Raw genomic sequence first — 56,891 nt, 5'->3', positions numbered from 1 at the left:
CGCGAGGACGGCGAGGAGTGGGAGGCCTTCCTCGGCCGCGACGATGCGCTGTTCGCCTTCCCGTCGGTCGCCCACCTCGCGGCGTTCATCCGCGCCGACGACGACAACGATCTGGTCGACCATCCGCAGTGGCGCACCGTGCGCGCCCTGTCCGCCGAGCACATCGAGCCGGACGACGATCACGTGTACGACCTCGTCGGGGTCCCCGAGCTCGCAGCGGAGGAGCCGACCGAGGAGACCGTGATCGAGCTCGCCCGAGCACTGGGGATGGCGCGCACCCTCGGTGAGGTCTGCGAACTCGACACCGTCACGCGCTACTTCTCGGCCAACCACCTCTTCGCCGTGCTCGGACGGGGAGCCGACGCGTTCGTCGGCCGCGAGGGCAAGCAGCTGTGGAATCGCATCGGCGCGGCCCTGGCCACCGGGTGGGACGACGTCCTGGACGAGATCGACGGCGTGCTCACCACCCCCGAGGTCGACGACAAGGCAGTGGCGGACGCGGACGCCGAGATCGTCGCGGCCGCCGAGAACATCGTCGATGCCGACGCACCCGACGAGACCGACAATCCCGACCTCGACGTCGAGCCCCGCACCGACGCCGCCGCGATTCCCGCCGTCGGCGGGGCATCGGCGAGCCGGGGTGCCGACGACGCAGAGGACACTCTCGACGAGGAGGATCTCGACGAGGACGACTTCTGGGCCTCGGTGGGCATCGACCCCATCCGCATCATCACCGGCGAGAACACGTACTACACGCTGCGCTGCTACCTCGACGACGAGCCGATCTTCCTCGGCCGCTCCGGCGCCATCCTGGTCTTCACCAGCGAACGCGCTCTCGCGCGCTACCTCGCCGACGACCACGAGCACGACCTCGCCTCCCTCGAGACGTACGACGACGTGCGGACCGCGGCGATCGACGGCTCCCTCGACGTGACGGTCACCGACGAGAACGTCTACGTTCTGCCGGGCATCGCCGACGACCTCGCTCGCGGACCCGAGGCCGTCGACGCCGACCAGCTCGATCTGGCCGTCGAACTCGTCTCCGACGCAGCGGATTTCGCGCGCGACTCGTCGGTCGAGGAGGCACTCGCACCGTCCACGCCGCTGGGGTGGTTGGTATCGGGGATCCTCGAGCCGACGCCCGGTCGGATGGCGCCGAGCCCGCCGTTCGACGCCGAGGCGGAGTCCTGGCGCGACCTCGAGCGGGAGTTCGAGACCCGGCTGCGCGTCACCTCCTGATCGACCTGCTTGAGCGCACACGAGTCGCACCGATAGACCGGATCCCGCTGATTGGGCGAATCTGTGTGCACCAGGGCATGCCCGTGGGGCCCGTCACCCCACGCGCTCGTAGAACTCGAGGTGTCGGGCCGCGGCGTCGGCCCAGGTGAGCGACCCCGCAAGCGCACGCCCCGCGGCCGCCAGGGAATTCGAGTCCATCGCCGTCTCCAGGGCGTCGGCCGTCGCCTCGGGGGACCCCCCGTAGCGCACGGCGTGCCCGAACACCTCCCGGAAGACCGGCAGGTCGCGGACCACCACGGGGACCGACGCCGCCAGCGCCTCCATCGCGGCCAGCCCGAATCCCTCCTTGGTCGAGAGGAACGCGAACGCCGCGGCGCCGGCCACCACGGACGGGAGCACGTCGTGGTCGACGGTGCCCAGGACCACCGGCGGTGTCCCGCCCAGCTCGGCGAGCCGCGCGTCGAACCGCGCGCGGTAGTCGCGGTAATCGAACAGGGTCTCGCCCCCGGCGAAGACCAACCGCACGTCCGGACGCCGCTCGCGCAGCACCGCGTACGCCTCGAGCAGGTCGAGGCTGCCCTTCCGCGGTTCTATCCCGCCCACGGCGAGGACGTACCGATCCAGTCGGGCCCGCCACTCGTCGCCGTGCGCCGTCGCGAATCGCGCCGCGTCGACACCGTTCGGAATGACGGTCGGGTCGAGGCCCCAGCCCGCGGCCACCTCGTCCGCGACGGACCGCGACACGCAGAGATGCGCGTAGGGCTGCACGATGGCCTTCTCGTGACAGGCGGCCAGGGCGGGCGTGGTGAAGGTCTCGAGGTGATGGATCGTGCGGATGCAGCGCCCGACGGCGTTGGCCGAGATGCAGTCCTGGGCGTGGACGATGTCCGCGGAGCCGGCCTCGAACGCGCTGCCGAGCAACGCGATCGAGCGCAGGATCCGGTCACCGACCGACTCGCCCTCCCGGTGCGGGAACGGCACCAGCCGGACGGTGACGGCGGGATCGATCGGACGGTAGAAGCCCTCGTCGCCCCCGCGTGCGAGCGACCACAGCGTGACGTCGGCTCCGGCGGCGGCCAGCGCCTCCGCCAGTTCGACGGTGTGCACGACGCCGCCCCGCGGCTTGGTGGAGTAGGTCAGGAGTGCGACACGCACGGGTCCCCCTGGTCGACACGGTGATGGGAGCGATAGGTTTCCGGACGCCGTTCGCACAGGTGATGCAGGGTGCGGCGGGCCCGCTCGACCTCCGCGTCGATGTCGAGGTCGCACCACGCCAGGCCGCCCTTGTCCCGCGTGCGGCACAGCACCTCGCCGCCGGGGCCGACCACCTTCGCCTGCCCCAGGAACCGCAGGGAACCCATCACACCGGTGTGGTTGGACGACAGCAGCACCACCTGATTCTCCGCCGCCCGCGCTCCGTCGTAGAGGTCGAACAGGCGAGACTGCCTGTCGTTGGCCAACTTCGACGCCCGGTCGGTGACGCTGGCGGGCCACGCGGACAGTGCTGCGATCACGCGGGCGCCGTCGAGGGCGAGGGTGCGGGCGGCCTCCGGGAACGTCTTGTCGTAGTCGATGAGCAGCCCCATGCGCCCGACGGGAGTGTCGAAGGCGGAGAACGACTCCCCCGCCGCGTAGGCCAGATGCTCCCCGGCAGGTCGGTGCACCTTGCGGTGCGAGCCAAGGATCCCGTCACCGGTGAGACAGACCGCCGCGTTGTAGCGCTCGCCGGCGGCACACTCCGTGTAGCCGAGGCAGACGGTCATGCCGCCGGCGGCCCCGACGATCCGCGTCAGTTCGGGGCCGGAGGGATCCAGCGCCGGCGGCAGGTCGTCCACGTCGGGGTCGCTCAGGTCGCCCAGGTAACCGCCGAGGCACGCGTCGGGAAACACGATCAGATCGACCCCGCGGCGGTGACCGTCCTCGATGATCCCCACGACCTTGTCGACACATCGGTCGACGTCCCGTCCGAAATGCCCGGCGAGCGCCCCGACGCGCATCGTGACCACGGTGCGCCCTCAGACCCCGGCCGGCTCGCGGGAGGAGATCGACGCCAGGTGTTCGGCGAGGTACTCGGCGTCGCGGGCGACGGCCGCGAAACGTCCCGACCCCCAGGTGTTCTGCCACGGCAGACCCAGGAAGCAAAGACCCTCGGCACCGGTGACGCCACGGACGTGGGCGGGATGGCCTTCGCCGTCGAACACCCCGACCTTCACCCACCGATAGTCACGACGGAACCCGACCGCCCACACCACCGACGTGATGCCCGCAGCGGCGAGGTTCAGCTCGGTCGGTTCGACGTCCGGTCGCCACACCGGGGTGTAGCGCGGCTCGGTGGGCGCGTCGATGCCGGCGGCGTCGATGTACGCGTCGATGTCGTTCTTGATGCCGTCGGCCACGGCGTCCGCGGCGTCCAACGACTGCTCGAGGGTTGGCGCGATTCGCAGGATGCCGGTTGCGTCGACGTCGGTGAGCCGCCCGTAGAGGCGCATCCCTTCGAGCGCGAAGGCACGCAGGTCGATGTCGCGCCCGCCGTCCCGTCCCGTCACGTAGTGGTTGGTGCTCTCGCGCTTGGCGAGTCCGCCCGCATGGTCGGCGATCGAGACGTCGTAGACGCCCATGTCCTGAAGCCACGCCACGCAGTCGCGTCCGCGGTAGAACCGTGCCACGCGCGGTGCGGACCCGGCGACCAGGTGCACCTGCCGCCCCTCGAGATGCAGATCCTCGGCGATCTGGGCGCCCGACTGGCCCGTCCCGACGACCAGCACGGAGCCGTCCGGCAGCGCGGCGCCGTTGCGGTACTCCGACGAGTGAATCTGCGCGACTTCCGGTGAGATGCGTTCCGCCAGGCGGGGAATCGACGGGAGGTGGTATCCGCCCACGGCCACCACCACCTGATCCGCGGTCATCGCCCCGGCCGACGTCTCGAGGTGGTAGCCGCCGCCGAGTCGCTGCCGTAGCGAGTCGACCGCCACGTGCTCGCGCACCGGCGCGTCGAACGAGTCGGCGTAGCGACGAACGAAGTCGTACACCAGATCCCGCGTCATGAACCCGTCGGGATCGTCACCGTCGTAGGCGTATCCGGGCAGGACGCACTGCCAGTTCGGGGTCACCAGCGTGAAGTTGTCCCAGCGGCCGTCGATCCACTCGTGGGCGACGGTGTCCCGCTCGAGGACCACGTGGTCGACGCCCCGCTGCGTCAGGTGCCAACTCATCGAGAGTCCGGCTTGGCCCGCGCCGATCACGACGGCGGTGTGATGCTCGGTCATCGCCCACCCCCGACGTCGTATCGAGCACCGACGGTGAGGTGCTCGGTGATCACGAGGGACGCCGACCAGTACCGCCGTCGACGTCCGTCGGGCCAGCGCACGGTGAAGGTCATCTCAGGCACGGCTCATCACCCGATCCACGCGGGACATGCTGTCGTGGTCGACCAACGTGCCGTACACCGACGGTCGCCGGTCGCGCAGGTTGTACATGCCTCCGCCGCGTGCCGCCGCGATGGCGTCCCGGACGTCGAGGGTGGCCGTCGCGAGACCGGGGCGCACCCCGGTTCCCGCCAGGACCTCACCGCCCGGTCCGACGATCTTGGCGCTGCACACGAAGTCGAGCGAGCCGAAGGATCCGGCCTGGTTCGACGCCACCCACACCACCTGGTTCTCGAGCGCGCGGGCCCGGTCGTAGATGTCGAAGCGGTGCGTCCACCGGTCGTCGGCCATGTTCTCCGCGCGCCCCGTCCGGGACGTCGGCCAGGCCGAGAGGGAGGTGATGATCTCGGCGCCGTCGAGCGCGAGCTCGCGCGCGGCCTCCGGGAAGGCCTTGTCGTAACAGATCTGCATCCCCATCCGACCGACCGGGGTGTCGAACGCGCGGTACTCGGAACCGGCTGCGTAGCAGAGGTTCTCCCCGAGCGGCTGGTGCACCTTGCGGTACGAGCCCAGCACGCCGTCCCCGTGGACCGTCACGGCCGCGTTGTAGCGGTCCGCTCCGTCGGCCTCGCAGAAGCCGAACGTCACCACCATGTCGCCGGCCATCGCCGCCACGCGAGCGATCTCGGGACCGTCGAGGTCCAGCGCCGGCGGCAGGTTGCGGAGTCGGCGCTGTCGGGTCTCCTCGGACTCGTCGCCGCCGCCGAGGCTCGGCAGGTAACCCCCGAGGCATGCCTCCGGGAGCACCAGCAACGACGTGTCTCGGCGGCGCGCCTCGTCGATCAGGCGCCCGATGGTGGCGAAGGATTCCTCCATGTCGCGGCCGAACCGTTCCGCCGCTACGGACATCGTGACCATGCTCGTCCCAATCCGGTGACTGCGGACTCGACCGCAGTGGTGGTCACTCCGTCGGGCCACCGCAAGGTGACGCCCGGAGTGGAGGTGAGCCGTCCGCAGACGGCAGTGGTGGCCGGACCCGCATCCGGGACGGTGTGTCCCGGGCTGTCGGCCGTGATCATCGCGAAACCCGGGAAGCAGGTGAGCCAGCGACCCGTCTCGACGCCGTCGGGCCGCGGGATCGCGGTCACGTCGAGTTCCACGCCGGTGCCCGACGCCTCGGCGAGCATGCCCGCGGTGCCGGCGAGGCCCGCCATGCTCACGTCCTTCGCCGCATGTGGGGCGGCCCGCGCCACGAACGAGCCCATCGCGCGCAACTCGTCCGACGAGCGGGTCGAGGTCGAATCCCATTGCGTTCCGGTGTATCCGGGGCGCCAGCCACCGCCGAGATCGACGGTGAGACGCAGGTGGTCGCCCACCCGACCCCCGCCCGCGGGCACCGGCGACGACGTTCGTCCGAGTGCCGTCACGGACAGGGCCGCCGGGACCCCGACCTGCGTGTGGCCACCCAGCACCGGAACGCCCCAGACCTGCGACGCCCGGGCCAGACCGCGCACGACGCGCGCGAGATGCGACGCCGTGGGCGCGCCGACCGCATCGAGCAGGCCGACCGGAGCGGCCCCCATCGCCGACAGGTCGTTGACGTTCACCAGGGCGGCGCACCATCCCGCCCACTCCGGATCGCGTTCGACCATCGACGGGACGATGGCATCGCACGCGGCGACGAGGTCGGAGCCGGGCACGGGGGCACCGTCGTCACCGCGGAACCCGCTGCCGCCCAGCCCCACCCGCGCGTCGGCGAACGGCGCGAGTGCGGTGGCGAGCACGGCTTTGGTCGAGTCGACCAGTCGCTGCACCGCACCGATCGGCCACCGCATCACCACGTGGGGCGTGCCGTGCACCGCGGTCCGATCCGTCGTGATCCAGCCGATCGACGCGAACATCGCCGCGTACCTCGCTTGCACCACCGCGTCGAACCGCAGCACCCCGGCCGTCTCCACGAACGCGCACGCGCTCGCACGAGTGCCGGACCCACGGCGCCGCGACGACTCCCCCGCGCGACGACGAGTCGGCTTCCCGCCCACCAGCCGGAGTCGGGTTCCGTGCGGGGTGCGACACGCACGCCGCCGAGAATCGTGCCGTCGGGAGCGGTCGCCACCAGGACCACCGTGCGGGGATCGTCGTCCACCTCGTCGAGGTCGGTGCCGTCGAACAGCCCTTGCTCGACCACGAAGGCCTGCCGGCGCAGCGACCGGTACGCGGCCAGATCGGCGACCGATTCTGCCTGCCGCACCAGGAACGGTGCGGTGGGCGTCGCGGGTGGCCCGGTGAGAATGGACAGGTCGACGGTCATGTCAGCCGCCCATCGTCTGCAGGACCGAGCAGGCGCCGCAGGCAGCGCACCCCGCTTGCTGGTCGGCGCCGAGCATGCCGGCTTCGGTCAGCGCTGCGGCGACGCGGACGCTGACGTCGGAGAGCAGCTCGGCGGACGGTGCGCCGGCCCCGTCCACGTCGACCGCCAGCGTTCCCGGATGCGGCCGGAACGGTACGACGAACGGGTAGACCCCCATCTCGATCAGCTCGCGGGCACCCGCGATCAGCTCGTCGGGATTCTCGCCCAGGCCCACCAGCAGGTAGGTCGACACCTGGTTGCGGCCGAACACCCTTACCGCCTCGGCCCACGCCGCGCGGTATTCGGCGAGGGACACCGACGCCTTGCCCGGCATCCAGCGGCGACGCACGTCGTCGTCGAGCGACTCGACGTGGATGCCGATCGAGCGCGCACCCGCGTCGTACAGCTCCTGGATGGTCGCCAGGTCACCAGGGGGTTCGCACTGCACCTGGATCGGCAGGTCCGGCACCGCGGCGCGCACCGCGCGTACGCACCGGGCCAGGTGCAGAGCGCCGCGGTCGCGCCCGGCCGACGTCCCTGTGGTGAGGACCATCTGCGTGATGCCGTCCAGACGTACGGCGGCCTCGGCGACCGCCGCCAGGTCCGCAGGCTTCTTCACCGCGACGGTGGCCCCGGAGCGGAGCGACTCCTCGATCGAGCAGAAACGGCAGCGCTGTGACTCCTCGTAGCGGATGCAGGTCTGCACTACGGTGCTCGCGAGAACGCCGATGCCGTGCAGCTTGGCGAGCTTCTCGTAGGGAACTCCGTCGTCGGTGGTGAGGTCGTAGAACGCCGGCCGAGCGATCGCGGCGACGTCGAGACCGATGTCGTCGCCGTCGAAGAGGACCCGATCCCCCTCCAGTACATAGGGACTCGCCGGATTGCGGGGCAACGCGGCACCCAGTCCCTCGATGCTCAGATGACCGTCGTCGCTCGGGCCCGCCCCGGCCGTCCGTCGCACCGGGGGCGTTCCCCGGATGCCCAGCAGCGCGAGGTCCACCCGGTGGTTCCTCGTTCGTACGGTGGCGTCGAACACGGGTCTCGCCCCCTCAGACCATGTACGTGGAGTTGATGATCGCGCCCTTGCGTGCGTAGTGGATCAGCGCGTCCTGCACGTCGAGCGGATGCGCGGGCACGACACCCTCGATGAGGTCCTCCTCGCGGCCGCCGTGCAGCGCGAGCCCGAAGCGGCAGCAGAAAACGGTGCCGCCCTCGGAGATGAACGTCGCCAGCGCGTCGTTGATGTTCTGCTCGCCGGGGAAGCCGGAGTCACCGGTGGTGGGGAACCCTCGCGTCGCGAGGCAGTTGATCGCACCGGGGCCGTAGAAGTACATCGCCGACTCGTAGCCCTTCCGCAGCGCGCGGGTGGCCTGGAGGACGGCGACGAAGCTGACGGACGATTCGTGCGCGATCCCGTGCACCAGGGTGAAGTAGGACTCGCCGTTCTCCGCCTTGTAGTCCGGGAAGATCTTGGTGCCGCCGTAGATGGTGCTGCCCTTGGGCAACGACGGGTGCGGGATCTCCGCCAGCGAGGCGGACATGTTGTCGAGAATGGTCTGATCGAACGCGGCCATGGCGTGCCTCCCGGAGTCGTGGAAGGCGCTGGACCGAAACCTGTGGTGCGCCTTCGACATCGAGTACACGCTCGGCGCGTGTCCGGTTGGTCATCGCTGGAACACCACCGTGTTTCGTTGTGCTCACTCGCGTAACCCGGACGACACGCGGGGCTCTCCTTGGATCGACCTGCCCCAGCGCACACAGGTCGGCCCGATCGGCGGGTTTCCGTCGATCGGGCCGAGTCGTGTACATCCAGGCAGGTGCCGCCCGGTGCCGCCGAATCAAGTCCGCAGAATTTTCTCCATCGGACGGCCCTTGGCCAGCTCGTCGACCAGCTTGTCCAGTCGGCGGATGTTCTGCATGAGCGGGTCCTCGACGTTCTCCACGCGCACCCCGCACACGGACCCGGTGATCAGCGGTGCGTTCGGGTTGAGGTGCGCCGCGTCGAAGAAGTCGAGGAACGTGGTGTCCTCAGCGAGGTGACGGGCCAGTTCGGCGTCGTCGAAGCCCGTGAGCCATCGCAGGATCTCGTCGACCTCGTCCTTGGTCCGCCCCTTGCGCTCCGCCTTGGCGACGTAGTGCGGGTAGACCGAGGAGACCGGGGTGGTGAAGATGCGATGCACGGGCAGAGTGTAGTTCCGGGCGCGTCTGTCGGCGTAGGTTCGTCTCCGATGATGCGATCGTGGTTCGTGATGCTGTGTGCCACCACGGCACTCGTCCAGGCCGTCTACGCCGCGGTGCGCGTGATGATCACCTACAAGGCCCTCGAACTCGGGGGCGACGGCGTGACGGTCGGTGTGCTCACCGCCCTCTATTCGTTGGTTCCCCTGGTGGCCGCGATGCGCATCGGCCGCGCGGTCGACGGTCGACGCGCCGCCACGATCCTCCGCGTGGGAACGGCACTGTCCCTCGTCGCCGTGGCGATCGTGATGGCCAGCGAGGCAATTCCTATTCTCGCGGTCGGCTGCGTCCTGCTGGGCTTCAGCCACATCCTCACGATGGTCTCCAGTCAGGGCTACGTCCCGGTCCGCTCACGGCCGGAGGACTACGACCGCAGATTCGGCGGTCTCACGGTCTGGATCTCGGTGGGTCAGTCGATCGGTATTCCGGTGGTGGGCATTCTCGCCTCGCGCAGCGATGTCGGGCACGTCGACACCACCGGCGCGCTGATCGCCATGCTGGGCGTCGCCGCCGCCGCGACTGCTCTGACGGCGGCACCCTCGCTGACCATCCGCCAGAACTCCGGGCAGGTGCGCACCGAGTACGAGACCCAGTCGGCGCGCGCGATGCTCACCACGCGCGGCATGCGGCCGGCGGTGTTCTCCAGCCTCATCATCCTGACGTCGATGGACCTCATGATCGCGTACCTTCCGGTGTTCGGTGAACACCACGGCTACAGCGTGCTGGTGGTGACGGTCATCCTGACCGCACGGTCGGTCGCCGCGATCGTCTCGCGCACCCTGCTCACCCGACTGCTCGCGGTGGCGCCGCGGAACTGGCTCCTGGTGTCGGGAAGTCTGTGCTCGGCGCTGCCGATGGTTCTGGTGCCCGTGCTCCCCCACCCGTGGGTGGTCGGCATCCTGGTGTCGATCGCCGGGTTCTTCTGGGGACTGGCGCAACCGTTGACCATGACGTGGGTGGCCGGGCTGGTGAACCCGTCCAACCGCGCCTCCGCCCTGTCGCTCCGGTTGACCGGCAATCGGCTGGGGCAGGTGGTGATTCCGCTGGCGGCGGGCGCCATCGCCGGATCCGCGGGCGCCGGTGCGGTGTTCGTGTTGACCGGGGGGTTGCTCGCAGGTGCCGCGGTGTCCACGTGGAGCGCCCTGTTCCGATCGAGACCGGCATGAGCTCCTCCCCTCGGAGCGACAATCGCCACCGTCGTCGACGGGAGGACACCCGTGCACGCCTGATCGCGGCAGCGTGCGACTACCTGGCGAGCGACGTCGGCACGGCCGCGAGCGTGCAGCAACTCGCCGCCCGGGCCGACGTGGGCGTCGGGACACTGTACGGGCACTTCGCCGACAAACACGCGCTGTTCGACGCCGCCGTCGCGTCCACCCTCGACGACTTCGGTGCCACCTTCGACCAGGTCAACGCGGATGTGGCCGATCCGGCCCTGTTGTTCGCCAACGGCGTCCGAGCCACCCTGCTCCTGCGCACGACGCACCGCGGAGGTTCGGAAATCCTCCGGCGGCTCGGCTTCGAGTTCCTCGCTCGCGACACCGCTCTCGCTCCTCGGGCCGCGGCCGGTCTGGAGGCCGCCCGCGCGAGTGGACGCCTCGACCTGCCCGGCGATCTCGACACCGCTCTCGCCTGCACCGCGGGCGCGATCCTCGGCTGTCTGCATCTTCTCGCGTCGGACCCGTCCGTCGATCCGGACGCCACGGCGTCGTCGTGCGCACTGGGCCTGTTGCGCATGTTCGGTCTCGACGACGACGAGGCTCGGGACCTGTCGTCCCGGCCCCTCGCGACGGTCCGGCCCGGAACGTCGACCGGGCCGGACACTCGATCCCAACACTGACGATTCCTCGAGGTCGAACGGTTCCTCGTGGGCCTGGCTGGGGTTCGCCGACTCACCCATCCCGACCGCTCTCGCCGACGCCGGGGTGCCCGAGATACGTCTGGTGTCGGCGCATGCGCTCGCCTCGCACCGCGTCCCGCCGGGTCAGTGGATCGACAGCGAGGGTGTGCTCGAACGCCGGATGCGTCGCGCGCGGGTGCGCGGGCTGCTCGTTCGACCGGACCGCTTCGTCTTCGGCGGTGATCGCGAACTGACGGCGGAAAACCTTCGCCGAGTGGCCGCGACGGTCAGACCTCCGTCCGCAACCCCGTCGTCGACTCACGCTGCAGCAGAGGAAGTTCGACGGTGAAGGTCGCCCCCCGACCGAGCGCCGAGTCGACCGTGACGCGACCCTCGTGTGCGGCGACGAGAGCCGCCACGATGGACAGTCCGAGCCCGCTGCCGCCGCTCTCGCGCGTGCGTGAGCGGTCGGCTCGGTAGAAGCGCTCGAAGACGCGTGTCGCGTCCTCGTCGGACAGTCCCGGCCCGGTGTCGCGCACCTGGAGAATCGCCGACTCCCCCACCGTCCCCACGGCCACCGTGACCACCGCTGAGGGCGGCGTGTGACGCAGCGCGTTGCTCACCAGATTGCCCAGCACCTGGCGCAGCCGCGCGTCGTCCCCGAGAACCTCCGGGACACCGCTGTTCGGCAGCACCTCCAGGTTCACGGTCCGGTCGGGGGCCGAGGCGGCGGCGTCGTGGACGGAGTCGGCCGCGATCTGCAACAGGTCGACGGGTGCGCTGGCGACAGGACGTTCCGCGTCCAGACGCGCGAGCATCACGAGGTCCTCCACCAGCATCCCCATCCGTGCCGCCTCGCCGCCGATCCTGGTCATGATCAGCTCGACGTCGGTGGTCGCGCCCTGCCGATACAACTCGGCGAACCCGCGGATGGTGGTCAGTGGGGTCCGGAGTTCGTGCGACGCGTCGGCGACGAACCGTCGCATCCGATCCTCGGATTCCCGCGCCGTGCGTTCCGAGGCCGCGGACTCGGCGACAGCCTGCTGGATCTGCGCCAGCATGCCGTTGAGCGCGGCCGACAACCGACCGACCTCGGTGCGCGGATCCCGTTCGGGAACACGGCGATGCAGGTCTCCCGCGGCGATCGCCTCCGCCGTGGCCTCCACCTCCCGCAGCGGACGCAGGCTGCGTCGCACCACCCACCAGGCCACGACGCCCAGCACGACCAGGACGCCGGCGCCGATCGAGACCTCCAACACGACCAGGCGTCCGACGATCGCGGCGTTCTCCGCCAGGGACACGCCGACGGTGGTCGACCCGTCCTGGTTCGAGACGGTGACCACGCGCCACTGCTCGTCGCCACCGCCCGCCGATCCCACCGTCACCGGGGTGGGGGACCCGGCCGCGGTGAGATCCGGTCCCGGCGAGGAGTTGTCGTTGATCGACGTGCGCACGGTGCCGTCGGCGGTGACGGACCGGACGTAGAACGACGTCGGCGGGCGACCCGGCCCGATGTCACCCGACGGCGGGGGTGGGCGGTCCTCGCGCGGGCGTGCCCACCCGGACGCGGCCTCCTCGAGTTGCGTGTCCACGCGGGCCAGCAGGGTGTTCTGCAATGCGGTGGTCACCGCGAGTCCGGAGGCCGCGAGACCCACCGCGACCAAAAGCAGCAACGCCGCGACCAGGGTGACCCGCAGCGGGACGGATCCGGGGCCCCTCACCGCCGCGGCATCCGCATCACGTACCCCACCCCGCGGAGTGTGTGCAGCAGGCGCGGTTCGGTGGTGTCGATCTTGCGCCGCAGGTAGGACACGTACGACTCGACCACACCGACCTCGCCGCCGAAGTCGTAGTGCCACACGTGATCGAGGATGCGCGGCTTCGAGAGCACCGTTCCGGCGTTGACCATGAAGTACCGCAGCAGGGTGAACTCGGTGGGCGACAGGGAAACCGGCTCCCCGGCCTTCCACACCTCCCGCGTGTCGTCGTCGAGCTCGATGTCGGCAAACGTGAGCCGGGACGGCTGCGGTTCGGTCCCCGGAGAACGACGACGGAGAATCACCCGGAGCCGCGCCACGAGCTCCTCGAGGCTGAACGGCTTGGTGACGTAGTCGTCGGCCCCCATCGTCAGCCCGGTGACCTTGTCCTCCACCGCATCCCGCGCGGTGAGGAACAGCACCGGCGCGTCGATGCCGTCGGCCCGGAGTCGCCGCAGCAGCCCGAACCCATCCATGTCCGGCATCATGACGTCGAGAATCAGGGCGTCCGGGCGCAGGCTGCGCGCCACGTCGATCGCCGCCGGACCGCTGCGGGCCGTGTGCACCTCGAAGCCCTGGAACTTCAGACTGACAGCGAGCAACTCCACGATGGTCGGCTCGTCGTCGACCACCAGGACCGTCGCCTCGGGGGCGCCGGCAGCTCGATCGATCGTCACCACGGCATTCTCGCTCATGACGCCCAGGATCGACCTCGACTCCGTGTGTTTCCCGGGACGAACCCGGGAACTTCCCGGGAGCCGATCGCGGCCGGTTCCGGCCAGGAGAACTCCCGGGTGACTCCCGGGGAGCACCCGGGCCCGACCCGGGCAGCCCCACCATCGTCGGATCACATGACCACCGATCACGTCGCTACCGGCCGGCTCGCGAGGCACCCGGACGGACCCCCGGCCACGGCCGTCACCGTCGACATCGTCGTCCCCGTGTACAACGAGGCCGACGTCCTCGAGGAGAGCATCCGGCGTCTGGACCGGCACCTGGGCGACCACGTGCCCTACCGCACCCGCATCGTCGTCGCGGACAACGCCAGCACCGACGACACGCCCGTCGTCGCCGCGGCCCTCGCCGCCGAGCTGGACCGCGTGGAGGTCGTCCGACTCGACCTCAAGGGCCGAGGACGCGCTCTCGACGCGGTCTGGCGGGCGTCGTCGGCCACGATCGTCGCGTACATGGACGTCGACCTCTCGACGGACCTGCGCGCGTTGCTCCCTCTCCTGGCCCCGCTGGCGTCGGGACACTCCGACGTCGCCATCGGGTCACGGCTCGCCCCACAGTCACGGGTCGTCCGAGGTCCCAAGCGGGAGATCGTCTCTCGCGGTTACAACCTCATCCTGCGGACGTCGCTGCGCGTCCGGTTCTCGGACGCTCAGTGCGGCTTCAAGGCGATGCGCACCGATGTCGCTCGGGAACTCCTGCCGCTGGTGCAGGACACCGGCTGGTTCTTCGATACGGAACTGCTGGTTCTGGCCGAGCGAGCCGGCCTGCGCATCCACGAGGTCCCGGTCGACTGGGTCGACGATCCGGATTCGACCGTCGACATCGTCGCCACCGCGGTCGCCGATCTGAAGGGATGCTGGCGCGTCGGCCGCGCGCTGGCGACGGGCGCGTTGCCGCTCGGCGATCTGCGCCGGAGCGTCGGGCGGGAGCCACTGGTCGAGGGGGTGCCGGTGGGCATGGTCGGCCAACTGGTGCGCTTCGCCGCGATCGGGGTGCTCAGCACGATCGCGTACGCCGTGCTCTACCTACTGCTCCACCCCGTGCTCGGAGCCCAGGTGAGCAACCTCCTCGCCCTCGCGGTGACGGCCGTCCTCAACACCGCGGCCAACCGCGCCGTCACCTTCGGGGTCCGCGGGGCAGCGGGTGCCGTCGGTCACCACCTGCAGGGCCTGGCGATCTTCGCGCTCGGCTGGGCGGTGACCGCGGGATCCCTTCTGCTGCTGCACCGCTGGAGCCCGGACGCGTCGAAGCACCTCGAACTGACGGTCCTGGTCCTGGCCAACGCCGTCGCCACCGTCATCCGATTCGTCGCCCTTCGCCGGGTGTTCCGCTCCCCCGCCACTCGTCCGTCCGGAAAGGACCTCGTTCGATGACCACCCTGCTGCCCTCTCGGCCCGCCCCCACCCCCGCACCCTTTCGCCGGGCACCGCACTGGGAGACGCCCGCCGCGATCGCGCTGATCGTCGGCACCGCCGTCGCCTACCTGGTGAACCTCTCGGCGAGCGGATGGGGCAACTCCTTCTACGCCGCTGCCGTGCAGGCGGGATCGCAGTCCTGGACGGCCTTCTTCTTCGGGTCCTCGGACGCCGCGAACTCCATCACGGTGGACAAACCGCCGATGTCTTTGTGGGTCATGGGATTGTCTGTGCGCCTGTTCGGCCTGAACTCCTGGTCGGTGCTCGCACCGCAGGTGATCATCGGGGCGGCCTCGGTGGCATTGCTATGGCGCACGGTGCGCCGCCACGCGGGCCCGGCCGCCGGACTGCTCGCCGGACTCACCCTCGCACTGACACCCGTCGCGGCGCTGATGTTCCGGTTCGACAACCCCGACGCTCTGCTGGTGTTGCTCATGATCGTCGCGGTGTGGGCTGCGCTGCGCGCCGTGGACGACGGTCGCACCCGTTGGCTCGTCGTGGCCGGCGTCGCGGTGGGCGCCGGGTTCCTGACCAAGCAGCTGCAGGTCATGCTGGTGGTGCCGCCCATCGCGCTCACCTACGTCCTCGCCGGTCCGGTCTCGCTGCCCCGCCGCCTCGGGCAGCTGGTCGCCGCGCTCGGTGCCGCCGTCGTCACCGCCGGGTGGTGGATCGCCGTCGTCGAGCTCTGGCCCGCCTCGTCGAGGCCGTGGATCGGTGGGTCGCAGAACAATTCGATTCTCGAGCTCACGCTCGGATACAACGGTCTGGGCCGTCTGAACGGTGAGGAGACCGGCTCCGTCGTTCCCGGCGGTGGCGGTGGGCGCGGCGGCCAGTGGGGCGAGACGGGCATTCTCCGCCTGTTCGAGGCGGCTCAGGGCGGTCAGATCGCCTGGCTGATTCCGGCCGCGCTGATCCTCGGACTCGCCGCACTGGTCGGCCGCGGCCGGGCGCCCCGCACGGACGGGTTGCGCGCCGGACTGGTGCTGTGGGGTCTCTGGCTGGTGGTGACCGGCCTGACGTTCAGCTTCATGGCCGGGATCTTCCACGCGTACTACACCGTGGCGCTCGCTCCCGCCGTCGCGGCCCTGGTGGGCACCGGGGCTGTCGTGATCTGGCGTCGACGGGACCGCATCGCGTCGCGACTCGTGCTCGCCGCGGCGGTGATCGCGACCGTCGTGACCGCGTGGATTCTGTTGTCGCGCAGCGCTGATTTCGTTCCGTGGCTGAGAATCGTCGTGGTCGTCGCCGGTGCGGTGGCGGTGGTGGGCCTGGTCGTGCCCCGGCTCACCCGCGGTCGCCTCGCCGCCGCCACGGTGGCGGCCGCGCTGATCGCCGGGCTGGCCGGTCCCACGGCCTACGCCGCACACACCATCGCGACTCCGCACACCGGCTCGATCGTCTCCGCCGGCCCGGCCGTCGAGGGTGGCCGCGGCGGCTTCGGCGGCCCGGGCGACGGGCGTGGGCAGGGAGACGGGCGTGGGCAGGGAGACGGGCGGGCCGCGGGAACGGTCCCCGGGGCTCCGACCGGGGGCGTCCCCGCAGGCGGTCCCGCCGGCGGCCCGCCGCCCGGTGTGCAGGCCGACGGTGCTCCCGGAGGCGGCGGCCCGGGCGGACTGCTGAACGGCAGCACCCCCGGCGCCGAGCTGACCGCGATGCTCGAGCAGGACTCCGAGCAATACACCTGGGTAGCCGCCACCGTCGGATCCAACGCCGCCTCGGGTTACCAACTGGCGACGCAGGATCCGGTAATGCCCATCGGCGGGTTCAACGGCAGCGATCCGTCGCCGACGCTCGAGCAGTTCCAGCAGTACGTCGCCGAGGGGCGGATCCACTTCTTCCTCGCGGGCGGCCAGGGCGGCCGGAGCTCCGGCCCCGCCGCCGAGATCGCGGCGTGGGTGGAGTCCATCTTCACCGCGCAGACGGTCGACGGGGTGCAGGTCTACGACCTCACGGCCTGACGAGTTTCGGTGCAGTAGTCCACCTCAGAGGTGGACTACTGCACAGAAGTGCGCGCGTCCTGAGCTGGGCGTCGGACTGGGCCCGATCCGCGTGACTCCCAGTGATCCGCGCCTGCTGCAACCGGCGCGGATCGCCGAAACAGAAGCGGATCGGCGGGCACCGACGGCCGGGCGTCTACCCCAGCAGCACCGCGTACCCCGGCTTCACGACGTCGTCGATGAGGGCGAGGCGCTCGTCGAACGGGAGGAACGACGACTTCAGCGCGTTGATGGTGAACCGCTCCAGGTCCGACCACCCGTAGCCGAAGGCGTCGACGAGGGCCTTCATCTCGCGGCTCATCGACGTGTCGCTCATGAGCCGGTTGTCGGTGTTGACGGTGACGCGGAAACGCAAGCGCGCCAACACGTCGAAGGGGTGCTCGGCGATACTGGCCACGGCCCCGGTCTGGACGTTCGAGCTGGGGCAGAGCTCGAGCGGGATGCGCTTGTCGCGCACGAACGCCGCCAATCGGCCGAGCTGCGGGGTGCCGTCGTCACCGGGGTGGATGTCGTCGACGATGCGCACGCCGTGCCCGAGGCGGTCGGTGCCGCAGAACGCGATCGCCTCGTGGATGGACGGCAGCCCGAACGCCTCGCCCGCGTGAATCGTGAAGTGCGCGTTGTTCGCTCGCATGTACTCGAACGCGTCGAGGTGACGGCTGGGCGGGAAGCCCGCTTCCTTGCCGGCGATGTCGAAGCCGACCACACCCTGATCGCGGTAGCGCACGGCCAGTTCCGCGATCTCCCGTGACCGCGCGGCGTGACGCATCGCGGTGAGCAGGCATCCGACGCGGATCTGTTTGCCCGCCGCCCGCGCCGCACTCTCGCCCTGCCGGAACCCCTCCAGGGTGTGCTGCACCACCTCGTCGAGGGTCAGGCCCTTCTCGAGGTGCTGCTCGGGGGCGTACCGCACCTCCGCGTAGACCACCCCGTCCGCGGCCAAGTCCTCGGCACATTCGCGCGCCACGCGCTGCAGGCCCTCGGCCGTCTGCATCACCGCGACGGTGTGGGCGAACGTCTCGAGGTACAGCTCGAGCGACCCGCTGTCGGCGGCGTCGCGGAACCACCGGCCGAGACTGTCGGCGTCGGCGGCGGGCAACCCGTCGTACCCGCAGTCGGCGGCGAGTTCCACCACGGTCGACGGGCGCAGCCCGCCGTCGAGGTGGTCGTGCAGGAGGGCCTTCGGCGCCTGCGCGATGTTGCGTAGATCGAGCGGCGCGGGGCCGCCTGTGGTCGTCGCGTTCGTTCCGGTCTCGTCCACCGCAGCCATGACTCCGACCCTACTGCGGGTCGCCGTGACCGCGGGTCGGCCGCTACAGCGGGTCGAGAATGCGGGTGAGGAACCGCTGCGTTCGTTCCTGCGTCGGGTGGTCGAGCACCTGCTCGGCGCTCCCCCGCTCGGCCACCACCCCGCCGTCCAGGAAAAGGACCTGATCGGCCACCTGCCGGGCGAAGCGGATCTCGTGGGTGACCACCACCATGGTCCAGCCCTCGCTCGCGAGCTGCTTCATCACCGCGAGCACCTCGCCGACCAGTTCCGGATCCAGGGCCGACGTCGGCTCGTCGAACAACACGATCTCCGGGTGCAGCGCGAGCGCCCGCGCGATCCCGACGCGCTGCTGTTGGCCCCCGGAGAGCTGGAACGGGAAGCGGTCCTCGGTGCCGGCGAGTCCGACGCGGTCCAGCAGCTCCCGCGCCTCGCGTTCGGCCTCGGCGCGAGGATGTCCCTGCACCACCACCGGCCCCTCGGTCACGTTCTGGAGGACGGTGCGGTGCGGGAACAGGTTGTGGTTCTGGAAGACCATGCCGCTCTGCGCTCGCAGTCGCGCGATCGCCCGACGGGCCTCCCCCCGACCCGACGGCAACGCGCCGAAATCGACGGCCGCGTCCCCGATGCGCACCTGCCCCGCATCCGGGGCGTCGAGTGCGTTGAGACCGCGGAGCAACGTCGTCTTGCCCGATCCCGACGGGCCGATGACGACGGTGACGCACCCGCGCTCGGCGGTGAAGTCGATGCCGTCCAGGACGGTGCGGTCACCGAACGCGCGTCGCAGTCCGGTCACCTCGATCAACGGTGATGTCATCGCGCCACGTACCTGTCCAGTCGGGTCTCGAGCCTGCCCTGCACGAACGACAGGGCGATGCAGATCGCCCAGTAGTACAGCGCGGCAACGGAATACAGAGCGAAGAAGTCGAACGTCGGAGCTGCCGCCAGCTGCGCCGTGCGCAGCAGTTCGGTCACGAGGATGGTCGACGCGAGCGAGGTGTCCTTCACCAAGGAGATCAGCGTGTTCGACAGCGGCGGCACGGCGGTCCGCAGTGCCTGCGGCAGCACGATCCGCTGCAGGGTCGTGCGGTAGCCCATGCCGATGGTCTGCGCGGCTTCCCACTGCCCCTTGGGAACCGAGAGGATCGCCGCCCGGATGATCTCCGCGGCGTATCCGCCCACGTTGATGCTGAACGCGACGACGGCCGCGGGGAACGGGGAGATGACGACGCCGAACTGGGGCAGCGCGTAGAACACGATGAACAGCTGCAGCAGCAGCGGCGTGCCGCGCACGATCGAGACGTAGAACCGGGCCGCCAGGGCGAGCGGGCGGATGGACGAGATGCGCGCCAGCGCGACGGCCAACGCGATCGCCAGACCGATCACGAAGCTGATCGCGGTGAGCGGCAGCGTCATCGTGACCGTCGCCTTCAGCATCGGTACGAGGTTGCGTGCGATCAGGTCGCCGGTCGAGGTACCGGATCCGCCGCTCGCCTCCTCGGTCGCCGCGAACTCGGCCTCGTCCGGCACCGCGACGTCGGACCCGAAGTACTGCTCGGAGATCCGCGTCAGCGTGCCGTCGTCGTAGAGACCCTGCAGGGCCTCGTTCACGCGGTCCATCAGGCCGCTGTCCTTGCGTGCGGCGAAGGCCTGCAGGCTGGTGTCACCCGTCTGCGCGGCCACGGCGACGCCGGTGTCGCCGGTCTGCGCGAAGTACTCCGCGACGGCGAGGGAATCGTTGACGGTGGCGTCGACGCGTCCGTCCTTGACCAGTTGCACGGCCTGGACGAACCCTTCGACGGCCTCCACGCGGGCACCGGCGTCGGCCGCCACCTCCGCCCAGTTGCTCGTGGACGACTGCGCGGTGGTGCGCCCGGCCAGATCGGCGAGCGAGGTGATCGACGTGTCCCCCGTCCGCGCGAGGATCTCGCCCTCGGACACCGTGTAGGGCCGAGAGAGGTCGTAGCGTTCGCGACGCTCGTCGTTGATCGTCACCTGGTTGGCGATCAGGTCGAACCGGCCACTCTGGAGGCCGGCGAAGATGGAGTCGAACGGGGTCTGGACGAAGTCGACTCGGACGCCGAGACGCTCGCCGACGGCCCGCACCACGTCGACGTCGTATCCGGTCAACTGCCCGTCGTCGCCCTGGTAACTGAAGGGGCTGTAGGTTCCCTCGGTCCCGACGACGAGCACCCCGTCGTCGAGATCGGAGGCGCCGCTGCCCGACGAGCAGCCGGCCACGCCGAGCAGAGCGAGCACGGCGACGAGCGCGGCGAGCACCGCCCCGGCGCGCCGCCTCCCGCCGATCATCCGATCCGGTCCAGGATCAGCCGACGCTCCCGTGCGGCTCCGTCCTCGATGGTCCAGCCGTCGGTCAGCGCGTCCTGCGCGCGGTCGAATCGCTCGGGCGTGTCGGTGCACAGCGTGAGCAACGGCTGCCCCGCCGTGACGACATCGCCGGGGGCGGCGTGCCACCGCACGCCCGCCCCCGCCTGGACCGGTTGCCCCTGCCGTTCGCGTCCGGCTCCGAGCCGCCACGCCGCGATCCCGACGGCGCGGGCGTCGAGACGCGTGAGCACTCCCGAGCGCTCCGCCGTGACCTCGTGGGTGTGGCGCGCGACGGGAAGCGCGGCGTCGGGGTCACCGCCCTGCGCGGCGATCATCGCGCGCCAGCGGTCCATCGCGGTGCCGTCGGCCAGCCTGTCGGCCGGATCGACGTCGAGCCCCGCCGCGGCGACCATCTCGCGGGCGAGGGCGAGGGTCAGCTCGACCACGTCCGCCGGGCCGCCGCCGGCGAGCACCTCCACCGACTCCTCGACCTCGAGGGCGTTGCCCGCGGTGCGACCGAGCGGGGTGTTCATGTCCGTCACCAGGGCGACGGTGCGAACACCGGCATCGGTACCGAGGTCGACCATCGTGCGCGCGAGTTCCTGCGCGTCGCCGAGGGTGGACATGAACGCCCCGGAGCCGCACTTGACGTCGAGGACCAGCGCACCGGTGCCCTCGGCGATCTTCTTGCTCATGATCGACGCCGCGATCATGGGGATCGACTCGACGGTGGCCGTCACGTCACGCAGGGCGTAGAGCTTCTTGTCCGCGGGAGCGAGGTCGGCTCCGGCCGCGCAGACGACTGCCCCGACGGCCGGGTCGTCGAGGATGCGCGTCATCTCGTCGGCGGTGAGGTCGGCGCGCCAGCCGGGAATCGATTCGAGCTTGTCCAGCGTCCCGCCCGTGTAGCCGAGGCCGCGGCCGGACAGCTGCGGGACGGCCGCGCCGCACGCGGCGACCAGCGGCGCCAGCGGCAGGGTGATCTTGTCTCCGATGCCGCCGGTCGAGTGTTTGTCGACGGTGGGACGCGCGAGCATCGAGAAGTCCATGCGGCGACCGGACGCGATCATGGCCGCCGTCCAGTCCGCGATCTCGCGACGGTTCATGCCGCGCAGCAGGATCGCCATGGTGAGGGCGGACATCTGCTCGTCGGCGACCTCGCCGCGGGTGTAGGCGTCGACCATCCAGGCGATCTGGTCCGAACCAAGGACGTTGCCGTCGCGCTTGGCCGCGATGACGGACACGGCGTCAGCCATGCTGCACCGCCCGGGGGGTCGAGGCGGCGGTGTGGGCCTGGCCCGTCGCGAGATCGTCGGGACCGAACGCATCGGGGAGGAGGTCACCCAATGGTCGAGGCCCGGACGTGGTGTCGACGATCAGGTCGGTACCCCCGAACTCGTACAGCAACTGCCGGCACCGTCCGCAGGGCAGCAGAATCTCTCCGCGCGCATCGCAACACGCGAACGCCACCAGTCGACCGCCGCCGGATGCATTCAGCGCCGAGACCAGTCCGCACTCCGCGCAGAGCCCCAGACCGTATGAGACATTTTCCACATTGCACCCGGTCACCACCCGGCCGTCGTCCACCAGGGCGGCCGCTCCGACGGGGTAGTTCGAATACGGCGCGTAGGCGTGGCTCATGGCGTCACGAGCACTGTCTCGCAAGGATTTCCAGTCGATGTCCTGCACGATCGCCGATCCTGTCACGTCCCGCCGCCCACCGCAGGCACTCCCGACGAGCCGGCCTGCGAATTGGACAGGCAAACCTAACTTCTCGAGCGGCGCGAAACGTGAACGCGAGGCGAATTGGTTCCCGCTCCGAGAAGGGGATTAGAGTCGTTCTCAGTCGTTTCACATACACGATCGAGCTGGATATTTCCGGTGCCCACGGGGAGTCTGCGCTCGTCGCGTCCATCACCGATGTTGGAGGCACTGCACTCGATGGCTACCACGACCGAGACCGCGCCCGCGCGGGAGCGCACGCGGTCTCTCTACCGCGGAGATCCGGGCATGTGGTCCTGGGTTCTGCACCGGATCACCGGCGTCGTCACGTTCTTCTTCTTGTTCGTCCACGTGCTCGACACCGCCCTCGTGCGGGTCGATCCGCAGGCCTACAACGAGGTGATCGACACCTACAAGACGCCCATCGTCGGCCTGATGGAGCTGGGCCTGCTGGCCGCCGTGCTCTACCACGCGTTGAACGGCATCCGCGTCATGCTCGTCGACTTCTGGTCGAAGGGCACCCAGTACCAGCGCCTGATGCTGTGGATCATCCTCGGCCTCTGGTTCGTGCTGATGGTTCCCGCCGCCGGCCGCATCCTCTACAACACCTTCACCGGGGGGCACTGACCATGGCGACCACCGACGCCGGTTCCGCGCGCGCCGTCACGCTGGGGACGTCTCACGACCGGCCCGCCGGCCTGGACAACCCCCGCTCGCCGCGCCGGAAGAACCGCGGCAACTTCGAGCTCTACGCCTGGCTGTTCATGCGCTTCTCCGGCCTGGCCCTGGTGATCCTCGTCCTCGGGCACATGTCGATCATGCTGCTGCTCGACGACGGTGTGCACCGCATCAACTTCGCCTTCGTGGCCGGCCGCTGGGCCAGCCCCTTCTGGCAGGTGTGGGACCTGACAATGCTGTGGCTCGCGCAGCTGCACGGCGGCAACGGACTGCGCACGGTCATCAACGACTACTCGCGCAAGGACTCCACCCGGTTCTGGCTGACGACGCTGCTGGTGCTGTCCATGATCCTGATCATGGGCCTGGGCACCTACGTGATCTTCACCTTCGACCCCAACATCTCCGCAGGCTAAGGGGGCAGGCAGATGCAGGAACATCGTTACGACGTACTGATCGTCGGTGCCGGTGGTGCGGGTATGCGCGCCGCCATCGAGGCCGGGCCGCGCGCCCGCACCGCGGTGCTGACCAAGCTCTACCCCACCCGCAGCCACACCGGCGCGGCGCAGGGCGGCATGTGTGCCGCCCTCGCCAACGTCGAGGAGGACAACTGGGAGTGGCACACCTTCGACACCGTCAAGGGCGGTGACTACCTGGTCGACCAGGACGCCGCCGAGATCATGGCCAAGGAGGCCATCGACGCGGTGCTCGACCTCGAGAAGATGGGGTTGCCGTTCAACCGCACCCCCGAGGGCAAGATCGACCAGCGTCGCTTCGGCGGTCACACCCGTGACCACGGCAAGGCGCCCGTGCGTCGTGCGTGTTACGCCGCGGACCGCACCGGCCACATGATCCTGCAGACGCTGTACCAGCAGTGCGTCAAGCACGACGTGGAGTTCTTCAACGAGTTCTACGCCCTCGACATCGCGCTGACGGAGACCGAGAACGGTCCCGTCGCCACCGGCGTCATCGCCTACGAGTTGGCCACCGGCGAGATCCACGTCTTCCACGCCAAGTCCATCGTCTTCGCGACGGGCGGGTCGGGGCGCATCTACAAGACCACGTCCAACGCGCACACCCTCACCGGTGACGGCATGTCCATCATCTTCCGCAAGGGTCTGCCGCTCGAGGACATGGAGTTCCACCAGTTCCATCCGACGGGTCTCGCGGGCCTGGGCATCCTCATCTCCGAGGCGGTCCGCGGCGAGGGCGGCATCCTCCGCAACGCGGACGGCGAGCGCTTCATGGAGCGCTACGCGCCCACCATCAAGGACCTCGCGCCCCGCGACATCGTCGCCCGCTCGATGGTTCTCGAGGTCCTCGAGGGTCGCGGCGCCGGCCCCAACAAGGACTACGTCTACATCGACGTCACGCACCTCGGCGAGGACGTGCTCGAGGAGAAGCTCCCCGACATCACCGAGTTCTCGCGCACCTACCTCGGTGTGGACCCGGTGACGGAGCTCGTCCCGGTGTACCCGACGTGCCACTACGTCATGGGCGGTATCCCCACCAAGATCCGTGGTGAGGTCCTGCGCAACAACGACGACATCGTCCCCGGCCTGTACGCCGCCGGCGAGTGCGCGTGCGTGTCGGTGCACGGGTCGAACCGACTGGGCACCAACTCCCTGCTCGACATCAACGTGTTCGGCCGTCGCGCCGGCATCGCGGCCGCCGAGTACGCCAACTCCACCGAGTTCGTCCCGCTCCCGGAGGAGCCGGCGAAGATGGTGCAGGAGTGGCTCGAGTTGATCCTGTCCGATCACGGGCACGAGAAGGTCGCCACCATCCGGACCGAGCTCCAACAGTCGATGGACAACAACGCGTCCGTGTTCCGCACGGAGGACACGCTCAAGCAGGCCCTCACGGACATCCAGGGTCTCAAGGAGCGGTACGGCCGAATCACGGTGCAGGACAAGGGCAAGCGCTACAACAGCGATCTGCTCGAGGCCATCGAGCTCGGCTTCCTCCTCGAGATGGCCGAGGTCACCGTCGCCGGTGCGCTCAACCGCAAGGAGACCCGCGGCGGACACGCCCGCGAGGACTACCCCGAGCGCGACGACGTGAACTACATGCGCCACACCATGGCCTACAAGGTTGGCGACGGGCTGCTGTCGGACATCCGCCTCGACTGGAAGCCCGTGGTGCAGACCCGTTACGAACCGATGGAGCGTAAGTACTGATGAGCGCACCCGCTATCGACAAGAGCGAAGACCAGAGCGACCTGCCGGAGGTGCCGGAAGGCGCCGTCATGGTCACCCTGAAGATCGCTCGCTTCAACCCCGAGAACGATCTCGGTGCGCACTGGGACAGCTTCCAGGTCCCGACGCTGCCGACGGACCGGTTGCTCAACCTCATGCTGTACGTGAAGAGCTACCTGGACGGCACGCTGTCCTTCCGTCGCTCCTGCGCGCACGGCGTGTGCGGCTCCGACGCCATGCGCGTCAACGGTGTGAACCGCTTGGCGTGCAAGGTGCTCATGCGCGACATGCTGCCGAAGGACAAGTCGAAGACGCTGACCATCACGGTCGAGCCGATCCGCGGTCTGCCGGTGGAGAAGGACCTCATCGTCGACATGGAGCCCTTCTTCGACGCGTACCGCGCCGTGAAGCCGTACCTGATGGTGTCGGGCAACGAGCCCACCCGTGAGCGCATCCAGTCGGCCGCCGACCGCGCGCGCTTCGACGACACCACCAAGTGCATCCTGTGTGCGTGCTGCACCACCTCGTGCCCTGTGTACTGGTCGGACGGCAGCTACTTCGGTCCCGCCGCGATCGTCAACGCACACCGGTTCATCTTCGACAGCCGTGACGAGGGTGCTCCGGAACGTCTCGACATCCTCAACGACGTCGAGGGCGTGTGGCGCTGCCGCACCACGTTCAACTGCACCGACGCCTGCCCTCGCGGCATCCAGGTGACCAAGGCGATCCAGGAGGTCAAGCGCGCGCTGCTCTTCGCCCGCTGACCCTCCCGCTCCGCCGACGAAGCCCGCCCCTGCACCTGCAGGGGCGGGCTTCGTGCATGTCAGACGAACGCCGAGTAGCCGGTCACTCCGCGACCGACGATCAGGTTGTTCATCTGGGACGTGCCCTCGTACGAGTAGACGGCCTCCGCGTCGGCGAAGAAGCGAATCACGTCGTAGTCGAGAACGATGCCGTTGCCGCCGAGGATCTCTCGTGCCCAGCCGACCACCTCGCGCAGGCGGGTGGTGCAGTAGGCCTTGGACAGGGCCGCGTGCTCGTCGTGCCGCACCCCGGAGTCCTGGAGTTGCGATACGCGCAGGGCCATTCCCAGACTGGCCGTGATGTTCCCGGCCATGCGGGCGACGAGGTCCGAGATCAGCTGGAACGACGCGATCGGGGCGCCGAACTGCTCGCGCTCACGGGCGTAGTCGACGGCCCGCTCGAACGCGCCGATCATGATGCCGACCGCGCCCCAGGCCACTCCCCCGCGAGTCAGCGAGAGCACCTTCGCGGTGTCGGCGAAGGAATTCGCGTTCTCCAGCTTGTCGGCGGCCGGGATGCGGCAGTCCTCGAAGTACAGGTCGGCGTTCTCCACCGCGCGCAGCGAGTACTTCCGTTCGATCTTCTCGGCACGGAAGCCGTCGGGAAATCCGTTCTCGCCCTTCTCGAGGACGAAGCCCTTCACTTCGCCGTCGGCCTCGTCCTTGGCGAAGACCACGATGAGATCGGCGAACGTGGCGTTGCCGATCCACCGCTTGCTGCCGTTCAGTACCCACTCGTCCCCGTCGCGGCGGGCGGTGGTCTCGAGACCGCCCGCGACGTCGGATCCGCCGCGGGGCTCGGAGAGGCCGAACGCGCCGATCTTCTCCATGCGCTTCATCGCCGGCAGCCAGCGATCCTTCTGCTCGTCCGAGCCGAGAATGGCGATGCTGCTCATCGCGAGCCCGCTGTGCACGGTGAACATCGTTCCGGTCGACGGGTCGACGCGGGAGAATTCCAGGGAGAGCCACCCGCTGAGGATCTTGCGGGACGCCGGGTTGCCGTCGAATTCGTAGTCCAGGCCAACGATGTCGAGATCGGCGAGGCGCGGCAGCAGGTGGCGGGGCGACTCCGCCTTCTCCCAGAACTCGTTGGCGCGGGGACGGACCTCGTCCTCGAGGAACCGGCGGGTGCGCAGGACGGCGGCGTTCTCCTCCTCGGTGAGCAGGCCCTGATAGCCGTACAGGTCGGCTGCGAGGTAGTCCTTGTCCAACGGTCCGAGGGGCTCGTGAGTGCTCATGTCCACGGAGTACCCGCGGAGGCCTCTCACTAGCGGACCGGTTGGCCGCCCTCGCCCGACTCGTACTGCACGGCGACGGTCCGACCCGTGGTCATCGATTCGACCGCGGCGTCCGCGACCAGAGCGGCACGCAGTCCGTCGTGCGCGGTGGCCAACGACGACGGGCCGCCGCCGGCGACCGCGTCGACCCAGGCCTGGAGCTGAAGTCGGTACGCGTCGGCGTAGCGCGGGATCCAGTCCGGCGGGTACTCCACGCCGCGGCGCCGGTCGGAATCGACGACGACCCGCGCCGGCAGCGTGAGGGCCGCGGCGCCCGTCTCACCGACCACCTCGCAGCGCGTGTCGTAGCCGTAGCGGGCGTTGAGGAAGACCTCGACGGTCACCAGCACGTCGGATGCGGTGCGCAGCACCAGGATCTGCGGATCACGACGATCCGGCGAGTGCCGCGAGGACCGGCCGGCGAACCAGGTCACCTCGGTGATCGGCGAGTCCAGCAGCCACGGCAGCACGTCGAGCTCGTGGATGGCCGAATTGGTGATGGTCGCGGCCGAGTCACCGGGACCGGACTGCACGGTGCGAGAGATGCAGTGGGCGGTCAGCGGGGCCCCGAGCTCGCCGGACGTCACGAGTCGGCGCAGGTCCGTGTAGGACGGATCGAAGCGGCGCATGAAGCCGACCGAGACCAGTCCCCGGTCCCCCTCGGCGTCGACGACGCGGCGGCACTCGGCCGCCGTCGGCGCGAGCGGCTTCTCGCACAGCACCGGCTTCCCCGCGTCCAGGGCGGCGAGCACGAAGTCCCGGTGCGTGGAGTCGTGCGACGCGACGACGACGGCATCGACGTCGTCGGCCGCGACGACCGCCCGGGCGTCGTCGACCGCACGCGCGGAACGCATCTCGCCGGCCACCGCCGCGGCGCGCTCGGCGTCGTGGTCGGCGACGACGGTGACGGCCGCCCCGCCGACGCGGCGGTCGAGATTCCGGGCGTGGTCGGCGCCCATGACACCGACCCCGATCACACCGACACGAAGACTCATGGTGCGAGTATGACATCTTATTGTCCTGACAAATGCGTTTCGGGACCCTACGCTGTCGGCAGCCCCGCGCTCCACCGACCTGCGCTCCACCGACCAGAGGACGATCGATGATCACGGCCCTCCCCGCCGCACGCGTTCCCGATCCGCGCGACGCCCCCACGATGCGGTGGGGCATCGTCGGGCCCGGATGGATCGCCGAGCGATTCGCCCGGTCGCTTCGCCGCTTCACCGATCAGCAGGTCACGGCGGTGGCGTCGCGCAGCCTGGACCGCGCGCAGGCCTTCGCCGGCCGTACCGGCATCGACACCGCGTACGGCAGCTACGACGAGCTGTGCGCATCCGACGCCGTCGACATCGTCTACGTCGCCACGCCCCACACCGAACACCGGTCCTGCGCCCTCGGCGCGATCGCCCGGGGCAAGCACGTGCTGGTCGAGAAGCCGCTCGCTCTCGACGCCGCCGGTGCCACCGACATCGCCGACGCCGCCGCGCGTGCCGGCGTCTTCGCCGGGGAGGCGATGTGGACACACTTTCTCCCGAAGTTCGACGTGATCGATTCCGTGCTGTCCTCGGGGATGCTCGGACGGGTGGACACCGTGATCGCCGATCACGGCGAGCATTTCGGCCCCGATCACCGCATCTTCGACCCGACGTTGGCCGGCGGACCGCTGCTCGACCTCGGCACCTACGTGGTCTCCCTCGCGTACACGGTGCTCGGTCCCCCGGCGACGGTGTCCGCCGTCGGGCTTCCGGCGAACGACGAGATCAACGGGCAGATCTCGGCACTGCTCACCGCCGAATCCGGCGCGCACGCCGTCCTCACCACGACCATGACGAGCACCACCCCCACCACCGCGTCCCTCTGCGGGACCGAGGCGACCCTGCACGTCCGCGGGCCGTTCTTCATGCCGGGGCCGTTCACGGTCACCGCGCACTCGGGGGCGAGCGTGACCTACGACGAAGCACCGGGCCTGCAGGTGGACGGGTTGCACTACGCGGCCGTGGACGCCTCCCGCGCGATCGCGGACGGGCGTCTGCAGTCGTCCGTCCACCCCCTCGCCGACGCCGTCGGCACCCTCGCCGTCCTGGACGAGCTGCGCGCGCAGGTCGGGATCGAGTTCCCCGTCTCGAGGTGAACTCGAGGTGTTTTCGGTCTTGTGAGCGCGTCCGACACGGGCCACGCTGAAGTCATGACCTCCACCGCCCCCGCCCCCACTGCCGCCCGAGCCGGCCGGCTGTCCGCAGCCGACTGTCGACTCGACGACTTCCGCGCCCTCGTCGAGCGCACCACCGACCTCGCGGACTACCCGTTCGCCGACGACACCGAGCGCGGCGTGCTCGTCTACGACGCCGCCCGCCTCCGCACCCGCATCACCGACGAGTCCACCCGCGCCGAGATCCAGGACGAGATCGCCCGCGCCCTCCTCGACGGGCCCGGCATCGTCGTGTTCCGTGGCGCGTTCACCGACGAGCACGCCCTCACCGACACCACGGCCTACTTCACCGACACCATCGCGCGTCAGCACGCCGAGGGCTTCGCCGGTGGCGATCACTTCGCGAAACCCGGTGCGAACGACCGCATCTGGTCGGCTCTGCAGAAGTTGTCCGTCGATCGACCCGACCTGTTCGCCCGGTATTACGCCAACGACGTCCTCGCCCTGGTGTCCGAGGCCTGGCTCGGCCCGATGTATCAGGTGACGTCGTCGATCAACGTGGTCAATCCCGGTGGCGCGGCGCAGAATCCGCACCGCGACTATCACCTGGGGTTCATGTCCACCGAGACCGCGGCGGCGTTCCGGGCGCACGTGCACCGCCTCTCCCCAGCCCTCACGCTCCAGGGTGCCGTGGCGCACTGCACGATGCCGATCGAGTCCGGCCCCACCATGTACCTCCCGTACTCCCAGCAGTACGAGCCCGGGTACATCGCGTTCGGACTGCCCGAGTTCCGGGAATTCTTCGCGGACCACTACGTCCAACTCCCGCTCGAGGCCGGCGACGCGGTGTTCTTCAACCCGGCGCTGTTCCACGCCGCCGGCCACAACACCTCCACCGACATCTTCCGCATGGCGAACCTGCTGCAGGTGTCCTCCGCCTTCGGCCGCGCGATCGACAGCGTCGACCGTGACGCGATGGTGTGCGCGCTCTACCCCGAACTGCAGGCCCTGGCCGCCGCCGGACGCGACGACGACGTGCGTGCGGTCGTGGCGGCGTCCGCGGAGGGCTACGCGTTCCCGACCAACCTCGACCTCGACCCGCCCGTGACCGGCATGGCCGGGGAGACCCAGGCCGAGCTGGTGCACCGGGCCCTGCGGGATTCGATGTCCCCGGAGCGCTTCGTCGACGAGGTCCGCGCCCTCACGGCCCGGCACACGCCCTGATCGCTCGGACCGGCACCTCGATCCGGACCGCTCAGACCGGAACGTTGTACGGCGTCACCACGTGCACCGGGGAGGACCCCGTGCGCACCCCCGTCACCGCGCCTGCCGCCTGCATCAACAATCGGCAGGCGCGGTGGACGTCCGCCCGGAGGTCGTGGTGCAACACCGCCGACAACGCCCCCTCGGCGAGCAGGCGTCGATTGTCGGTGTCGAGGTCGTGCGCCACGAACACCCGGCACGGACGGCCCGATCGCGCGAAGGCCCGGACCGTCGCGGCGTTGCCCCCACCGATGGAGTAGACGCCCGCCACCGCGGGATCGCGCCGGAGCGCCTGCGTCACCAGGTCCTCCACGGTCTCGTCCAGTCCGCTGCTCCGGGCGATGTCGACGACGCGCCGCGGCGGTCGGTGCTCGGCGGCGGCGAGATCCCGCAGCGCGCGCCGGAACCCCGCCTCGCGCTCGCCCTCGGCGCGAAACGAATCGTGGCTGAGCGTCACCAGGACGGCGGCGTCCTCGTCCCCGCGCCCGAACCACCGGTCCACCAAGTAGCCTGCCGTCGCCCCGGCCGCCCGATCGTCGATCCCGACGTAGGCGACGCGCGCGCTGGTGGGAATGTCGGACACGTACGTGACGACGGGAATGCCCCCGGCGACGAGGTCGTCGACGGCCGCCGCCACCTCCGGCCGATCGGGCGCCTTGAGGATCACACCGTGCGATCCCCGACCACGAATGCCGGCGAGGGTCGCCACCGCGTCGTCCACCGACTCGGTTTCGCGAAAGTGGAAGCGAGCGCGTACGAGCGCCGGTGCGAGCGTGGGCAATTCGGCTTCGAGCGCCGCGCGGACCTCGGCGCAGAAGCGCTCCGGGGCCTGCATCACGATGTCGACGAAGAACTTCCGGCCGTTCAGGCGCAGTTGCGTGCGCTGCTTGTCGAGGTCCTCGACGGCCTGCTGCACCTCGGCGCGCGTGTCCTCGCGCACCCCCGGCCGACCGTGCAGGACGCGATCGACGGTGGCTTCGCTCAGCCCGGCCTGCTGAGCGATCTCGCGCACCTTGTAGCGATGAGCCACCGCAGTCTCCTCGAGGTGTTTTTGATGTGCTCTGCAGTGTTGTCTCCTCAGCGCTCGACCGCAAGACTCGGACGAGTGCGAGATCTTCTGACGGACCGGGTGGTCCTGGTGAGCGGCGGCACCGCCGGAGTGGGTGCGGCGGTGGTCCGGAGCGCCCTGGCGCACGGTGCGCGCGTGGCGTTCTCGGGGCGTCGTACCGACGTCGGCACGGCCCTCGAGACCGAGCTGCGTGCAGCCGGGCACGACGTTCTCTACGTCGAGGCGGACGTCGCCGACCCGACGCAGGCCCGCACCTCGGTCGAGCGCACCGTCCAGCACTACGGGCGGGTCGACTCGGTCTGCATCAGCGCCGGACTGACCAGCCGGGGGTCGCTGCTCGACACCACGCCCGAGCTGTTCGATCAGCACATGGCCGTCAACCTGCGCGGACCGTTCTTCGTCATGCAGGCCGCCGTCCGCGACATGGTGCGTCGCGGGGCGCCGGGCACGATCGTGTGCATCGGATCGATCTCCGCCCGCGGCGGCCAGCCCTACCTCGCCCCGTACGTCGCCGCGAAGGCCGGGCTCGCCGGACTGACGAAGAACGCCGCGCACGCGCATCGGTTCGACCGCATTCGCATCAACACCCTCGACATCGGCTGGACCGAGACCGAGGGAGAAGCAGTGACGCAGAAGCAGTTCCACGACGCCCCGGACGACTGGGCCGAGCAGGCCGCGGCGCGGCAGCCGATGGGCACCCTCGGACGCCCCGAGGAGATCGCCGACGCCGTCGTCTTCCTGCTCTCGCCGCGCAGCGGCGTGGTCACCGGTTCGGTGATCGAGTGGGACCAGCAGGTCGTCGGGGGTCAGGACTGATGGGCGCACGTATCGGCGTCGTCGGCCTCGGGCGAATCGGTGCCTTCCACTGCGACACGCTCACGGCGCTCGACGGAGTGTCCTCGCTCGTGGTGCTCGACGATCGTCCGGACGTCACCGCGTCCGTCGCGGACCGACACGGCGCCACCGCGGTCACCACGCTCGACGACATGCTGAGCGCCGACCTCGACGGGGTGGTGATCGCCGCGGCGACCCCCGCCCACGCGGCGGTTCTGCTCACCGCCGCTGACGCTGGAGTACCCGTCTTCTGCGAGAAGCCATTGGCGTCCACGGCGGTCGAGAGCGCCGCCGTGGTGGCGGGGCTCGCGGGCTCCGACGTCCCGGTGCAGATCGGGTTCAATCGTCGGTTCGATCCGGCCGTCGCCGCGGCGTATCGAGCCGTGCGGGCCGGCGACTTCGGCGCAGTGCACACCGTTCGCTCCACCACCCTCGACCCCGCACCGCCCCCGGCGGACTACATCGCGGCGTCGGGTGGCCTGTTCCGCGACTGCGCCGTGCACGACTTCGACACCGTCCGATGGATCGTCGGCCGTGAGGTCGTCTCGGTGTTCGCGGCGGGAACCGCGTCCGACGACCCCCGCTTCGTCGCCGCGGGCGACGTGCACACCGCGACCACCCTGCTCACGTTCGACGACGGCACCCTCGGCGTCGTGTCGAACTCCCGGTTCAACGGCCGCGGCTACGACTGTCGGCTCGAAGTGCACGGACGCGCCGACACCGTCGTCGCCGGGTGGGACGACGCCGCGCCCGTCCGCAATCTCGATCCCGCACACGGCGATCGGGGACCACACCCGTTCCCGTCTGCGACACCGCACTCGTTCTTCATGGACCGGTTCGCCGAGTCCTACCGCGCCGAGCTCGCCGCGTTCCTCGACGTCGTCGCCGGCCGACGTCCGTCGCCCTGCACCCCTGCCGACGCGCTGGAGGTGGCCTGGATCGCGGAGGCCGCCGCCGCGTCGCTCCGTCGCTCTGCCCCCGTCACCCTGGAAGAGGTTCGATCATGACCGTTCGTATCGCCGGAGCACCCATCTCGTGGGGCGTCTGCGAGGTCCCCGGCTGGGGCCATCAGATCAGCGTCGACCGCGTGCTGCGCGAGATGCGCGAGGCGGGCCTGACCGCCACCGAGAACGGGCCCGACGGCTTCCTGCCGTCCGATCCGCAGGAGCTCGCGCGGACGCTCGCCGATCACGGTCTCACCTCCGTCGGCGGGTTCGCGCCGGTCCTCCTGCACGAGCGCGGCCACGATCCCGTGCCCGGAATCTCCGGTCTGCTGGACGGGTTCGTCGCCGCGCACGCGGACGTGATCGTGCTCGCCGCGGTGAGCGGGCGCGACGGGTACGACGCGCGCCCGGAACTGACCGACGACGAGTGGACGACGTTGCTGCGCAACCTCGATCGCCTCGCCGCGGCCTCCGCGGAGCGCGGCATCCGGGCCGTCCTCCACCCGCACGTCGGCACCATGATCGAGCAGCGCGACGAGGTCCACCGCGTGCTCGACGGCTCCTCGATTCCCCTCTGCCTGGACACCGGGCACCTGATGATCGGCGGGACCGATCCCGCCGAGCTGGCCCGTCAGGCGTCGTCGCGCATCACGCACACGCACCTCAAGGACGTCGACGCAGCGCTCGCGGCGCGAGTGCAGGCCGGCGACCTGACCTACACCGACGCGGTGCAGGCCGGGATGTACACCCCGCTCGGGACGGGCGACGTCGGCATCGGCGGGGTGGTGGAGACGTTGCTGGACGCCGGGTACGACGGCTGGTTCGTCCTCGAGCAGGACACCATCCTGACGGACGATCCCGCCGACGACGCGGGGCCGGTGCTGGACGTGAAGGCCAGCGTCGCGTATCTGCGCTCGGTGACCGACGCCCGCGTCGTGACCGTGTGAGACCGTGACCGCATGAGGATCGGAATTCTGGGCGCCTCCCGCATCGCGGAGTCCGCGATCGTCGGACCGGCGCACGCCCTCGGGCACCGGCTGGTCACCGTCGCCGCGCGCGACCGGGCGCGGGCCGAGGAGTTCGCGCAGCAGCACGAGGTCGAGCGCGTGTCCGACGACTACGCCGCGGTGCTCGCCGATCCGGAGGTGGACCTCGTCTACAACCCCCTTGCCAACGCCCTGCACGCACCCTGGAACATCCGCGCTCTCGAGGCGGGCAAGACCGTTCTGACCGAGAAGCCGTTCGCCCGCAACGCCGCCGAGGCGCGCGAGGTCGCGGCGGTCGCCGAGCGGACGGGCGGGCGGATCGTCGAGGCGTTCCACTACCTCTTCCACCCGGTGACCCAGCGAGTGTTCGAGATCGCCCGGTCCGGCGAACTCGGCGACCTCACCGGGGTCGAGGTGATCATGGCGATGCCGGAGCCCGACGCCCGGGACCCGCGATGGTCGCTCGAACTCGCGGGCGGGGCGATCATGGACCTCGGGTGCTACGGGCTGCACGTGTGCCGCATGCTGGCCGACGCGGCCGGCGCCGGCGGCGTACCGCGCGTGGTGTCGGCGCAGGCCGAGGAACGCGACCCGGGTGTCGATGCGGCCACCACGATCGACCTCGAGTTCCCCAGCGGCGTCCCGGCCCGCAGCGTCAACTCGATGGTGCATCCGCGTTTCGAGTTCACGATGCGGCTGCTGTTCGCCGCCGGCGAGGTCTTCGCGCACGACTTCATCCGCCCGAACCTCGACGGGCGGGTGTCGGTCACCGACTCCTCCGGCGTCCACGTCGAACGCCTCGACACCCGGCCGACGTACCTCTACCAACTGGACGCTCTCGCAGCACATCTGGAGACCGGGGCGCCCTATCCTCTGGACGTCGACGACGCCGTGGCCACCATGGACCTCGTCGACGACGCCTACCGGGCGGCAGGACTCGCTCCGCGCTAATCGCCGAACGACGAACGCCCCGCACCTCATTCGGTGCGGGGCGTTCGTCCGTGGACGGTGCGCCGAGGTCAGCGGCGCAGTTCGTGCGTGAGCGTCTCGAGCTCGTCGCCGCCGGCCATCTCCTTGGTCAGGTCGTCGAGGCTGATCTCGTCGTAGGTGCAGTCGAGCTTCTGCCGACCGCGGTTGAGCAGAACGAAGTGATCGCCGACCATGTACGCGTGGTGCGGGTTGTGGGTGATGAACACGACGCCGAAGCCCTGTTCCTTGGCCGCCGAGATGTAGCGGAGCACCATGCCCGACTGCTTGACGCCCAGGGCGGCGGTGGGCTCGTCGAGGATCAGCACGCGAGCGCCGAAGAAGATGGCGCGGGCGATCGCCACACACTGACGCTGACCACCCGACAGGGACCCGATGGGGGCGTCCACGTCGGGCAGGTCGATGCCCATCTTGTGCAGCTCTTCCTTGGTGGTGGCGCGCATCGCCGCGGCGTCGAGGGCGCGAAACGGCCCCTTGCGCAGCTCCTGGCCGAGGAAGAAGTTGCGCCACACCGGCATCAGCGAGACCACGGCGAGGTCCTGGTAGACCGTTGCGATGCCCTTGTTCAGCGCGTCCTTCGGCGAATCGAACCGGGTCTCCTCGCCGTCGACGAGCAGCTGCCCTTCGCTCTGCTGGTGCAGTCCGGCCATGATCTTGATCAGGGTGGACTTGCCGGCGCCGTTGTCGCCGAGGACACCGGTCACCTCGCCGGCGCCGACGCGCAGGTTGATGCCGGACAGGGCGATGATGTTGCCGTAGGACTTGCCGACGTCCTTCAGCTCGATCAAGGGGGTCTTCCCGCCGCTGCCGTGATCCGACGGCTCCCGGGTGGGGGTTTCGGAGATGGTGGTCATCTTGGGTCACCTCTTGGCTGCGTAGGAGCGGAAGGAATTGTTGGCCACGACCGCGAACAGCAGCATCGCGCCGAGGAAGAACTTGAACCAGTCGGGGTTCCAGCCGGCGTAGACGATGCCCTGGTTGGTCATGCCGAAGATGAACGCGCCGATCATGGCGCCGACGGTGGTGCCGAAACCGCCGGTGAGCAAGCAGCCACCGATGACAGCGGCGATGATGTAGAGGAACTCGTTGCCCACGCCCTGACCGGACTGCACGGTGTTGAAGGCGAACAGCAGGTGCATGCCGACGAACCAGGCGCAGAACGCGACGAACATGAACAGGCCGATCTTGACCTTGGTCACCGGGACGCCGATCGCCCGCGCGGAGTCCTGGTTGCCGCCGACGGCGAAGATCCAGTTCCCGATCCGCGTCTTCATCAGCACGAACGTCGACATCAGGGTGAACAGCACCCACCACAGGACGGTCACGCGGATGGAGACACCGCCGATGGTGAACGACGAGGCGAAGACGGCCTTGGCGGAATCGAAGCCCTGCATGTTCGAGATCGACTGCGTGGCCACCTGTCCCGTGACGAGCTTGGTCACGGCGAGGTTGATGCCGGTGAGCATGAGGAAGGTCGAGAGCGTGATGAGGAAGGACGGGATCTTCGTCTTCATCACCAGGTAGCCGTTGAGAAACCCGACGCCGAGGGCCAGGCCGAGGGCGAGGAGCGATCCCAGCCAGACGTTGAGGTGCAGGTTGTAGGCCAGCATCGAGGCGGCGATGGACGAGAAGGTCACGGCCACACCGGTGGAGAGGTCGAACTCGCCGCCGATCATCAGCAGGGAGACGCCGATGGCCATGATGCCGATCGTGGAGGAGGCGTACAGCACCGTGGCCAGTGCCTCCGGCGACCGGAACGGTGGAGCCACGATCGCGAAGAAGACGAAGATGATGATCGCGCCGAACAGGGCGCCGATCTCGGGACGAACGAGCAAGCGCTGGAACGGCTTCTGCTTCCGCACGCGCTCGTCGGTCACGACGGTGTGTTTCGACGGATCCAGATCGGCCTGGGTGGTCATGGGAGGTCCTTCCGTGCTGGGCGACACCCGGCGGCGACGAGGGTCTGCCGCCGGGTGTCGGGAATCAGCGAGTGCCGTTCCGGGCGTACTCGGCGACGGCGTCGATGTTGGAGGAATCGATGAACGCGGGGCCGGTCAGAACCGGGGTGCCGCCACCGATGGTGTTGCCGTTGTTCAGGTAGAGCCAGAGCGAGTCGACGGCGAGGTAGCCCTGGAGGTAGGGCTGCTGGTCGACGGCCCAGGCCACGTCACCGGCTTCGATGGCGTCGACCAGGGCGGAGTTGGTGTCGAAGGTGACGACGGTGGCGTTGCTGCCGGCGTTGGCCTTGGACTGCACCGCGGTGAGCGCGATCGGGGCGCCGAGGGCGACCACGTGGTCGATGGACGGATCCTGCTGCAACTTGGCGGTGATGGTCGCCTCGACGGACGGCATGTCCTTGCTGTTGACGTTGAGGATCTCGGTGGAGCCGCCCGTGAAGCCCTGCGTCACACCGGCGCACCGGGATTCGAGCGCGACCTGGCCCTGCTCCTGGATGATGCAGAGGGTCTTCTTGGCACCCTCGGAGGTCAGGCGCTCACCCACGGCCCGGCCGGCGATGGTCTCGTCCTGACCGAAGTACTGGCCGACGCCCTGCGCCTTCCAGTCGTCGTACCCGGAGTTGAAGGCCACCACGGGGATTCCGGCGGCCTCGGCGGCCTGCACGGCCGGCGCCATGGCGTCGGGCTTGGCCAGGGTGACCGCGATGCCGTCGACGTCGGAGTCGATCGCGCTCTGGACCAGGTTGGCCTGGTTGGGCGCCTCGGGGTCGGCCGAGTAGCGCAGCTCGATGTTGTCCTTCGCCGCGGCGGCTTCCGCACCCTTGCGGATGAGGTCCCAGAACGTGTCACCGGGAACCTCGTGGGTGATCATCGCGATGGTGGCGCGAGGGGTGTCGACGGTGCCGCCCCCACCCTCGCCGCCGCCACTGGATTCCGGTGCGCCCCCCGTGCTCGAGCACGCAGCGACGGACACGGCGACGACAGCGCCGAGCGCCAGTGCGGCACCCCGACGCCCGACGGCCCGGCCGCCACTGGTCGTACCCTGACGAACCTTCATTGATTGTCCTCTCGGAAAATGCGGGTCGGCTCGCTCGAGAGAAGGAGCCTGGCTCACTCGCCTGGAGTAGATGTAATACCGGTCACACCGGAATGTCAATACTTTGTTCGGACATTAGGACTGCAGCGGCTCACATGCGGGGAGCCGTCCAGGAGCCCGATTCGACCGACTCGACCATCGCGTCGAGGACCGCCGCACTCCGCACCGCGTCCTCGACGGTCGCCCCCAGCGGCCGACCGTCGTGAACGGACTGCAGGAAGTTGCGCGCCTCGATCACCTTGAGGTCGTCGTAACCCATCGCGGACGCCGACCCCGGCTGGAACGCGGCGTAGTCCCCCGCGCCCGGGCCGACGAACACCGTGGACATCGCCTGGTCCTGATAGGCGGTACCGCGGCCGACGACGAGCTCGTTCATCCGGCGAAAGTCCCACGTCACGGCGCCGGCCGTCCCGTGGATCTCGAAGCCGTACGCGTTCTGTTCGCCGACCGCGACGCGGCTGGCCTCGAGCGTCGCCCGCGCACCGGAGACCAGGCGCAGCTGCGCGCTCGCGTAGTCCTCGTTCTCGACCGGGCCCCGCTCACCGCCGCTGACGCGACTGTGACCGCTGGTCGCCCCGGTAGGCCGGGCGCGCTCGGGAACGAAAACCGCGGTGTCGGCGACCAGACTGCCGATGTCCCCGAGCAGGAACCACTCGAGATCCGCTGCGTGCGAGGCGAGGTCGCCGAGCACACCGTTGCCTCCACGGGCACGCTCGAAGCGCCAACTCAGCGCGCCGTCCGGGTGCGCGGCGTAGTCGCTGAAGAACCGGAACCGCGCGTGGGTCAGCGTGCCCAGCTCGCCCGCGGCGATCATCTCGCGCGCTCGGTCGACGGCCGGGGCGTTGCGATAGTTGAAGCCGACGGCAGTGCGCACGTTCGCGGCGGCGGCGGCCTCGGCCACCGCAGCGGCGTCGTCGCGGGTCAGACCGACGGGCTTCTCGATCCACAGATGCTTGCCCGCGCGAGCGACGGCGGTGCCGATCTCCCGGTGCAGGAAATTCGGCGCCGTGACCGACACCGCCTCCACGTCGGGATCGGTGACGACGTCGTGCCAGTCGGTGGTGTGTCCGGCGAAGCCGAAGACCTCGGTGGCCTCGGCAGCACGGCCGGGCACGTCGTCGGCCACGGCGGCGAGGACCGGAGTCAGCGGCAGATCCGGGAAGTGGTGGCGCACTCGGGCGTAGGCCTGCGTGTGCACGCGACCCATCCAGCCGAAACCGATGACACCGACGCGAAGTGGACGAGAGGACATGGTAGGGAACACCTTTCGGGAAGTCGGGGACGGCCGAGCACAGGACGGTCCGGGCACGGCCGAGCACCCGTCGGGACACGACGGGGTGGATGCCGACCGCGTCAGCGGTCGACGAGGGTGGTCTCGAAGTTGTAGCGGGAGGCGCGGTAGACGTGGACGCCGTACTCGACGACCTTGCCGGAATCGTCGAAGGCGGTGCGGTTCATGGTGAGCAACGGAGCGCGGAGCTTCTCGTCGAGCAACTCGGCCTCCTCACGGCCGGCCGACTTGGCGCCGATCCGTTGTCGAGCCAGACGGACGTGCACACCCTTGGTACGCAGCGACTGGTAGAGCCCCTGCGCCTCCAGTTCGGCGGGCTCCGGAGCGAGGTCGAGAGGGAGATAGTTGGTCATCAGCGCGAGCGGCTCGCCCTGCGTGCTGCGCAGTCGTGCGATCGTGACCACGGTTTCGTCCGGGCCGATGTTGAGTTCGCGCGCCACCTCGTCCCCCGGCAGACCGACGGAGTACTCGAGCAGCTTGGTACTCGGGTGCTGTCCCGCGCGGGCCAGGTCGTCGAACAGCGACGTGAGCTCGACCGGACGGTGCACGGGGCTCTGCACCACCTGCGTTCCGACGCCACGCTTGCGGACGAGCAGGCCTTTGTCCACCAACTCCTGGATCGCCCGACGGGTGGTCGGCCGGGAGAGGTTGAGCCGTTCCGCCAGGGCCAACTCGTTCTCGAAGCGGTCACCCGGCGCGAGCTGCCCGGAGAGAACGGCCTCCTCGATGGCGCGGGCGAGCTGGTAGTACAGCGGGACGGGGCTGGATCGGTCCAACTCCACGGCCAGCTGCGGCGCGCTGAGCGGGTGGTTCACTCGGTCTCCGATCGACAGCGAGACGAGGCGTGGTCACCTCGGGATGCGGACTCGACCGTGACGCAGCGCACCGTCGAGTGGTGTGAGTGTAGGTGATCCGCGCCGATATGACATCAAGTTAGAATGTCAGGACAAACTGTTGACATTCCGGTGTGGTGCGGCGCACAGTAGTCGCGGGCCGTATCCGCTCACCGTTTACCGACACCGCCGACCCACACCCCGGGAGATCACGTGACCACAGCCGCACCCGACACGCCGCACGCCGGATTCGACGTCCTGGCCATCGGGCGCAGCGGTGTCGACATCTACCCGCTGCAGACCGGGGTCGGCCTCGCGGACGTGACCACGTTCGGCAAGTTCCTGGGCGGCAGCGCCGCCAACGTCGCCGTCGCCGCAGCGCGCCTCGGCCGGCGCAGCGCCCTGATCTCCGGGTCCGGCGACGATCCCTTCGGACGCTACGTGCGCGGCGAGCTCGAGCGCCTCGGCGTCGACGCGTCGTTCGTCGTCACCGATCCCGCCCACGCCACGCCCGTCACCTTCTGCGAGATCTTCCCGCCGGACGATTTCCCGCTGTACTTCTACCGGAAGCCGACGGCCCCCGACCTGCAGATCCGCCCCGACGACATCGACGCCGACGCCGTGCGGGCGGCCGCGCTCTACTGGTCCACGGTCACCGGACTGTCCGAAGAGCCGAGCCGCAGTGCGCATTTCACGGCGTGGGACGCCCGCGGTCGGGCGCCGCTCACCGTGCTCGACCTCGACTACCGGCCCATGTTCTGGGACTCCCCCGCCGCCGCGACGGAGCAGGTCCAGCGCGCCCTCGCGCAGGTCACCGTCGCCGTCGGCAACCGCGAGGAGTGCGAGGTGGCCGTCGGTGAGACCGATCCCGATCGCGCGGCCGACGCCCTCCTCGACCTCGGCCTGGATCTGGCCATCGTCAAGCAGGGCCCGCGGGGCGTGCTCGGCAAGACCCGCACCGAGCGGGTCGAGGTCCCGCCGAACCCCGTCGACGTGGTCAACGGACTCGGCGCGGGCGACAGCTTCGGCGGATCGCTCTGCCACGGCCTGCTCGCCGGCTGGCCGCTCGAGAAGATCCTGCGTCACGCCAACGCCGCCGGCGCCATCGTCGCCTCCCGGCTCGAATGCTCCACCGCCATGCCCACCGCGGACGAAGTCGCCGCACTCGCGGACGCGTCCGCAGCCGACCCGACGGAGCCCGCCCATGTCTGACACCGTCCTCACCGACACCGAATCCCGCGAGACCGACTCGGCCGCACCGACTCTCGGCGCGACGCCCGCCGCCCGGACCTACGCCGACGTGACCGCGGTGCGCGCGAGCGACCCCGGCGCGATCGAGCGCGCCTGGGCCACCCGCACCACGCGGCCCACCGTCCGCGGCAACGGCCGACTGATGATCGTCGCCGCCGACCACCCGGCGCGCGGAGCGCTGTCGGTCGGCTCGAACGCCACCGCGATGAACAGCCGCACCGAGCTGCTCGACCGACTGCGCACGGCGCTCGCGAACCCCGGCGTCGACGGCGTGCTCGCGACGGCCGACATCCTCGACGATCTCGTGCTCCTCGGCGCGCTCGAGGACAAGGTGGTGTTCTCGTCGATGAACCGCGGCGGACTGGCCGGCGCGTCGTTCGAACTCGACGACCGCATGACCGGAGCCACGGCCGCCTCCACCGCCAAGGCCCGGATGAACGGCGCCAAGATGCTCAACCGCGTCGCGCTCGACGATCCGGGGACGCTGTCGATGATGACCGCGACGGCGCGAGCCGTCGACGAGCTCGCCGCCCACGGCCTGATCGCGATGCTCGAGCCGTTCCTCAGCCGCCGTGAGGGCGGCAAGGTGGTCAACGACCTGTCCACCGATGCCGTCATCAAGAGCATGCACGTCGCTCAGGGTCTCGGGTCGACGTCGTCGCACACGTGGCTCAAGCTGCCCGTCGTCGCCGACATGGAGCGCGTCATGGACGCGACCACCCTGCCGACGCTGCTGCTCGGCGGCGACCCGCAGGAGGCGCCCGAGGAAACGTTCGCCAGTTGGTCGCGCGCGCTGGAGATTCCGGCCGTGCGCGGACTCATCGTCGGGCGCACCCTGCTCTACCCCCGCGACGGTGACGTGGCCGCGGCCGTCGACACCGCCGTGACGATGGTGCGGTGACGGCCGTGAACTCCGAGTACTACATCCCGGTCGGCGCCTCCGCCGACGCCCCGTTCGACGTGGTGGTCACACCCGAGTCGGCCGGCTGGAGCGAGTCGAGCCTGCGCACGCTGCGCCTCGCGGCCGGCGAGTCCGCCGAGCTCGAGTCCGGTGACGACGAGATCATGGTGGTGCCGCTGTCCGGCTCGGCCACGGTCACCTGCGACGGCGAGACGGTCGACCTGGCCGGTCGCGCCACGGTGTTCGACGGCCCGTCCGATTTCGCCTACGTCGGGCGGGACTCGTCGTACGCCGTCGCCAGCACCTCGGGTGGTCGCTTCGCTCTGTGCGGTGCCCGCGCGCGGACGCGGCTGCCGTTCCGGTACGTGCCGGCGAGCGACGTCGCGGTCGAGCTGCGTGGGGCGGGCAACTGCAGCCGCGAGGTCCACAACTTCGGGACCGCGGACACCTTCGAGGCGGACTCGCTCATCGCCTGCGAGGTGGTCACGCCGGGCGGCAACTGGTCCTCCTACCCCGGGCACAAGCACGACGAGAACACCGAGCACGAGTCCGCCCTCGAGGAGATCTACTACTTCGAGATCGCCGACGGCCCCGACGGATCCGCCGGCTTCGGCTACCACCGCGTGTACGGCACCCCCGAGCGACCCATCGAGGTGCTCGAGGAAGTCCGCACGGGCGACGTGGTCCTCGTACCCCACGGCTACCACGGGCCGTCCGTGGCCGCGCCGGGATACCACATGTACTACCTGAACGTCATGGCCGGACCGGGCGGCGAACGCGCCTGGAACATCGTCGACGACCCCGAGCACACCTGGATCCGCGGCACCTGGACCGACCAGCAGGTCGACCCCCGACTCCCGCTCGAGCCGCATCGGACCCCCACCACCCCACCTCGAGGAGCATGACCGTGGTCTCCACCGCACCCATCTCGGCGAGCAAGACCGAGAACGCCGAAACGACCGTCCGCCTGACGGTCTCGCAGGCGGTCGTGAGATTCCTGGCCGCCCAGTACGTCGAACGGGACGGCGAGCGTGCCCGATTCTTCGCGGGCGCATTCGGGATCTTCGGACACGGCAACGTCGCCGGCCTGGGCCAGGCTCTGCTGCAGGCGGAGATCGACGCGCACGAGTCCGGCACCGAGCCCGCCCTGCCGTACGTCCTGGGCCGCAACGAACAGGCCATGGTGCACAGCGCAGTCGCCTACGCGCGGCAGAAGGACCGGCTGCAGACCTGGGCCGTCACCGCGAGCGTCGGCCCAGGCTCGACCAACATGCTCACCGGCGCCGCCCTCGCCACGATCAACCGACTGCCGGTGCTCCTACTGCCGGCGGACACGTTCGCCACCCGGGCCAGTGCACCGGTGCTCCAGGAACTCGAGCTCCCCGCGAGCGGCGACGTCACCGTCAACGACGCGTTCAAGCCGCTGTCGCGGTACTTCGATCGCGTGTGGCGACCCGAGCAGCTGCCCGCCGCGTTGATCGGTGCGATGCGCGTGCTCACCGACCCCGTGGAGACGGGCGCCGCCACCGTCGCCATTCCGCAGGACGTGCAGGCCGAGGCGTTCGACTGGCCGGAGTCGCTCTTCGCCGAGCGCACCTGGCACGTCGGCCGGACACTGCCCCAGAGCGACTCGATCGAGCGCGCCGCGGCCGTGATCCGCAGCGCGCGCCGTCCGCTGATCGTGGCGGGCGGCGGCGTGATCTACTCCGGCGCCACCGACGCCCTGGCCGCGTTCTGCGAGCGAACCGGCGTTCCGGTGGGACAGAGTCAGGCCGGCAAGGGCGCCCTCCCCTACGACCACCCGCAGTCCGTCGGCGCGATTGGGTCCACCGGGACGACCGCCGCGAACGCCCTCGCCACCGAGGCCGACGTCGTCATCGGAATCGGTACGCGCTACAGCGATTTCACCACGGCCTCGCGCACGGCGTTCACGAACCCGTCGGTGCGCTTCGTCAACGTCAACGTCGCGACCCTCGACACGGTCAAGCAGGGCGGCGTGTCCGTCGTCGCCGACGCCCGTGAAGCGCTGAGCGCGCTGACCGCTGCGCTCGGCGACTGGTCCGTCGACGACGACTACCGCACGCGCGCCGCGGAACTCGCCGCGCAGTGGGAGGACACCGTGTCCTCGGTGTTCGCCGTGGAGGACACGTCGGCGCCGCTGAACCAGAACCAGGTCATCGGCCTGGCCAACACCCTCTCCGACCCGCGCGACGTCGTGGTCTGCGCCGCCGGCTCCATGCCCGGCGACCTCCACAAGCTGTGGCGCAGCCGCGATCCCAAGGGCTACCACGTCGAGTACGGCTTCTCGTGCATGGGCTACGAGATCGCCGGCGGCATCGGCGCCAAGATGGCGGAGCCGGACCGGGACGTGTTCGTCATGGTCGGCGACGGCTCCTACCTCATGATGGCGACCGAACTGGTCACCGCCGTGCAGGAAGGCGTCAAGGTCATCGTGATCCTGGTGCAGAACCACGGTTTCGCCTCCATCGGCTCCCTCTCGGAATCGCTCGGCAGCCAGCGATTCGGTACGGCCTACCGGTACCGGGACGGCCAGGGTCGTCTCGACGGAGACCTGCTTCCGGTCGATCTGGCGGCCAACGCGGCCAGCCTCGGCGTCGACGTCGTCCGCGTGACCACCGGCTCGGAGTTCACCGACGCCGTCAAGGCCGCCAAGGCGAGCGAAACCTCGACCGTCATCCACGTCGAGACGGACCCCCGCATCGCCGCACCGGACTCCGAGTCCTGGTGGGACGTCCCGGTGTCGGAGACGTCGACCCTCGAGTCCACACGGACCGCCTACGCCACCTACGAGCGGTGGAAGCGCATCCAGCGTCCGTATCTGCGCCCGTCCGAGTGACCCGTTCTTCCTTCCCAGCACATCAGGCACAACCAGTCCCGAAAGGCTTCACCATGAGCGTCATCCGCGTCGGTTCCGCCCCGGATTCCTGGGGCGTGTGGTTCCCCGAGGATCCGCAGCAGACCCCGTACGAGCGATTCCTCGACGAGGTCTCCGCGTCCGGATACGAGTGGATCGAACTCGGCCCCTTCGGCTACCTGCCCACCGACCCGCAGAAGCTCACGGCGGAACTCGAGGCTCGGAACCTGAAGCTGTCCGCCGGCACGGTCTTCGAGCATCTCCACCAGGACGACGCGTGGGACGCGGTCTGGACGCAGATCGAGGACGTCGCCAAGTTGACCGCCGCCGTCGGCGGCAAGCACGTCGTCGTCATCCCCGAGATGTGGCGCGACCCGTCCACGGGCGCCGTCCTGGAGGACCGGAACCTCACCGCCGACCAGTGGCGCAAGAAGACCGAGGGCATGAACGAGCTCGGCAAGCGGATGTTCGAGCAGTACGGCGTCAAGGCGCAGTACCACCCGCACGCCGACAGCCACGTCGACACCGAGGAGAACGTCTACCGCTTCCTCGACGGCACCTCGAGCGAGTTCGTGAACCTCTGCCTCGACACCGGCCACATCAGCTACTGCGGCGGCGACAACATCGCCATCATCGAGCGCGCTCCCGAGCGCATCGGGTACCTCCACCTCAAGCAGGTCGACGAAGCGGTGCGCGACAAGGTGCTCGCCGAGGACCTGCCGTTCGGCGAGGCGGTCCGGCTGGGCGCGATGACCGAACCGCCCCTGGGTATTCCGGCGATGCCGCCGCTGCTCGAGACCGTCGAGCGGCTCGCGACCGAGGGCCGGCTGACCGCCGATCTCTTCGCGATCGTCGAGCAGGACATGTACCCCTGCGAGGTCGACGCTCCCCTGCCCATCGCGCAGCGCACCCGAAAGTACCTCGGCTCCTGCGGCGTTCCCGCCGTCACCTTCTCCTGACACCTCCTTCCAGAACGGACGTCCCTGAAGTGAATTCCGAACTCCGCATCGCCGTCCTCGGTGTCGGGCGCATGGGCGCCGACCACGTCCAGCGCATCACCCGGACCATCTCCGGCGCTCGCGTCGCCGTCGTCAACGACTACGTCACCGAGCGGGCCCGCGAGATCGCCGACACCGTCCCCGGTGCCCGCGTGGTCGAGGACCCCATCGACGCCATCGCCGATCCCGAGGTCGACGCCGTCGTCCTCGCCACCCCCGGCCCCACGCACGAGAAGCAGCTGCTGGCGTGCCTCGAGCACGGCAAGCCCGTGATGTGCGAGAAGCCGCTGACGACGTCCGTCGAGACGTCGCTCGAGGTGGTCCGGGCGGAAGCCGCGACCGGCAAGAAGCTGATCCAGGTCGGCTTCATGCGCCGTTTCGACCGCGAGTACGAGCAGCTCAAGGCGCTCCTCGACTCCGGCGACCTGGGCCGCGCCCTCGTGGTGCACTGCGCGCACCGCAACCCCGAGGTGCCGCCCCACTTCGACAGCGCCATGATCGTGCGCGACTCGCTGGTGCACGAGGTCGACGTCGCCCGGTTTCTGCTGGACGAGGAGATCACGAAGATCCAGATCATCGCTCCGTCGGCCAATCCCGCTGCGCCGGAGGGACTTCGAGATCCGCAGATCGCGATCTTCACCACCGAGTCCGGCCGGCACGTCGACGCGGAGGTCTTCGTCACCACGGGCATCGCCTACGAGGTCAGGACCGAAGTGGTCGCCGAGCGCGGCAGCGCCATGATCGGCCTCGACGTCGGCCTCGTGCGGACGTCCGCACCCGGCGTCCGCGGCGGCACCATCACCCCGGGCTTCGTCAAGCGGTTCGGTCAGGCGTACGACGTGGAGATCCAGCGGTGGGTCGACGCCGTGCACGCAGGCGCCGAGACGGGCAACTACGTCGGCGGTCCCGGCGCCTGGGACGGGTACGCCGCCGCCGCGGTCTGCGAAGCCGGTGTGCTCTCCCTCGAGTCCGGTGAGCCCGTGGCGGTCGACATGGTCGCCCGCGCCGACATCTCGGGAGCGTGACCATGAAGGTCGCTCTCGATCCCACCCCGTTCCATCACGAGCACTCGCTGCTGGAGCTGCCGGGCGTCGTCGCCGAGCTGGGGTACGAGTGGCTGCAGCTCACCCCGCACGTCGACATGATCCCGTTCTTCAACCACCCCAAGGCGAACGACGATCTGGTCAGGCGTTTCCGACGGGCCTGCGACGACGCCGGGGTCGGCATCGCCTCGGTCCTGCCGGTGCTGCGATGGTCCGGACCCGACGAGGACGCGCGGGAAGCGGCGGTGCGGTACTGGAAGCGCGCCATCCAGATCACCGTCGACCTCGGGGTGCAGCGGATGAACACCGAGTTCAGCGGCCGGCCCGAGAAGGCCGAGGAATCCGAGCGGGCGTTCTACCGGTCGATGGAGGAGTTGCTGCCGATCATCGAACGGGAGGGACTCGACATCCTGATCGATCCGCACCCCGACGACTTCGTCGAGGAAGGGCTCGCGGCGATGCGGGTGATCCGCGGGGTCAACTCGCCGAACCTGGGCATGGTGGTGGTCGCCTGCCACCAGTTCCACATGGGCGGCGACCTGGATCGGATTCTCGACGAGGCCGGCGACATGATCCGCCTGGTGCACGTCGCCGACACGATGGACCACCACCGCTCCCACGGCCTGCGCTACATCACCAACCCGCCCGGCAATCCCGTTCGGGTGCACCAACATCTGAAGATCGGCGACGGCGACGTCGACTGGGACCAGTTCTTCGGTGGTCTCGACCGCATCGGGTTCTACGACCGCGACACCGTCATGGTGTCGAGCGTCTTCGCCGAGAACGAGAACGCGCGGGAGGTCTCCCGCTATCAGCTGCAGACGATGACCGACCACGTCGCGAAGTACGGAAAGTAGGAATTGTCATGACCACGAACACCATCGGGCACTGGGTGGACGGCAAGCCGTTCGCCGGCACGTCCGACCGCACGGCCGAGGTCACCAACCCCGCCACCGGTGAGGTCACCGGCCGGGTCGCCCTGGCCGACCTCGACGACGCCCGCGCCGTCATCGCCGCCGCCGCCTCGGCGTTCCCCGCCTGGCGCGACACCTCACTGGCCAAGCGCACCCAGATTCTGTTCGCCTTCCGCGAGCTGCTCAACGCCCGCAAGGACGAACTCGCCGCCATCATCACCAGTGAGCACGGCAAGGTCCTCTCCGACGCCCTCGGCGAGATTTCCCGCGGCCAGGAAGTCGTCGAATTCGCCTGCGGCATCCCCCACCTGCTCAAGGGTGGCTTCACCGAGAACGCCTCCACCAAGGTCGACGTCTTCTCCATCCGCCAACCCCTCGGCCCCGTCGGGATCATATCCCCTTTCAACTTCCCCGCCATGGTGCCGATGTGGTTCTTCCCCGTCGCCATCGCCTGCGGCAACACCGTCGTCCTCAAGCCCAGCGAGAAGGACCCCACCGCCAGCATCTGGCTCGCCGAACTGTGGAAGGAAGCGGGCCTGCCCGACGGCGTCTTCAACGTCCTCCAGGGCGACAAGCTCGCCGTCGACGAAATGCTCGAGAGCCGGGCGATCAAGTCGATCAGCTTCGTCGGCTCCACCCCCATCGCCGAGTACGTCTACTCCACCGGCACCGCGAACGGTAAGCGCGTGCAGGCCCTCGGCGGCGCGAAGAACCACGCCATCGTCCTGCCCGACGCCGACCTCGACCTCGCCGCCGACGCCATGGTCAACGCCGGCTTCGGCTCCGCCGGGGAGCGCTGCATGGCCATCTCCGCCCTCGTTGCCGTCGGTGACGTCGCCGACGACCTCGTCGCGAAGATCGTCGAGCGCACCACCCCCCTGCGCACCGGCGACGGCACCCGTGGCTCCGACATGGGCCCCCTGGTGACCAAGGCACACCGCGACAAGGTCGCCTCCTACGTCGACGCCGGCGAGAAGGACGGCGCCACCGTCGTCGTCGACGGCCGCGGCGTCCAGGCCGACGGCGACCCCAACGGGTTCTGGCTCGGCCCGACGCTGCTCGACCACGTCACCCCCGAGATGAGCGTCTACACCGACGAGATCTTCGGACCCGTCCTGTCGGTGGTGCGCGTCGAGACCTACGACGACGCACTGCAGCTGATCAACGACAACCCCTACGGCAACGGCACCGCCATCTTCACCAACGACGGCGGCGCCGCCCGACGGTTCCAGAACGAAGTGGAAGTCGGCATGGTGGGCATCAACGTCCCGATCCCGGTTCCCATGGCGTACTACAGCTTCGGCGGCTGGAAGAACAGCCTCTTCGGCGACACCCACGCCCACGGCACCGAGGGCGTCCACTTCTTCACCCGCGGCAAGGCCGTCACCGCCCGCTGGCTCGACCCCAGCCACGGCGGCATCAACCTCGGCTTCCCCCAGAACGACTGAGCCACAGCACCACCGGCAGCCGCACCTCGATCGCGAGGTGCGGCTGTCGGCATACGCGGGCCCCTCAGAACGGGGGTGGGGTGTCGTCCGGTGGGATGACCCTGCGGAGTCGGTTGCGATTCCGTTCCTGTCGTCGGCGGGCGTGTTTCTGCTCGGTGCGTGGGGCGGGTCGGGTGCGTTCGGTGAGGCCCGGTTTTGATGGTCGGGTCTCGGGTGGGTCGCCGAAGGCGATGGCGTCGAGTCCGGGGTGGACGTCGTGTCCGGTGAACGCCGGTCCGAGGACGGTGCGCCCGTCGGGGATGGTGATGGTCCGGATCAATCGGCTCGGGTCGGCCGGGTCGGGGTACTGATCGTCGACGAAGTCCCCGAACGTCTTGAGCAGGTGGTGGAAACGGCACTTGGCTCCGAGTCCGGTCGCGCTGGTACGCCCGCCCCGCTCGGGATGGGTGTGGTCGTATTCGGTGATGTGGTCGAGGTCGCCGTCCCACGCGGGTCGGTTGCAGCCGGGCCAGGTGCAGAACAAATCCCGGGCACGGATGTACGCGTCGAGGGCGGCGGAAGGCCGGTACGGGCTCGACGGTTGCGTCGCCGGCAGTGGGGTGTCGGTGCCGTCACCGAGTGGGCGGATGATCGTGCGGGGGTCGGCGGCGAGGTCGCGGACGTGGGCGCCGGAGATGACCCCGATCCCGGGGAGGAATCCGACGCCGTCGACGAAGTCCAAGCCCATGGGTTCCTCGCACCCGGCGGAGGCATCGGAAGTGACGTCTGCCTCGTCGTCCGCGGTGACGTTCTGCCAATTCGACGACACCGACTGCGGTGCAATCGGTTCCGAGTCGGACGGTTCCGGTGCCACCGTCACGGCCGAGGTGCTCTCATCCGGTCGCGGCAGGTGCTGGGTCGACCGGCACACCCGCTCGGCCTTCGGCGCCGGGACGGAGCCGTCTAGGGTGGTGGTGTCGGTGACCAGATGGATCACGATCCGCGGAGAATTCGCCGCGAACTTCTCCACATCGACGCTCTTGTAACGGCAGTCGGTGATGGGGCGGTCGCAGTCGCACCCGAACTCGGTTCGGGTGACCAACGCGTAATGCGCATCGGACGCCCGCGCGGCCTTGGAGCGGGTGTCCTTCGGGCACACCTGCGCAGCCAACCTCGTCACGGACGCGTGGAGCGCGACGATGTCCTCCGCCGGCCGGGTGTCCGTCGCCGACGCCAAGCCGTCACGGCCGATCTCGAGGGTGAACTCCCGATTCCGCTTCGCCTTCTCCCGCCGGGCGCGGACGGCATCGGGATCACGGCGGTCGACCATCGTGTCGACCATGGCCTCCATCCGCGCCGGCGACCACGACCCGGGTCTGCGGAGGGCGCGGGCGATGTCGGCGTCCACCAACGCGGCGTAGCACTGCCCTTCGATGAGTTCGGTGCGGGAGACGATGGTGCGGATGTGATGCGGGGTGACCACCCCGTCCCGCAAACATTCCGCCACCCGAGGGAGTCGATCCCGCAGGGCGACGGCGTCGGTGAGCAGGGTGCGGGCAGCCCCCTGCGTGATCGACATGGTGGTGGCGATGGTGGCGGCGCAGCGGGTGTGCGCGTCGAGCTCGCGGCGGTCCTCGTCTTCGAACGGTTCCACGAGTTCGGCGTGCATGGCGGCGGCGAGCTGGTACTCGAACCACTTCAGGTACGCGACGCCGGCGGCGGCGTGGACCAGCGCGTCCAGCGCCTGCGACGCAGGAAGGTCGGTGGTAGCGGGCAGACCCAGGGCAGCGTGATCGAGCGCCGCCCACGGAACGGCACCTGCCCCCACCTGCACACCCGCCATACCGTCGACCCCCCAGTCGCTCGTATGTTCGAGTGTACCGCCACCCACCGACACGGTCCATGACACGTACGCACGAAACCTGACCGCACCACCTCCCCAGGACCCTCCGGACCGGCACCTACGCTCGACGGCGATGACCACGTATCGACGGCTGACCGCGGCACTCGCGGTCGGCGCACTCCTGGCGCTCGGCACACCGGCGGCAGCCCAGCCGGCAGCAGCTCAACCGGTGGCCCCGCCGACCACCACACTGTTCGCGACCCCCAGCACCGACTCGTGCCCGCACCGCGAGACGCCGCCCCCGGCCATCGATGCGTCGGAGGTGCCGGTTGCCGGATCGACCGCACCCGTACCGGTTCCCGTGCCCGACGCACCCGTCGGCGGCGACGAGCTCGGCGCCTGCGGCGTGATCGTGGCCGACGGCGCCCCGCCCGTCCCCGCCGACATCTCGGCGACCGCCTGGACGGTCTCGGACCTCGACACCGGGGCGGTCATCGCCGCCAAGGACCCGCACGGCCGCTACCGGCCGGCGAGCACCATCAAGGTGCTCCTCGCGCTCGTCGCGCTCGATTCCCTGGACCTCGACACGCGCGTGACGGCGACCGCCGAGGACGCCGCCACCGAGGGCAGCGCCGTCGGGCTGGGCATGGGCGGCGTGTACACCGTGCGGCAGTTGCTCCAGGGGCTGGTGATGGCGTCCGGCAACGATGCTGCTCACGCGATCGCCGGACAGCTCGGCGGCACCGAGCGCGCCGTCGAGGCCATGAACGCTCGCGCTCGTGAACTGGGCGCTCTGGACACCAGGACCGCGACCCCGTCGGGACTGGACGGGCCAGGGATGGCGAGCTCCGCGTACGATCTCGCCGTCATTTTCCGCGCCGCCATGGAGGATCCACGCTTCGCGGAACTTGCTGCTGCGGAGGAGGTTCCGTTCCCCGGGTACCCGAAGGACCCCTCGAAGCCGGACAATCCGTCGCGTCCCGATCAGCCGGGTGTCCCGGTGAATCCCGTCCTGCCGCTGAACGAGGACCGTCCCGGTTTCACCCTGGCCAGCGACAACGCTCTGCTGTTCCGCTACCCGGGCACGCTCGGCGGGAAGAACGGCTACACCGACGACGCCCGCCAGACGTTCGTCGGCGCCGCGGAACGGGACGGGCGGCGCCTCGTGGTGTCCCTCATGGCGGCCGATGTCCTGCCGATCCGTCCGTGGGAGCAAGCCGCCCGATTGCTCGACTTCGGCTTCGCCCAACCGGATGCGACGATCGGCACCCTGGACGGGGCCACAGGAGTTACACGGAACGAGACCGACGAACCGTCGTTCACCCGGATGGCGGAACCGGATTCGGCCGACGTCGGCAATGCCGACAGCGCCCTCGCCGCACCGTCCGGAGGCGCCTATCCGGGCGTCGACGACTCCGCCGACGGCGCGGTCCGCATCGGAGTGGGAGTCGTCGGGGGCATCGTCGTCCTCGGCCTGATCCTGCTGGCGCGCAGGCTCTCCCGGCGCTGAACGATCAGCGTCGCCGCCGTCCCAGGCCGAGCACGGCCACGACGGCGGCGCCGACCACGGCCGCGACGCCGACCGGCGAGACACCCTCACGGACGACGACGGTGGGCGCGATGACGGCCCCCTCCGGCACCGGCGTGGGTGCCGAGATCCGATTGTCCCGACTGGTGGCGGCCCACGCCGTCGAGAACAGCAGGAAGCGCGAGGTGAAGAAGGCGAACACCAGAATGCCGATGATCGGACCGAACGTCACCCCGGCCGGTCCGGACGTCACCGACTCCAGGTACACCGCGCCGAGTTGCTTGAACACCTCGAACACCACTGCCGCCATCAGCGCCGCCCGCGCGGCGCTGCGCACCGTGACCGGCTCCCGCGGCAGCCGGGCGATCACCCACGCGAACAGCGCCCACGTGGCCGCCACGGCCAGCAGGATCGACACGATCTGCACGGCGACCCCCACGCCCGGAACGTGATCGAGACCGACCGCCGTCAACAACGCCGGGACGACGGAGCCACTCGCGACCGCCGACAGGCCCAGCGAGACCACCAGGGCGAGTCCGAGTCCCAGCAGGGCCCCCAGATCGCGAATCTTGGTGCCCAGGAACGATCCGTTGTGGTGCTGGGTTTCCCACATGGCCGTGAGCGCGTCCCGCAGGTTCGCGGTCCAGCCCAGGCCCGCGTAGAGCGCGCCCAGCAGACCCAGCACCCCCACGCTCGTCCGCGACTCGACGGCCGCCGCCACGAGATCGTTGATGGTCCCACCGAAGCTTCCCGGCACGTTCTCCGCGATTTGCGACTGCAGTTCCGCCAGCAGATCGGGCCGCGCGCTCAGGACGAAGCCCACCACCGCGAACGCCACCATGAGCAACGGGAACAACGACAGCACACTGAAGTACGTGATGCCCGCGGCGTAGTAGTCGCCCTTCTGCTTCTGGTACACCGCGCCGGCGCGGGCGAGATGATCGAACCAGGGCCACTCCGCTCGTCGTCGTTCGACGATCGCCGCAACGTCGGGCATGGGTCAGCCTCTCGGTGGTAGGAATCCCACTCTGTCGTACACCTGCGCCAAGGTCCTCGCAGCGATCTCCCGCGCCCGCTCCGCGCCGACCGCCAGAATGCGGTCCAGCTCGTCCGGATCGGTCATGTACTCGTCGAACGCCCGACGGACCGGGGCGACGAACTCCGCCACCGCATCCGCCGTGTCGGACTTGAGATCCCCGTATCCCTTGCCGACGTACCCGTCCACGAGCGTCGGGATCGGGGTGCCGGTGAGGGCGGACTGGATCACCAGCAGATTGCTGACCCCGGGCTTGCGCGCCACGTCGTACACGATGTCGCGCTCGGTGTCGGTGAGCGCCGACCGAATGCGCTTGGCGGACACCGCGGGATCGTCCAGAATCTCGATGCGACCCGCCGGCGTGGCACCGGACTTGCTCATCTTGGCGGTGGGTTCCTGCAGGTCGTAGATCTTCGCGATGCCGGTGACGATGTGCGCCTCGGGCACGACGAACGTCTTCTTGTACCGAGAGTTGAAGCGCTGCGCCAGATCTCGCGTGAGTTCGAGGTGCTGACGCTGATCCTCGCCGACCGGGACCCGTTGCGGGCGGTAGAGCAGGATGTCGGCCGCCTGCAGGACCGGGTACGTGAACAGCCCCACCGAGGTGTGGTCGCTGCCCTGTCGCGCCGACTTGTCCTTGAACTGCGTCATCCGGCCGGCCTCGCCGAAGCCGGTGAGACAGTTGAGGACCCACGCGAGCTGCGCGTGCTCGGGCACGTGCGACTGCACGAACAGCGTGGACCGCGTCGGATCGATGCCCACCGCGAGAAGCTGCGCCGCCGCCCGCCGGGTCCGGGCCCTGAGTTCCTTGGGGTCCTGCGGCACTGTGATCGCGTGCAGATCGGGAATGAAGTAGAACGCCTCGTACTCGTCCTGCAGGTCCACCCACTGACGAACGGCGCCGAGGTAGTTGCCCAGGTGGAACGAGTCCGCCGTGGGCTGAATGCCCGACAGGACACGGTCCTTCCGGGTGGGGGCGTCGGTCCCGGGTGCGGTGGTCATGATCTACAGATTCAATCAGACGGCCGAGTCGGCGAGACGCCGGTCAGCGGTAGACGACGGTCACCGGGGCGTGGTCGGACCACCGCGCGTCGTAGGACTCGGCGCGTTCGACCGTCGCCTCCTCCGCTCGCTCGGCGAGTGCCGTCGTGCACATCTGGTAGTCGATGCGCCATCCGGCGTCGTTGTCGAACGCCTTGCCGCGGTAAGACCACCAGCTGTACGGACCGTCCACCTCGGGGTGCAGTGCGCGCACCACGTCGACCCACGCTCCCCCGTCCCCGACCAGGGCGTCGAGCCACGCCCGCTCCGACGGCAGGAATCCCGACTTGGTGCGGTTGCCCTTCCAGTTCTTCAGGTCCCGCTCGGTGTGGGCGATGTTCCAGTCCCCGCCGACGATCACCTGCTCGCCCGACGCCGCGAGGTCGGCCAGATGGTGCTCGAACGACGCCATGAAGCGCTCCTTCACGTCCTGCCGCTCGGTGTTCACCTCGCCCGACGGGAGATAGAGGCTGGCGACGGTCAGCGCCGGATCGACGTCGGTGGCCGCGAACCGGGCCTCGAGATACCGACCCGACTCCGCGAACTCCTCGTCGAAGCCGATCCGAGAGGACACGGACGGAACGCGGGAGAGAATCGCGACGCCGTTGCGGCCCTTGGCCGACGGCTCGGCCGACACGATGGACCAGGCGTCGGCGATGCCGTCGAGGCAGGCGCGGAGTTCCGCATCCGTCGCGCGGGTCTCCTGCAGGCACACCACGTCCGCGGACGAGGTCGCGAGCCAGTCGAGCATGCCCTTACGGACGGCGGCGCGAACGCCGTTGACGTTGACGGTGGTGACGGTGCGAGACACGGCGACGAGGCTATCGGGCGTCGATCGACACCCCGGCGGGCGATGCGATCTCGCTCGGTCGGGCGCGCTTGTCCAGCGCCACCGACACGCTCAGCACCACCAGACCTGCCACCGCGAGACCCGCGCCGACCGCGGCGGGAGCGGTGTAGCCCAACCCCGCGGAGATGACTGCGCCGCCCAGCGCCGCACCGAGGGCGTTGGCGAAATTGAAGGCCGCGTGGTTCATCGACGCCGCCAGCGTCTGCGCGTCGGCCGCCACGTCCATCAGCCGCGTCTGCAGGCCCGGCACGATCGACGATCCGGCCGCGGCGATGAGGAACACCGTGATCAGCGCCGACACCGGGTGGTGCGCCGCGACGACGAAGCCGGCGAGCACGACCGCCACCGCCGTCATGGCGACGAACAGCCCGCGCACGAGCATGCGGTCGGCCAACCACCCGCCGACGTAGTTGCCCACCACCATGCCGAGCCCGTAGATCGCGAGCCCCAGGGGCACCGCGGCCTTGCTGAGACCGGTCACGTCGGTCAACGTCGTCGCGATGTAGGTGTAGACGGCGAACATGCCGCCGAAGCCGACCATCCCCACCAGCAGCGTCAGGAGCACCTG

Annotated in this window: 52 protein-coding genes and 1 pseudogene (2 of these 53 running past the window's edge); 24 read left to right on the top strand and 29 right to left on the bottom strand. The window is 69.8% G+C overall.

The window, feature by feature from the left end:
* A protein-coding gene (locus tag BMZ18_RS03200) for a SatS C-terminal domain-containing protein (RefSeq protein ID WP_068365873.1) crosses the window boundary here: on the top strand, positions 1 to 1,239 show its 3' portion. The gene continues 75 nt to the left of window position 1, outside the view; the window shows 1,239 of its 1,314 coding nt (coding positions 76-1,314); its start codon lies beyond the left edge, outside the window; its stop codon occupies positions 1,237 to 1,239.
* Between the two features lie 93 nt (positions 1,240 to 1,332).
* Here the strand turns inward: BMZ18_RS03200 and BMZ18_RS03195 are convergent, their stop codons facing one another.
* The 9 genes and pseudogenes from BMZ18_RS03195 to BMZ18_RS03160 form a co-directional block, all read right to left on the bottom strand.
* Complete coding sequence (locus BMZ18_RS03195; protein WP_068365872.1) at positions 1,333 to 2,394, bottom strand: MSMEG_0565 family glycosyltransferase; 1,062 nt, start codon at positions 2,392 to 2,394, stop codon at positions 1,333 to 1,335.
* Positions 2,376 to 3,236, bottom strand: a complete 861-nt coding sequence (locus BMZ18_RS03190) for a carbon-nitrogen hydrolase family protein (protein WP_371828476.1) — start codon at positions 3,234 to 3,236, stop codon at positions 2,376 to 2,378. Before BMZ18_RS03190 ends, BMZ18_RS03195 begins: the two co-directional genes overlap by 19 nt.
* A gap of 18 nt (positions 3,237 to 3,254) precedes the next feature.
* Positions 3,255 to 4,505, bottom strand: a complete 1,251-nt coding sequence (locus BMZ18_RS03185; RefSeq protein WP_068365870.1) for an MSMEG_0569 family flavin-dependent oxidoreductase — start codon at positions 4,503 to 4,505, stop codon at positions 3,255 to 3,257.
* The gene (locus BMZ18_RS20150) at positions 4,502 to 4,618 is read right to left on the bottom strand and encodes a hypothetical protein (RefSeq protein ID WP_503629793.1); all 117 of its coding nucleotides are present in this window, start codon (positions 4,616 to 4,618) and stop codon (positions 4,502 to 4,504) included. The genes BMZ18_RS03185 and BMZ18_RS20150 overlap by 4 nt, the downstream gene beginning before the upstream one ends.
* A gap of 1 nt (position 4,619) precedes the next feature.
* A complete protein-coding gene (locus BMZ18_RS03180) occupies positions 4,620 to 5,522 on the bottom strand; it encodes a carbon-nitrogen hydrolase family protein (protein WP_068365869.1) in 903 nt (300 codons plus the stop codon).
* Positions 5,504 to 6,915 (bottom strand): annotated as a pseudogene (locus BMZ18_RS03175) (MSMEG_0567/sll0787 family protein). The gene BMZ18_RS03180 and the pseudogene BMZ18_RS03175 overlap by 19 nt, the downstream one beginning before the upstream one ends.
* Before the next feature lies 1 nt (position 6,916).
* On the bottom strand, positions 6,917 to 7,954 hold the full coding sequence (locus BMZ18_RS03170) for an MSMEG_0568 family radical SAM protein (protein WP_244516397.1): 1,038 nt from the start codon (positions 7,952 to 7,954) through the stop codon (positions 6,917 to 6,919).
* A gap of 49 nt (positions 7,955 to 8,003) precedes the next feature.
* Positions 8,004 to 8,528 (bottom strand): MSMEG_0572/Sll0783 family nitrogen starvation response protein, encoded by a 525-nt coding sequence (locus BMZ18_RS03165; RefSeq protein WP_068102031.1) that lies wholly within the window; start codon positions 8,526 to 8,528, stop codon positions 8,004 to 8,006.
* A 264-nt stretch (positions 8,529 to 8,792) separates the two neighbouring features.
* Entirely contained in the window at positions 8,793 to 9,134 is a 342-nt protein-coding gene (locus BMZ18_RS03160; protein WP_068366252.1) for a DUF2200 domain-containing protein, read from the bottom strand.
* 51 nt (positions 9,135 to 9,185) lie between these two features.
* On the opposite strand from BMZ18_RS03160, the gene BMZ18_RS03155 reads away from it, so the two are divergent.
* A complete protein-coding gene (locus tag BMZ18_RS03155; protein ID WP_068366267.1) occupies positions 9,186 to 10,358 on the top strand; it encodes an MFS transporter in 1,173 nt (390 codons plus the stop codon).
* On the top strand, positions 10,355 to 11,032 hold the full coding sequence (locus tag BMZ18_RS03150; protein WP_068366255.1) for a TetR/AcrR family transcriptional regulator: 678 nt from the start codon (positions 10,355 to 10,357) through the stop codon (positions 11,030 to 11,032). Before BMZ18_RS03155 ends, BMZ18_RS03150 begins: the two co-directional genes overlap by 4 nt.
* Positions 11,033 to 11,319: 287 nt before the next feature.
* Here BMZ18_RS03150 and BMZ18_RS03145 read toward each other — a convergent pair whose 3' ends face one another.
* Together BMZ18_RS03145 and BMZ18_RS03140 are read right to left on the bottom strand one after the other, a co-directional pair.
* Complete coding sequence (locus BMZ18_RS03145) at positions 11,320 to 12,753, bottom strand: sensor histidine kinase (protein ID WP_068366258.1); 1,434 nt, start codon at positions 12,751 to 12,753, stop codon at positions 11,320 to 11,322.
* A complete protein-coding gene (locus BMZ18_RS03140) occupies positions 12,750 to 13,484 on the bottom strand; it encodes a response regulator transcription factor (RefSeq protein ID WP_068366261.1) in 735 nt (244 codons plus the stop codon). Before BMZ18_RS03140 ends, BMZ18_RS03145 begins: the two co-directional genes overlap by 4 nt.
* Positions 13,485 to 13,640: 156 nt before the next feature.
* Here BMZ18_RS03140 and BMZ18_RS03135 point away from each other — a divergent pair, with 156 nt between their 5' ends.
* Together BMZ18_RS03135 and BMZ18_RS03130 are read left to right on the top strand one after the other, a co-directional pair.
* Complete coding sequence (locus BMZ18_RS03135) at positions 13,641 to 14,897, top strand: glycosyltransferase (protein WP_074921766.1); 1,257 nt, start codon at positions 13,641 to 13,643, stop codon at positions 14,895 to 14,897.
* Positions 14,894 to 16,897, top strand: a complete 2,004-nt coding sequence (locus tag BMZ18_RS03130; RefSeq protein WP_074921765.1) for an ArnT family glycosyltransferase — start codon at positions 14,894 to 14,896, stop codon at positions 16,895 to 16,897. The genes BMZ18_RS03135 and BMZ18_RS03130 overlap by 4 nt, the downstream gene beginning before the upstream one ends.
* 175 nt (positions 16,898 to 17,072) lie before the next feature.
* On the opposite strand, the gene BMZ18_RS03125 is transcribed toward BMZ18_RS03130, so the two are convergent.
* From BMZ18_RS03125 to BMZ18_RS03105, 5 genes are read right to left on the bottom strand one after another with little or no spacing between them, the layout of a single operon-like run.
* The gene (locus tag BMZ18_RS03125; RefSeq protein WP_068102042.1) at positions 17,073 to 18,206 is read right to left on the bottom strand and encodes an adenosine deaminase; all 1,134 of its coding nucleotides are present in this window, start codon (positions 18,204 to 18,206) and stop codon (positions 17,073 to 17,075) included.
* Positions 18,207 to 18,249: 43 nt separating this feature from the next.
* Positions 18,250 to 19,020: an amino acid ABC transporter ATP-binding protein gene (locus BMZ18_RS03120; protein WP_068363594.1), complete on the bottom strand. Its 771-nt coding sequence runs from the start codon at positions 19,018 to 19,020 to the stop codon at positions 18,250 to 18,252.
* Positions 19,017 to 20,513 carry an ABC transporter permease subunit gene (locus BMZ18_RS03115; RefSeq protein ID WP_074921763.1) on the bottom strand — a complete coding sequence of 499 codons (1,497 nt, stop codon included), beginning with the start codon at positions 20,511 to 20,513 and terminating at the stop codon, positions 19,017 to 19,019. Before BMZ18_RS03115 ends, BMZ18_RS03120 begins: the two co-directional genes overlap by 4 nt.
* On the bottom strand, positions 20,510 to 21,787 hold the full coding sequence (locus tag BMZ18_RS03110; protein WP_068363591.1) for a thymidine phosphorylase: 1,278 nt from the start codon (positions 21,785 to 21,787) through the stop codon (positions 20,510 to 20,512). The genes BMZ18_RS03115 and BMZ18_RS03110 overlap by 4 nt, the downstream gene beginning before the upstream one ends.
* On the bottom strand, positions 21,780 to 22,220 hold the full coding sequence (locus BMZ18_RS03105; protein WP_068363606.1) for a cytidine deaminase: 441 nt from the start codon (positions 22,218 to 22,220) through the stop codon (positions 21,780 to 21,782). Before BMZ18_RS03105 ends, BMZ18_RS03110 begins: the two co-directional genes overlap by 8 nt.
* A gap of 252 nt (positions 22,221 to 22,472) precedes the next feature.
* Between BMZ18_RS03105 and sdhC the strand changes: the two genes are divergently transcribed.
* From sdhC to BMZ18_RS03085, 4 genes are read left to right on the top strand one after another with little or no spacing between them, the layout of a single operon-like run.
* Positions 22,473 to 22,880, top strand: a complete 408-nt coding sequence (gene sdhC, locus BMZ18_RS03100; protein ID WP_068105887.1) for a succinate dehydrogenase, cytochrome b556 subunit — start codon at positions 22,473 to 22,475, stop codon at positions 22,878 to 22,880.
* Between the two features lie 2 nt (positions 22,881 to 22,882).
* Complete coding sequence (locus BMZ18_RS03095; RefSeq protein WP_068363589.1) at positions 22,883 to 23,344, top strand: succinate dehydrogenase hydrophobic membrane anchor subunit; 462 nt, start codon at positions 22,883 to 22,885, stop codon at positions 23,342 to 23,344.
* Between the two features lie 12 nt (positions 23,345 to 23,356).
* Positions 23,357 to 25,108, top strand: coding sequence for a succinate dehydrogenase flavoprotein subunit (sdhA, locus tag BMZ18_RS03090; RefSeq protein WP_068102049.1), 1,752 nt, complete (start codon positions 23,357 to 23,359; stop codon positions 25,106 to 25,108).
* Positions 25,108 to 25,890, top strand: a complete 783-nt coding sequence (locus tag BMZ18_RS03085; RefSeq protein ID WP_068102051.1) for a succinate dehydrogenase iron-sulfur subunit — start codon at positions 25,108 to 25,110, stop codon at positions 25,888 to 25,890. The genes sdhA and BMZ18_RS03085 overlap by 1 nt, the downstream gene beginning before the upstream one ends.
* 59 nt (positions 25,891 to 25,949) lie before the next feature.
* Here BMZ18_RS03085 and BMZ18_RS03080 read toward each other — a convergent pair whose 3' ends face one another.
* Together BMZ18_RS03080 and BMZ18_RS03075 are read right to left on the bottom strand one after the other, a co-directional pair.
* Entirely contained in the window at positions 25,950 to 27,167 is a 1,218-nt protein-coding gene (locus tag BMZ18_RS03080; RefSeq protein WP_068363603.1) for an acyl-CoA dehydrogenase family protein, read from the bottom strand.
* Between the two features lie 29 nt (positions 27,168 to 27,196).
* On the bottom strand, positions 27,197 to 28,201 hold the full coding sequence (locus BMZ18_RS03075; protein ID WP_068363586.1) for a Gfo/Idh/MocA family protein: 1,005 nt from the start codon (positions 28,199 to 28,201) through the stop codon (positions 27,197 to 27,199).
* Positions 28,202 to 28,308: 107 nt separating this feature from the next.
* Here BMZ18_RS03075 and BMZ18_RS03070 point away from each other — a divergent pair, with 107 nt between their 5' ends.
* A complete protein-coding gene (locus BMZ18_RS03070; RefSeq protein WP_068363583.1) occupies positions 28,309 to 29,337 on the top strand; it encodes a Gfo/Idh/MocA family protein in 1,029 nt (342 codons plus the stop codon).
* Between the two features lie 54 nt (positions 29,338 to 29,391).
* Positions 29,392 to 30,579, top strand: a complete 1,188-nt coding sequence (locus tag BMZ18_RS03065; RefSeq protein ID WP_068363579.1) for a phytanoyl-CoA dioxygenase family protein — start codon at positions 29,392 to 29,394, stop codon at positions 30,577 to 30,579.
* 31 nt (positions 30,580 to 30,610) lie between these two features.
* Here the strand turns inward: BMZ18_RS03065 and BMZ18_RS03060 are convergent, their stop codons facing one another.
* Positions 30,611 to 31,648, bottom strand: coding sequence for a LacI family DNA-binding transcriptional regulator (locus BMZ18_RS03060; RefSeq protein ID WP_068363577.1), 1,038 nt, complete (start codon positions 31,646 to 31,648; stop codon positions 30,611 to 30,613).
* Between the two features lie 75 nt (positions 31,649 to 31,723).
* Here BMZ18_RS03060 and BMZ18_RS03055 point away from each other — a divergent pair, with 75 nt between their 5' ends.
* From BMZ18_RS03055 to BMZ18_RS03040, 4 genes are read left to right on the top strand one after another with little or no spacing between them, the layout of a single operon-like run.
* Positions 31,724 to 32,503 carry an SDR family oxidoreductase gene (locus BMZ18_RS03055; protein ID WP_244516396.1) on the top strand — a complete coding sequence of 260 codons (780 nt, stop codon included), beginning with the start codon at positions 31,724 to 31,726 and terminating at the stop codon, positions 32,501 to 32,503.
* On the top strand, positions 32,503 to 33,528 hold the full coding sequence (locus tag BMZ18_RS03050) for a Gfo/Idh/MocA family protein (protein ID WP_068363570.1): 1,026 nt from the start codon (positions 32,503 to 32,505) through the stop codon (positions 33,526 to 33,528). Before BMZ18_RS03055 ends, BMZ18_RS03050 begins: the two co-directional genes overlap by 1 nt.
* Positions 33,525 to 34,412, top strand: coding sequence for a sugar phosphate isomerase/epimerase family protein (locus BMZ18_RS03045; protein ID WP_068363567.1), 888 nt, complete (start codon positions 33,525 to 33,527; stop codon positions 34,410 to 34,412). The genes BMZ18_RS03050 and BMZ18_RS03045 overlap by 4 nt, the downstream gene beginning before the upstream one ends.
* Before the next feature lie 12 nt (positions 34,413 to 34,424).
* A complete protein-coding gene (locus tag BMZ18_RS03040; protein ID WP_068102064.1) occupies positions 34,425 to 35,402 on the top strand; it encodes a Gfo/Idh/MocA family protein in 978 nt (325 codons plus the stop codon).
* Positions 35,403 to 35,470: 68 nt separating this feature from the next.
* Here the strand turns inward: BMZ18_RS03040 and BMZ18_RS03035 are convergent, their stop codons facing one another.
* The 5 genes from BMZ18_RS03035 to BMZ18_RS03015 form a co-directional block, all read right to left on the bottom strand.
* On the bottom strand, positions 35,471 to 36,292 hold the full coding sequence (locus BMZ18_RS03035; protein WP_068102066.1) for an ATP-binding cassette domain-containing protein: 822 nt from the start codon (positions 36,290 to 36,292) through the stop codon (positions 35,471 to 35,473).
* A gap of 6 nt (positions 36,293 to 36,298) precedes the next feature.
* Positions 36,299 to 37,357, bottom strand: coding sequence for an ABC transporter permease (locus BMZ18_RS03030; RefSeq protein WP_068363563.1), 1,059 nt, complete (start codon positions 37,355 to 37,357; stop codon positions 36,299 to 36,301).
* Between the two features lie 64 nt (positions 37,358 to 37,421).
* The gene (locus BMZ18_RS03025; RefSeq protein WP_068102069.1) at positions 37,422 to 38,453 is read right to left on the bottom strand and encodes a substrate-binding domain-containing protein; all 1,032 of its coding nucleotides are present in this window, start codon (positions 38,451 to 38,453) and stop codon (positions 37,422 to 37,424) included.
* 130 nt (positions 38,454 to 38,583) lie between these two features.
* On the bottom strand, positions 38,584 to 39,744 hold the full coding sequence (locus BMZ18_RS03020; protein WP_068363558.1) for a Gfo/Idh/MocA family protein: 1,161 nt from the start codon (positions 39,742 to 39,744) through the stop codon (positions 38,584 to 38,586).
* A 101-nt stretch (positions 39,745 to 39,845) separates the two neighbouring features.
* Positions 39,846 to 40,598 (bottom strand): GntR family transcriptional regulator, encoded by a 753-nt coding sequence (locus tag BMZ18_RS03015; RefSeq protein ID WP_068102073.1) that lies wholly within the window; start codon positions 40,596 to 40,598, stop codon positions 39,846 to 39,848.
* Between the two features lie 231 nt (positions 40,599 to 40,829).
* Here BMZ18_RS03015 and iolC point away from each other — a divergent pair, with 231 nt between their 5' ends.
* Genes iolC through BMZ18_RS02975 form a run of 8 tightly spaced genes read left to right on the top strand, consistent with a single transcriptional unit; the run spans position 40,830 to position 50,046 of the window.
* Positions 40,830 to 41,828, top strand: a complete 999-nt coding sequence (gene iolC / locus BMZ18_RS03010; RefSeq protein ID WP_068363557.1) for a 5-dehydro-2-deoxygluconokinase — start codon at positions 40,830 to 40,832, stop codon at positions 41,826 to 41,828.
* Positions 41,821 to 42,768: a Cgl0159 family (beta/alpha)8-fold protein gene (locus BMZ18_RS03005; protein ID WP_244516395.1), complete on the top strand. Its 948-nt coding sequence runs from the start codon at positions 41,821 to 41,823 to the stop codon at positions 42,766 to 42,768. The genes iolC and BMZ18_RS03005 overlap by 8 nt, the downstream gene beginning before the upstream one ends.
* Before the next feature lie 5 nt (positions 42,769 to 42,773).
* Positions 42,774 to 43,673, top strand: coding sequence for a 5-deoxy-glucuronate isomerase (iolB, locus tag BMZ18_RS03000; RefSeq protein WP_068363600.1), 900 nt, complete (start codon positions 42,774 to 42,776; stop codon positions 43,671 to 43,673).
* Positions 43,670 to 45,625, top strand: a complete 1,956-nt coding sequence (gene iolD / locus BMZ18_RS02995; RefSeq protein ID WP_068363556.1) for a 3D-(3,5/4)-trihydroxycyclohexane-1,2-dione acylhydrolase (decyclizing) — start codon at positions 43,670 to 43,672, stop codon at positions 45,623 to 45,625. The genes iolB and iolD overlap by 4 nt, the downstream gene beginning before the upstream one ends.
* Positions 45,626 to 45,678: 53 nt before the next feature.
* Positions 45,679 to 46,602 (top strand): sugar phosphate isomerase/epimerase family protein, encoded by a 924-nt coding sequence (locus BMZ18_RS02990; protein ID WP_068102078.1) that lies wholly within the window; start codon positions 45,679 to 45,681, stop codon positions 46,600 to 46,602.
* A gap of 29 nt (positions 46,603 to 46,631) precedes the next feature.
* Positions 46,632 to 47,666 carry a Gfo/Idh/MocA family protein gene (locus tag BMZ18_RS02985; RefSeq protein ID WP_068363555.1) on the top strand — a complete coding sequence of 345 codons (1,035 nt, stop codon included), beginning with the start codon at positions 46,632 to 46,634 and terminating at the stop codon, positions 47,664 to 47,666.
* A 2-nt stretch (positions 47,667 to 47,668) separates the two neighbouring features.
* Positions 47,669 to 48,541: a sugar phosphate isomerase/epimerase family protein gene (locus tag BMZ18_RS02980; RefSeq protein WP_068363597.1), complete on the top strand. Its 873-nt coding sequence runs from the start codon at positions 47,669 to 47,671 to the stop codon at positions 48,539 to 48,541.
* 8 nt (positions 48,542 to 48,549) lie between these two features.
* Complete coding sequence (locus tag BMZ18_RS02975; RefSeq protein WP_068363554.1) at positions 48,550 to 50,046, top strand: CoA-acylating methylmalonate-semialdehyde dehydrogenase; 1,497 nt, start codon at positions 48,550 to 48,552, stop codon at positions 50,044 to 50,046.
* 64 nt (positions 50,047 to 50,110) lie between these two features.
* Here BMZ18_RS02975 and BMZ18_RS02970 read toward each other — a convergent pair whose 3' ends face one another.
* Entirely contained in the window at positions 50,111 to 51,868 is a 1,758-nt protein-coding gene (locus BMZ18_RS02970) for an HNH endonuclease signature motif containing protein (protein ID WP_074921762.1), read from the bottom strand.
* Between the two features lie 133 nt (positions 51,869 to 52,001).
* On the opposite strand from BMZ18_RS02970, the gene BMZ18_RS02965 reads away from it, so the two are divergent.
* Positions 52,002 to 53,378 (top strand): D-alanyl-D-alanine carboxypeptidase family protein, encoded by a 1,377-nt coding sequence (locus BMZ18_RS02965; protein ID WP_068363737.1) that lies wholly within the window; start codon positions 52,002 to 52,004, stop codon positions 53,376 to 53,378.
* A 4-nt stretch (positions 53,379 to 53,382) separates the two neighbouring features.
* On the opposite strand, the gene yhjD is transcribed toward BMZ18_RS02965, so the two are convergent.
* The 4 genes in view from yhjD to BMZ18_RS02945 are tightly spaced (at most 43 nt apart) and all read right to left on the bottom strand, a layout consistent with a single transcriptional unit that may run on beyond the window.
* Positions 53,383 to 54,393 (bottom strand): inner membrane protein YhjD, encoded by a 1,011-nt coding sequence (gene yhjD, locus BMZ18_RS02960; RefSeq protein WP_068363734.1) that lies wholly within the window; start codon positions 54,391 to 54,393, stop codon positions 53,383 to 53,385.
* A 3-nt stretch (positions 54,394 to 54,396) separates the two neighbouring features.
* Positions 54,397 to 55,434 (bottom strand): tryptophan--tRNA ligase, encoded by a 1,038-nt coding sequence (gene trpS, locus BMZ18_RS02955; protein ID WP_068363731.1) that lies wholly within the window; start codon positions 55,432 to 55,434, stop codon positions 54,397 to 54,399.
* A gap of 43 nt (positions 55,435 to 55,477) precedes the next feature.
* Positions 55,478 to 56,284, bottom strand: a complete 807-nt coding sequence (locus tag BMZ18_RS02950) for an exodeoxyribonuclease III (protein ID WP_068363728.1) — start codon at positions 56,282 to 56,284, stop codon at positions 55,478 to 55,480.
* A 10-nt stretch (positions 56,285 to 56,294) separates the two neighbouring features.
* A protein-coding gene (locus BMZ18_RS02945; protein ID WP_082895058.1) for an MFS transporter crosses the window boundary here: on the bottom strand, positions 56,295 to 56,891 show its 3' portion. 585 nt of this gene lie beyond the right edge of the window; only the last 597 of its 1,182 coding nucleotides appear in the window; the start codon falls outside the window, past its right edge — the gene reads right to left on this strand; its stop codon occupies positions 56,295 to 56,297.

It is taken from the genome of Rhodococcoides kroppenstedtii (assembly GCF_900111805.1).
GTDB classification, from domain to species: Bacteria; Actinomycetota; Actinomycetes; order Mycobacteriales; family Mycobacteriaceae; genus Rhodococcoides; species Rhodococcoides kroppenstedtii.
This window is presented reverse-complemented; position numbering and strand designations above follow the sequence as displayed.

Coding starts and splice junctions, on each gene's coding strand:
- BMZ18_RS20150 (WP_503629793.1), bottom strand. CDS start 4,618: ATGACCTTCACCGTGCGCTGGCCCGACGGACGTCGACGGCGGTACTGG.
- BMZ18_RS03125 (WP_068102042.1), bottom strand. CDS start 18,206: ATGGCTGCGGTGGACGAGACCGGAACGAACGCGACGACCACAGGCGGC.
- BMZ18_RS03135 (WP_074921766.1), top strand. CDS start 13,641: ATGACCACCGATCACGTCGCTACCGGCCGGCTCGCGAGGCACCCGGAC.
- BMZ18_RS02990 (WP_068102078.1), top strand. CDS start 45,679: ATGAGCGTCATCCGCGTCGGTTCCGCCCCGGATTCCTGGGGCGTGTGG.
- BMZ18_RS03035 (WP_068102066.1), bottom strand. CDS start 36,292: ATGACCACCATCTCCGAAACCCCCACCCGGGAGCCGTCGGATCACGGC.
- trpS (WP_068363731.1), bottom strand. CDS start 55,434: ATGACCACCGCACCCGGGACCGACGCCCCCACCCGGAAGGACCGTGTC.
- BMZ18_RS03030 (WP_068363563.1), bottom strand. CDS start 37,357: ATGACCACCCAGGCCGATCTGGATCCGTCGAAACACACCGTCGTGACC.
- iolD (WP_068363556.1), top strand. CDS start 43,670: ATGACCGTGGTCTCCACCGCACCCATCTCGGCGAGCAAGACCGAGAAC.
- BMZ18_RS02965 (WP_068363737.1), top strand. CDS start 52,002: ATGACCACGTATCGACGGCTGACCGCGGCACTCGCGGTCGGCGCACTC.
- BMZ18_RS03050 (WP_068363570.1), top strand. CDS start 32,503: ATGGGCGCACGTATCGGCGTCGTCGGCCTCGGGCGAATCGGTGCCTTC.
- BMZ18_RS03115 (WP_074921763.1), bottom strand. CDS start 20,513: ATGATCGGCGGGAGGCGGCGCGCCGGGGCGGTGCTCGCCGCGCTCGTC.
- BMZ18_RS03070 (WP_068363583.1), top strand. CDS start 28,309: ATGATCACGGCCCTCCCCGCCGCACGCGTTCCCGATCCGCGCGACGCC.
- BMZ18_RS03110 (WP_068363591.1), bottom strand. CDS start 21,787: ATGGCTGACGCCGTGTCCGTCATCGCGGCCAAGCGCGACGGCAACGTC.
- sdhA (WP_068102049.1), top strand. CDS start 23,357: ATGCAGGAACATCGTTACGACGTACTGATCGTCGGTGCCGGTGGTGCG.
- BMZ18_RS03065 (WP_068363579.1), top strand. CDS start 29,392: ATGACCTCCACCGCCCCCGCCCCCACTGCCGCCCGAGCCGGCCGGCTG.
- sdhC (WP_068105887.1), top strand. CDS start 22,473: ATGGCTACCACGACCGAGACCGCGCCCGCGCGGGAGCGCACGCGGTCT.
- BMZ18_RS02975 (WP_068363554.1), top strand. CDS start 48,550: ATGACCACGAACACCATCGGGCACTGGGTGGACGGCAAGCCGTTCGCC.
- BMZ18_RS03020 (WP_068363558.1), bottom strand. CDS start 39,744: ATGTCCTCTCGTCCACTTCGCGTCGGTGTCATCGGTTTCGGCTGGATG.
- BMZ18_RS03095 (WP_068363589.1), top strand. CDS start 22,883: ATGGCGACCACCGACGCCGGTTCCGCGCGCGCCGTCACGCTGGGGACG.
- BMZ18_RS03165 (WP_068102031.1), bottom strand. CDS start 8,528: ATGGCCGCGTTCGATCAGACCATTCTCGACAACATGTCCGCCTCGCTG.
- BMZ18_RS03080 (WP_068363603.1), bottom strand. CDS start 27,167: ATGAGCACTCACGAGCCCCTCGGACCGTTGGACAAGGACTACCTCGCA.
- BMZ18_RS03155 (WP_068366267.1), top strand. CDS start 9,186: ATGCGATCGTGGTTCGTGATGCTGTGTGCCACCACGGCACTCGTCCAG.
- BMZ18_RS03140 (WP_068366261.1), bottom strand. CDS start 13,484: ATGAGCGAGAATGCCGTGGTGACGATCGATCGAGCTGCCGGCGCCCCC.
- BMZ18_RS03185 (WP_068365870.1), bottom strand. CDS start 4,505: ATGACCGAGCATCACACCGCCGTCGTGATCGGCGCGGGCCAAGCCGGA.
- BMZ18_RS03085 (WP_068102051.1), top strand. CDS start 25,108: ATGAGCGCACCCGCTATCGACAAGAGCGAAGACCAGAGCGACCTGCCG.
- BMZ18_RS03040 (WP_068102064.1), top strand. CDS start 34,425: ATGAGGATCGGAATTCTGGGCGCCTCCCGCATCGCGGAGTCCGCGATC.
- yhjD (WP_068363734.1), bottom strand. CDS start 54,393: ATGCCCGACGTTGCGGCGATCGTCGAACGACGACGAGCGGAGTGGCCC.
- BMZ18_RS03190 (WP_371828476.1), bottom strand. CDS start 3,236: ATGCGCGTCGGGGCGCTCGCCGGGCATTTCGGACGGGACGTCGACCGA.
- BMZ18_RS02970 (WP_074921762.1), bottom strand. CDS start 51,868: ATGGCGGGTGTGCAGGTGGGGGCAGGTGCCGTTCCGTGGGCGGCGCTC.
- BMZ18_RS03150 (WP_068366255.1), top strand. CDS start 10,355: ATGAGCTCCTCCCCTCGGAGCGACAATCGCCACCGTCGTCGACGGGAG.
- BMZ18_RS03025 (WP_068102069.1), bottom strand. CDS start 38,453: ATGAAGGTTCGTCAGGGTACGACCAGTGGCGGCCGGGCCGTCGGGCGT.
- BMZ18_RS03180 (WP_068365869.1), bottom strand. CDS start 5,522: ATGGTCACGATGTCCGTAGCGGCGGAACGGTTCGGCCGCGACATGGAG.
- BMZ18_RS03005 (WP_244516395.1), top strand. CDS start 41,821: ATGTCTGACACCGTCCTCACCGACACCGAATCCCGCGAGACCGACTCG.
- BMZ18_RS03130 (WP_074921765.1), top strand. CDS start 14,894: ATGACCACCCTGCTGCCCTCTCGGCCCGCCCCCACCCCCGCACCCTTT.
- BMZ18_RS02980 (WP_068363597.1), top strand. CDS start 47,669: ATGAAGGTCGCTCTCGATCCCACCCCGTTCCATCACGAGCACTCGCTG.
- BMZ18_RS03075 (WP_068363586.1), bottom strand. CDS start 28,201: ATGAGTCTTCGTGTCGGTGTGATCGGGGTCGGTGTCATGGGCGCCGAC.
- BMZ18_RS03045 (WP_068363567.1), top strand. CDS start 33,525: ATGACCGTTCGTATCGCCGGAGCACCCATCTCGTGGGGCGTCTGCGAG.
- BMZ18_RS03120 (WP_068363594.1), bottom strand. CDS start 19,020: ATGACATCACCGTTGATCGAGGTGACCGGACTGCGACGCGCGTTCGGT.